At 66.0% G+C, this 56,679-nt stretch carries 50 protein-coding genes, 1 tRNA gene and 1 pseudogene (1 of these 52 only partly in view); 32 read left to right on the top strand and 20 right to left on the bottom strand.

Translation table 11 applies throughout. From position 1 onward, the window contains the following. From QX126_RS20555 to QX126_RS20540, 4 genes and pseudogenes are all read left to right on the top strand, one after another. On the top strand, nt 1-261 hold the end of the coding sequence (locus QX126_RS20555) for a helicase-related protein (protein WP_315783282.1). Its footprint begins 3,279 nt before the window's first position; 261 of the gene's 3,540 nt are visible here — the last part of the coding sequence; the start codon falls outside the window, past its left edge; it ends in the stop codon at nt 259-261. 61 nt (nt 262-322) lie between these two features. Continuing rightward, nucleotides 323-589: pseudogene (locus QX126_RS20550) on the top strand (RNA-binding S4 domain-containing protein); the annotation flags it as partial. 114 nt (nt 590-703) lie between these two features. Next, entirely contained in the window at nt 704-1,042 is a 339-nt protein-coding gene (gene fdxA, locus QX126_RS20545; protein WP_315715248.1) for a ferredoxin FdxA, read from the top strand. Between the two features lie 501 nt (nt 1,043-1,543). Beyond that, nucleotides 1,544-2,383 (top strand): CarD family transcriptional regulator, encoded by an 840-nt coding sequence (locus QX126_RS20540; RefSeq protein WP_315783280.1) that lies wholly within the window; start codon nt 1,544-1,546, stop codon nt 2,381-2,383. Nucleotides 2,384-2,784: 401 nt separating this feature from the next. Here the strand turns inward: QX126_RS20540 and QX126_RS20535 are convergent, their stop codons facing one another. Continuing rightward, entirely contained in the window at nt 2,785-4,251 is a 1,467-nt protein-coding gene (locus QX126_RS20535; protein ID WP_315735734.1) for a M48 family metalloprotease, read from the bottom strand. 48 nt (nt 4,252-4,299) lie between these two features. Then, nucleotides 4,300-5,076 carry a thermonuclease family protein gene (locus tag QX126_RS20530; protein ID WP_409997687.1) on the bottom strand — a complete coding sequence of 259 codons (777 nt, stop codon included), beginning with the start codon at nt 5,074-5,076 and terminating at the stop codon, nt 4,300-4,302. Between the two features lie 213 nt (nt 5,077-5,289). Between QX126_RS20530 and QX126_RS20525 the strand changes: the two genes are divergently transcribed. The 3 genes from QX126_RS20525 to QX126_RS20515 all read left to right on the top strand — a co-directional run bounded on the left by QX126_RS20525 (nt 5,290) and on the right by QX126_RS20515 (nt 8,375). Then, nucleotides 5,290-6,474, top strand: a complete 1,185-nt coding sequence (locus QX126_RS20525; protein ID WP_315783486.1) for an ABC transporter substrate-binding protein — start codon at nt 5,290-5,292, stop codon at nt 6,472-6,474. 201 nt (nt 6,475-6,675) lie between these two features. After that, the gene (locus QX126_RS20520) at nt 6,676-7,470 is read left to right on the top strand and encodes an enoyl-CoA hydratase (protein WP_315783278.1); all 795 of its coding nucleotides are present in this window, start codon (nt 6,676-6,678) and stop codon (nt 7,468-7,470) included. Between the two features lie 131 nt (nt 7,471-7,601). Beyond that, nucleotides 7,602-8,375 carry a hypothetical protein gene (locus QX126_RS20515; protein WP_315783276.1) on the top strand — a complete coding sequence of 258 codons (774 nt, stop codon included), beginning with the start codon at nt 7,602-7,604 and terminating at the stop codon, nt 8,373-8,375. Nucleotides 8,376-8,422: 47 nt separating this feature from the next. Here QX126_RS20515 and QX126_RS20510 read toward each other — a convergent pair whose 3' ends face one another. The 3 genes from QX126_RS20510 to QX126_RS20500 all read right to left on the bottom strand — a co-directional run bounded on the left by QX126_RS20510 (nt 8,423) and on the right by QX126_RS20500 (nt 11,548). Beyond that, nucleotides 8,423-9,229 (bottom strand): enoyl-CoA hydratase/isomerase family protein, encoded by an 807-nt coding sequence (locus QX126_RS20510; RefSeq protein WP_315783274.1) that lies wholly within the window; start codon nt 9,227-9,229, stop codon nt 8,423-8,425. A gap of 77 nt (nt 9,230-9,306) precedes the next feature. Continuing rightward, nucleotides 9,307-10,464, bottom strand: coding sequence for an acyl-CoA dehydrogenase family protein (locus tag QX126_RS20505; RefSeq protein ID WP_315735136.1), 1,158 nt, complete (start codon nt 10,462-10,464; stop codon nt 9,307-9,309). 19 nt (nt 10,465-10,483) lie between these two features. After that, nucleotides 10,484-11,548, bottom strand: coding sequence for an acyl-CoA dehydrogenase family protein (locus tag QX126_RS20500; RefSeq protein WP_315783272.1), 1,065 nt, complete (start codon nt 11,546-11,548; stop codon nt 10,484-10,486). 233 nt (nt 11,549-11,781) lie between these two features. Between QX126_RS20500 and QX126_RS20495 the strand changes: the two genes are divergently transcribed. Next, nucleotides 11,782-12,561, top strand: coding sequence for an SDR family oxidoreductase (locus QX126_RS20495; RefSeq protein ID WP_315783270.1), 780 nt, complete (start codon nt 11,782-11,784; stop codon nt 12,559-12,561). A gap of 55 nt (nt 12,562-12,616) precedes the next feature. Here QX126_RS20495 and QX126_RS20490 read toward each other — a convergent pair whose 3' ends face one another. The 3 genes from QX126_RS20490 to QX126_RS20480 form a co-directional block, all read right to left on the bottom strand. Then, a complete protein-coding gene (locus QX126_RS20490) occupies nt 12,617-12,883 on the bottom strand; it encodes a GlsB/YeaQ/YmgE family stress response membrane protein (RefSeq protein ID WP_315783268.1) in 267 nt (88 codons plus the stop codon). Between the two features lie 34 nt (nt 12,884-12,917). Continuing rightward, complete coding sequence (locus QX126_RS20485; RefSeq protein WP_315783266.1) at nt 12,918-13,502, bottom strand: YidB family protein; 585 nt, start codon at nt 13,500-13,502, stop codon at nt 12,918-12,920. A 104-nt stretch (nt 13,503-13,606) separates the two neighbouring features. After that, nucleotides 13,607-14,323 carry a hypothetical protein gene (locus tag QX126_RS20480; protein WP_315783264.1) on the bottom strand — a complete coding sequence of 239 codons (717 nt, stop codon included), beginning with the start codon at nt 14,321-14,323 and terminating at the stop codon, nt 13,607-13,609. A 355-nt stretch (nt 14,324-14,678) separates the two neighbouring features. On the opposite strand from QX126_RS20480, the gene QX126_RS20475 reads away from it, so the two are divergent. Then, on the top strand, nt 14,679-16,805 hold the full coding sequence (locus QX126_RS20475; RefSeq protein WP_315783484.1) for an FAD-dependent oxidoreductase: 2,127 nt from the start codon (nt 14,679-14,681) through the stop codon (nt 16,803-16,805). A gap of 28 nt (nt 16,806-16,833) precedes the next feature. Here the strand turns inward: QX126_RS20475 and QX126_RS20470 are convergent, their stop codons facing one another. Genes QX126_RS20470 through QX126_RS20460 form a run of 3 tightly spaced genes read right to left on the bottom strand, consistent with a single transcriptional unit; the run spans nt 16,834 to nt 19,339 of the window. Further along, nucleotides 16,834-17,778, bottom strand: coding sequence for a M28 family peptidase (locus QX126_RS20470; RefSeq protein ID WP_315783262.1), 945 nt, complete (start codon nt 17,776-17,778; stop codon nt 16,834-16,836). A 23-nt stretch (nt 17,779-17,801) separates the two neighbouring features. Continuing rightward, entirely contained in the window at nt 17,802-18,419 is a 618-nt protein-coding gene (locus tag QX126_RS20465; RefSeq protein WP_315756936.1) for a fused MFS/spermidine synthase, read from the bottom strand. Continuing rightward, nucleotides 18,416-19,339 carry a fused MFS/spermidine synthase gene (locus tag QX126_RS20460; RefSeq protein WP_315756937.1) on the bottom strand — a complete coding sequence of 308 codons (924 nt, stop codon included), beginning with the start codon at nt 19,337-19,339 and terminating at the stop codon, nt 18,416-18,418. Before QX126_RS20460 ends, QX126_RS20465 begins: the two co-directional genes overlap by 4 nt. Nucleotides 19,340-19,730: 391 nt before the next feature. On the opposite strand from QX126_RS20460, the gene QX126_RS20455 reads away from it, so the two are divergent. The 3 genes from QX126_RS20455 to QX126_RS20445 all read left to right on the top strand — a co-directional run bounded on the left by QX126_RS20455 (nt 19,731) and on the right by QX126_RS20445 (nt 22,875). Next, nucleotides 19,731-19,807: transfer RNA gene (locus QX126_RS20455), tRNA-Arg, on the top strand. A gap of 187 nt (nt 19,808-19,994) precedes the next feature. After that, complete coding sequence (locus QX126_RS20450) at nt 19,995-20,687, top strand: flavin reductase family protein (RefSeq protein ID WP_315783260.1); 693 nt, start codon at nt 19,995-19,997, stop codon at nt 20,685-20,687. Between the two features lie 82 nt (nt 20,688-20,769). After that, nucleotides 20,770-22,875, top strand: a complete 2,106-nt coding sequence (locus QX126_RS20445) for a tetratricopeptide repeat protein (RefSeq protein ID WP_315783258.1) — start codon at nt 20,770-20,772, stop codon at nt 22,873-22,875. Between the two features lie 38 nt (nt 22,876-22,913). Here QX126_RS20445 and QX126_RS20440 read toward each other — a convergent pair whose 3' ends face one another. Together QX126_RS20440 and QX126_RS20435 are read right to left on the bottom strand one after the other, a co-directional pair. Beyond that, on the bottom strand, nt 22,914-23,381 hold the full coding sequence (locus QX126_RS20440) for a hypothetical protein (RefSeq protein ID WP_315783256.1): 468 nt from the start codon (nt 23,379-23,381) through the stop codon (nt 22,914-22,916). A 157-nt stretch (nt 23,382-23,538) separates the two neighbouring features. Continuing rightward, nucleotides 23,539-24,576 carry an LLM class flavin-dependent oxidoreductase gene (locus QX126_RS20435; protein ID WP_315783254.1) on the bottom strand — a complete coding sequence of 346 codons (1,038 nt, stop codon included), beginning with the start codon at nt 24,574-24,576 and terminating at the stop codon, nt 23,539-23,541. Nucleotides 24,577-25,459: 883 nt separating this feature from the next. Here QX126_RS20435 and QX126_RS20430 point away from each other — a divergent pair. Together QX126_RS20430 and QX126_RS20425 are read left to right on the top strand one after the other, a co-directional pair. Further along, entirely contained in the window at nt 25,460-26,491 is a 1,032-nt protein-coding gene (locus QX126_RS20430; protein WP_315783252.1) for an alpha/beta fold hydrolase, read from the top strand. 14 nt (nt 26,492-26,505) lie between these two features. After that, nucleotides 26,506-27,465: a fatty acid desaturase gene (locus tag QX126_RS20425; RefSeq protein ID WP_315783250.1), complete on the top strand. Its 960-nt coding sequence runs from the start codon at nt 26,506-26,508 to the stop codon at nt 27,463-27,465. 129 nt (nt 27,466-27,594) lie between these two features. On the opposite strand, the gene QX126_RS20420 is transcribed toward QX126_RS20425, so the two are convergent. Next, on the bottom strand, nt 27,595-29,655 hold the full coding sequence (locus QX126_RS20420) for an ATP-dependent helicase (RefSeq protein ID WP_315783248.1): 2,061 nt from the start codon (nt 29,653-29,655) through the stop codon (nt 27,595-27,597). Nucleotides 29,656-29,851: 196 nt separating this feature from the next. Here QX126_RS20420 and QX126_RS20415 point away from each other — a divergent pair, with 196 nt between their 5' ends. The 10 genes from QX126_RS20415 (at nt 29,852) to QX126_RS20370 (ending at nt 40,686) form a co-directional block, all read left to right on the top strand. Then, a complete protein-coding gene (locus QX126_RS20415; RefSeq protein ID WP_315783246.1) occupies nt 29,852-32,164 on the top strand; it encodes a Tex family protein in 2,313 nt (770 codons plus the stop codon). A 145-nt stretch (nt 32,165-32,309) separates the two neighbouring features. Further along, a complete protein-coding gene (locus QX126_RS20410) occupies nt 32,310-32,954 on the top strand; it encodes an NAD(P)H-binding protein (RefSeq protein ID WP_315783244.1) in 645 nt (214 codons plus the stop codon). A gap of 331 nt (nt 32,955-33,285) precedes the next feature. Further along, entirely contained in the window at nt 33,286-34,179 is an 894-nt protein-coding gene (locus QX126_RS20405; RefSeq protein WP_315783242.1) for a TRAP transporter substrate-binding protein, read from the top strand. A gap of 35 nt (nt 34,180-34,214) precedes the next feature. Beyond that, a complete protein-coding gene (locus QX126_RS20400) occupies nt 34,215-36,230 on the top strand; it encodes a HAMP domain-containing methyl-accepting chemotaxis protein (protein WP_315783240.1) in 2,016 nt (671 codons plus the stop codon). A gap of 59 nt (nt 36,231-36,289) precedes the next feature. Then, nucleotides 36,290-36,982 carry an alpha/beta family hydrolase gene (locus QX126_RS20395; RefSeq protein ID WP_315783238.1) on the top strand — a complete coding sequence of 231 codons (693 nt, stop codon included), beginning with the start codon at nt 36,290-36,292 and terminating at the stop codon, nt 36,980-36,982. 104 nt (nt 36,983-37,086) lie between these two features. Continuing rightward, on the top strand, nt 37,087-37,569 hold the full coding sequence (locus tag QX126_RS20390; protein ID WP_315735090.1) for a hypothetical protein: 483 nt from the start codon (nt 37,087-37,089) through the stop codon (nt 37,567-37,569). A gap of 137 nt (nt 37,570-37,706) precedes the next feature. Next, a complete protein-coding gene (locus tag QX126_RS20385; RefSeq protein WP_315735088.1) occupies nt 37,707-37,895 on the top strand; it encodes a hypothetical protein in 189 nt (62 codons plus the stop codon). 153 nt (nt 37,896-38,048) lie between these two features. Then, on the top strand, nt 38,049-39,050 hold the full coding sequence (locus QX126_RS20380; protein WP_315783236.1) for an ABC transporter substrate-binding protein: 1,002 nt from the start codon (nt 38,049-38,051) through the stop codon (nt 39,048-39,050). A gap of 42 nt (nt 39,051-39,092) precedes the next feature. Then, the gene (locus QX126_RS20375) at nt 39,093-39,866 is read left to right on the top strand and encodes an ABC transporter ATP-binding protein (RefSeq protein WP_315783234.1); all 774 of its coding nucleotides are present in this window, start codon (nt 39,093-39,095) and stop codon (nt 39,864-39,866) included. Then, the gene (locus QX126_RS20370) at nt 39,859-40,686 is read left to right on the top strand and encodes an ABC transporter permease (protein WP_315783232.1); all 828 of its coding nucleotides are present in this window, start codon (nt 39,859-39,861) and stop codon (nt 40,684-40,686) included. Before QX126_RS20375 ends, QX126_RS20370 begins: the two co-directional genes overlap by 8 nt. Nucleotides 40,687-40,695: 9 nt before the next feature. Here the strand turns inward: QX126_RS20370 and gtdA are convergent, their stop codons facing one another. Then, entirely contained in the window at nt 40,696-41,733 is a 1,038-nt protein-coding gene (gtdA, locus tag QX126_RS20365; RefSeq protein WP_315783230.1) for a gentisate 1,2-dioxygenase, read from the bottom strand. A gap of 100 nt (nt 41,734-41,833) precedes the next feature. On the opposite strand from gtdA, the gene maiA reads away from it, so the two are divergent. Next, entirely contained in the window at nt 41,834-42,466 is a 633-nt protein-coding gene (gene maiA / locus QX126_RS20360) for a maleylacetoacetate isomerase (protein ID WP_315753993.1), read from the top strand. After that, complete coding sequence (locus QX126_RS20355) at nt 42,456-42,965, top strand: MarR family transcriptional regulator (protein ID WP_315735076.1); 510 nt, start codon at nt 42,456-42,458, stop codon at nt 42,963-42,965. Before maiA ends, QX126_RS20355 begins: the two co-directional genes overlap by 11 nt. Nucleotides 42,966-43,003: 38 nt before the next feature. On the opposite strand, the gene QX126_RS20350 is transcribed toward QX126_RS20355, so the two are convergent. From QX126_RS20350 to QX126_RS20340, 3 genes are all read right to left on the bottom strand, one after another. Then, nucleotides 43,004-44,617 (bottom strand): benzoate-CoA ligase family protein, encoded by a 1,614-nt coding sequence (locus QX126_RS20350; RefSeq protein ID WP_315783229.1) that lies wholly within the window; start codon nt 44,615-44,617, stop codon nt 43,004-43,006. Beyond that, entirely contained in the window at nt 44,614-45,753 is a 1,140-nt protein-coding gene (locus QX126_RS20345; RefSeq protein ID WP_315783227.1) for an FAD-dependent monooxygenase, read from the bottom strand. The genes QX126_RS20350 and QX126_RS20345 overlap by 4 nt, the downstream gene beginning before the upstream one ends. Nucleotides 45,754-45,865: 112 nt before the next feature. Continuing rightward, nucleotides 45,866-46,819, bottom strand: a complete 954-nt coding sequence (locus tag QX126_RS20340) for a RimK-like protein (protein ID WP_315783225.1) — start codon at nt 46,817-46,819, stop codon at nt 45,866-45,868. A gap of 287 nt (nt 46,820-47,106) precedes the next feature. Between QX126_RS20340 and QX126_RS20335 the strand changes: the two genes are divergently transcribed. The 6 genes from QX126_RS20335 (at nt 47,107) to QX126_RS20310 (ending at nt 53,210) form a co-directional block, all read left to right on the top strand. Next, the gene (locus QX126_RS20335; protein ID WP_315735067.1) at nt 47,107-47,880 is read left to right on the top strand and encodes a ferredoxin--NADP reductase; all 774 of its coding nucleotides are present in this window, start codon (nt 47,107-47,109) and stop codon (nt 47,878-47,880) included. 209 nt (nt 47,881-48,089) lie between these two features. After that, on the top strand, nt 48,090-49,655 hold the full coding sequence (locus tag QX126_RS20330) for an acyl-CoA synthetase (RefSeq protein WP_315783223.1): 1,566 nt from the start codon (nt 48,090-48,092) through the stop codon (nt 49,653-49,655). 216 nt (nt 49,656-49,871) lie between these two features. After that, entirely contained in the window at nt 49,872-51,497 is a 1,626-nt protein-coding gene (locus tag QX126_RS20325; protein WP_315783220.1) for an FMN-binding glutamate synthase family protein, read from the top strand. A gap of 81 nt (nt 51,498-51,578) precedes the next feature. Further along, a complete protein-coding gene (locus tag QX126_RS20320; RefSeq protein ID WP_315783219.1) occupies nt 51,579-52,265 on the top strand; it encodes an RNA polymerase sigma factor in 687 nt (228 codons plus the stop codon). Nucleotides 52,266-52,361: 96 nt separating this feature from the next. Continuing rightward, entirely contained in the window at nt 52,362-52,883 is a 522-nt protein-coding gene (locus QX126_RS20315; RefSeq protein ID WP_315783216.1) for a DUF4142 domain-containing protein, read from the top strand. A 9-nt stretch (nt 52,884-52,892) separates the two neighbouring features. Continuing rightward, the gene (locus QX126_RS20310) at nt 52,893-53,210 is read left to right on the top strand and encodes a cupredoxin family copper-binding protein (RefSeq protein WP_315783214.1); all 318 of its coding nucleotides are present in this window, start codon (nt 52,893-52,895) and stop codon (nt 53,208-53,210) included. Between the two features lie 11 nt (nt 53,211-53,221). Here QX126_RS20310 and QX126_RS20305 read toward each other — a convergent pair whose 3' ends face one another. Both QX126_RS20305 and QX126_RS20300 read right to left on the bottom strand, forming a co-directional pair. Next, entirely contained in the window at nt 53,222-54,523 is a 1,302-nt protein-coding gene (locus QX126_RS20305; RefSeq protein ID WP_315775643.1) for a nitrate/sulfonate/bicarbonate ABC transporter ATP-binding protein, read from the bottom strand. A 15-nt stretch (nt 54,524-54,538) separates the two neighbouring features. Next, on the bottom strand, nt 54,539-56,272 hold the full coding sequence (locus QX126_RS20300; protein ID WP_315783212.1) for an ABC transporter permease subunit: 1,734 nt from the start codon (nt 56,270-56,272) through the stop codon (nt 54,539-54,541). Nucleotides 56,273-56,679 lie beyond the last annotated feature (407 nt).

Below are 56,679 nucleotides of genomic sequence, written 5' to 3'. Positions count from 1 at the left end.
CCGCGCCGCGACCATGACGCCAAGGGGCGCGACCAGAACCGCGATCGCAACAAGGGCGGCAAGTTCGGTGGTGAGGGACGCGGCGGCCGCGACTTCGGCAAGGGCGGTCGCGACAAGCGCGACGGCGGTCCGGCGCTGCGGCCCTACGCCTCGAGTGGCGGCGGAGGCCGGGATCGCGATCGTCCGGTCGATCCCAACTCGCCGTTCGCCAAGCTTGCCGCGCTCAAGGAGCAGCTCGCGGCGAACAACCGCAAGGATTGAGCGGCAAGATCGGTTGGCAAGATAGGTTGGAAGGACAACGCCGACGTCCGGCACCCCGTCAGAGCGCCAGCGCCTCGACAAATGGCTGTGGCATGCGCGGCTGGTGAAGGCGCGCACCAGCGCCGCGGCGCTGGTGGCGTCGGGCCATGTTCGGATCAATGGCGTGCGCGAGACGTCGCCCGGCCACGGGGTGAAGACCGGTGACGTGCTGACCATCGCGCTCGACCGCAGCGTGCGCGTGCTCAAGGTGACCGGCTTTGCCGAGCGCCGCGGCGATGCTGCCTCCGTGCGCGGACTGTACGATGATCTGGATGGCGGACGATCCTGATGGATTGCGCCAGAGCAATATCCGGTTCAGTTCTTCGCCCCGCTTCACTTGCGGCACAACACGTCCTGCGCTAGTCCAAGCCAGCCGAATTGTCGATCCGTTCCGGAGCCTTGGATGACTTACGTCGTCACCGAAAACTGTATCAAGTGCAAATACACCGATTGCGTTGAGGTCTGCCCGGTAGACTGCTTCTACGAGGGTGACAACATGCTGGTCATTCATCCGGACGAATGCATCGATTGCGGCGTGTGCGAGCCGGAATGTCCGGCCGACGCGATCAAGCCGGATACCGAGCCGGGGCTGGAGAAGTGGCTGGGCGTGAACGCCGAATATGCCAAGTCCTGGCCCAACATCACCCAGAAGAAGGACCCGCCGGCCGACGCCAAGGAGCACGACGGCGAGGATGGAAAGTTCCAGAAATATTTTTCGTCGAAGCCCGGCGCCGGAGACTGACGGTCGTCTCGCTACCTGCGCGTTCACCAGCGCGCCCCGGCCTGCGGGGTGCCGTCGCGCCGATCGAAATCGTTACGCGGAAACAATGGCCTAGAACACCTCTTGCGGCGAGCGGGACGCGCTGCACGAGTTGTTCTATTCCGGCACGCTTCACTTAACCCTAACTTCGTGGATCCGTCACAATACCGCCCCTGCGGCCTCTAAATCATTGATTTTTGCGGCAAATGTGCTATATATAGCACATTCTCAGAGCCGAACCCGGCCATGCGTAACCTTTTTGGCCGCCCTTTTAGGTTCCCGCAACATCAAACAGGGGCGTGGCAGTTCCGCGCGCAGGCTGTGTCACAGAAAACGCGTAAAAAGAGTGCTTCCAAGAGTACAAAAAAAGCCGCCGCGGCCAGCCGCAGCGTTTCCAAGGGCCGTGCCCGGGCTCCTGTAAAGGAGATTCGGGCTGCCGCGAAGGCCTCGGCTGCCAAGTCCACTAAGAACAAAAGAAGCGCAATGCCTGAAAAGACTGCCAAGACTGCCGCGAAAGCATCCGCCGCGAAGACCACTCTTGCAAAGGACTCTGTTGCCAAGGCTGCGCCTGCCAAGGCCGCCGCTGCGCCCAAGGCTGCCACCAAGACCGCCGTTCCTGCCGCTGCTGCCGCTGCTGCCCCTGTTGCCAAGCCCGCTGTCGCCGCCAAGCCGGCTGCTCCTGCCGCGGCCGCGCCGCGCGTCGAGGAAAAGAAGCTGCCGACCCAGCGCCAGGGTTTCAAGACCAACGAATTCGTCGTCTATCCGGCTCACGGCGTCGGCCAGATCCTGGCCATCGAGGAGCAGGAGATCGCGGGCGCCAAGCTCGAGCTGTTCGTCATCAACTTCATCAAGGACAAGATGACGCTGCGCGTGCCGACCGCCAAGGTCGCCAATGTCGGCATGCGCAAGCTGTCCGACCCGGCGCTGGTGAAGAAGGCGCTGGAGACCCTGAAGGGCCGTGCCCGCGTCAAGCGCACCATGTGGTCGCGTCGCGCCCAGGAATACGAAGCGAAGATCAATTCGGGCGACATCGTCGCGATCGCCGAGGTCGTGCGCGATCTCTACCGTTCGGAGTCGCAGCCCGAGCAGTCCTACAGCGAACGCCAGCTCTACGAAGCGGCGCTCGACCGTCTGTCGCGCGAGATCGCCGTCGTGCAGCACTCGACCGAGACCGAGGCCGTCAAGGAGATCGAGACGCAGCTCGCCAAGAGCCCGCGCCGCGGTGCCAAGACCGAAGCCGATGCGGTCGCCGAAGGTGATGCCGACGCCGAGGGCGATGATATCGATGGCGACGACACCGCCGTGGCCGACGAGGCCGCCTGATCGACCGTTAGCGCGTTTTCCAATTAGTTGCTTACGAAAGCCCGGCCGAAAGGTCGGGCTTTTTGTTTGGGATGCACGTCGACGGCACCGCTTCATGGCCATGGTGTAGACGTGCTCGCCGTTCGCGAGTTGGCGATGGACTGCGTGCGAAGGTGGGGCGCTGGTCGCACTTGCTCCGCTGTCGTCCCGGCGAACGCCGGGACCCATAATCCCGGGCGCCTGCAAGGACGCGCGCTGGAGCTCCAGCGCTCCAGCCATTTGCACTTGCGGTTATGGATCCCGGGTCGGCGCCCGGCAACGCTGTCGCGTTGCCGGTCTTGCCCGGGACGACAGTTGTCGTGTGGCCGTCCTGGCATGGCATCAACCCGCCGGGGCAAGCGGGGAATCCGTCCCTCAGCCCGTCACTCCACCACGATCTTGACGCGGTCGCGGACCTTGACCTGGGCGCGGGCGTCGAGCCCGTTCAGCACCCGGAAGCGCTCGACCGGACGGTCGACGCCGGTCATGCGGTGCGCGAGCGACTCGACCGTGTCGCCCGGCTGCACGGTGATCACCTTGATGCGCAGCGGCCGCGCCGACTGGATCTCCTCCAGGCTGAGCCGGCGGAACGAGTTCACCGTCTCCCGCGCATTGCGCTCGCTCTCGGTGGTCTTCTGGCGAGAGGCGAAGATGAAGCGGTAGACGTCGCTGCCGACGCGCAGCGCGTAGACCTTGAACTGCCAGGGATCGCCGCTCGCCGAGGTCGAGGCCGCCGGGAAGCCGTTGATCGTCAGCTCCTCGGTCGCCGACTTGTCGACGTTCTCCATCCAGCCGGAATTGAGATAGTCGCCGAGCGTCTGCTGGGCAGGCACGCGCACCACGTCGAAGCGCATCGCCTGGGCGCCGCCTTCGCGCACGCCGATCACCGCCTGCGCGGTGTTGTCGAGCGTGAAGTTCTCCGGCGCCTGGAAGGTGAAGCCGAGCTTCGGATGCAGGAAGCGCCGCCCACGCACGAAGCCCTCGCTCGGGTCCTCGCCGTAGACGATGTTGTCGACCGCAGCCAAGTAGGTCTCGCGGTCATGCTCCCTGGCCTCGGGGGAGACGTATTGCTTGGCGATGGCGGCAGCGTTCTGCACCCGCTCCGGCGTCGCCGGATGCGACGACAGGAAGTCCTGCGCGCGCGGGTCGATCGCGACCTTGCCGGCCTTCAGCTCGGCGTTGCGCTCCATCGAGCTTAGGAAGCGCGCCGCGCCGTAGGGATCGAACTTCGCCTTGGCGGAGATGCCGACGCCGATGCCGTCGGCCTCGAACTCCTGGGTGCGAGAGAAACTCGCCATCGTCAGCTTGGTCTTGGCGAGCGCCAGCGCCGTCAGGTCCGGATCGTTGCCCATGTCGGAGACGACGCGGGTCACCACTGCGGCCTGCCGCGCCTGGTCCTCGCGAATCGCAGCATGGCGCGCCAGCACATGCGCCATCTCGTGGCTCAGCACCGAGGACAATTCGGAGGTGTCGTTGGCGAGCGCAATCAGGCCGCGCGTCACGTAGAGCTGGCCGGTCGGCAGCGCGAAGGCGTTGACCGCACCGGAGTTCAGGATCGTGACCTTGTAGCCCTGGTCGGGCCGATCGGACACCGCCACCAGCCGGTCGACGATCTTGCCGATCAGGCCCTCGAGCTGGGGATCCTCATAGGCACCGCCATAAGTAGCAAGAATGCGCTCGTGCTCGCGATCGCTCGCCGGCGTCGTCTGCACCATCGCCGGCTTCGGCCGCGGCGTCGGCATCGGCGCCGTCGCCTGCTGCAACTTGCCCATGTCGCTGCAACCGGACAACGCCAGTCCCAGGCACAGCAACGCCGGTGCGATCCACGAACCGCAGTTCATCACCGTCATGCGCTTTCGAACAGACAGGCTCACGTCGCTACTCACGTACCTCAGCGGTCAATTCCCGCTCAAAATCTCGATCTGGGCGATCTGCGTCAGTTCCAGTCTCGGACCCGCATGCGCTTCGATCCAACCGCGCACGCGAATCTGTCGATTCGCAAGTGATTTGACGTCGATGCCGGCACCTTCCAATACCGCCATCATACGCTTTGGAATAGTCACCGCGAAGCCCCGTGTCCAGCTACGAGCGAAGTTCAGATAAGTTGTTGTCCCCGTCTGTCGTACGGACAACACCTTCCCTTCGACAACCGTAAATTGCCCTAGGCGAGACAAAATATCGTCTGGACTTTCCGTGTTTTTTATGACGGTCCCAATCTTCCAGAGGCCGCGTCCGGCGCTGCGTGCCTCGGCTTCCGCCGCACCCAGGCTGAGGGCGCAATCCCGGTCCGGCAGGTCGATCCCGCGCAGCACGGCGCCCTGCCGGAGCAGCTCGCTCTGCACCGGCTGGTCCGCACCGGCCACGAAGGCGAAGGCGCGCTGCCGGCCGTAGCGGTCCGGAGTGTCGTCCTCGCCGCGCAGCACGACGTCGCGGCCGCGCAGCAGCACGCGCAGCGCATCGATCGCTGCCGCGTGCTGCTCGTCCGGCGGCGCCTCGAGGCCGGCGAGCCTGACCTCGCGGCCGTCGTCGAGACGGAAGCTGCGCGCATCGATGATCTCGCTGACGTGGCCTTCGCCGAGCTCGGCGAACATGCACGGCGCGGCGTGACTCGCCGACATCATCGCGATGATCGCGACGCTCGCACCGAGCGCAATCGGCCTCCATCTGCCCTGCATTCTGCGCACTCTCGCCATGCTGCATCATCGCACGAAATTTCCATTCCACTGAGCGGAAAGCAGCAGCAGCGGTGCCTTTGCTGAGCGCTTGCCGCCTGCGACCACGTACGCCATGATGCGAACTATCAAAGAGGCCGTCGCCATGTAGCGACGCGCCCGGCAGGGAGGATATCGATGACCAGAACCATCCGCGGCGCGGCGGCGTCGCTGTTCATGCTGGCGTCGGCGCTGACGTTCTCTGCGGGCGTGGCGCATGCGCAGAGCAAGCCGCCGCTGAAGATCGGCGGCATCCTGGACATGTCGAGCCTCTACGCCGACATCACCGGTCCCGGCAGCGAGACCGCGGCGAAGATGGCGGTGGAGGATTTCGGCGGCGAGGTGCTGGGCCGCAAGATCGAGGTGCTTGCGGCCGACCATCTCAACAAGGCCGATCTCGCCGCCAACATCGCCCGCGACATGCTCGACAACCAGGGCGTCGAGATGATCTGGGATGTCGCAGCCTCTGCCACCGCGCTGGCCGCCGGCGAGATCGCCAAGGCGCGCAACAAGATCATCATCTTCAACGGTCCCGGCTCTGTCAGGCTGTCCAACGAGGCCTGCGGCCCGTACACCGTGCACTACGTGTTCGACACCTTCGCGCAGGCCAATGTCACGGGATTGGCGGCGGTGAAGTCCGGCCTCGACAGCTGGTTCTTCCTGACCGCGGATTACGCCTTCGGCCAGGATCTGGAGAAGGACACCACCGCCGTGGTGGTGAAGTCGGGCGGCAAGGTGCTCGGCAGCGTGCGTCATCCGCTCAATACGTCGGACTTCTCGTCCTTCCTGCTCCAGGCGCAGGCCTCCAAGGCCAAGGTGATCGGCCTCGCCAATGCGGGCGGCGACACCATCAACGCGATCAAGCAGGCCGCGGAGTTCGGCCTCAGCAAAGGCGGCCAGAAGCTGTCGCCGCTGCTCGCCTTCGTCTCCGACATCGATAGCGTCGGGCTCGAGACGGCGCAGGGGCTTCTGGTCGCGGAAGCGTTCTATTGGGATCTCAACGACGACACCCGCGCCTTCACCAAACGCTTCATGGAGCGCACCAGGCGCGTGCCGACCTCGGCCCAGGCGGGGGTCTATTCCTCCGTCACGCACTATCTGAAAGCCGTGAAGACGGCCGGGACGACCGATGCGGACGCCGTCATGAAGGTGATGCGGGCGACACCGATCAACGACATGTTCGCCAAGGGCGGCCGCATCCGCGAGGATGGACGCATGGTGCATGACATGTACCTGTTCGAGGTCAAGAAGCCGTCGGAATCGAAGGGGAAGTCCGACGACTACAAGCTGCTCGCGACCGTGTCGGGCGACGAGGCATTTCAGCCGCTCGAGGCGTCGCGCTGCCCGCTTGTGAAGAAGTGACGGCCGGGGCCACGGCATTCCGGGGCGCGCCTGCGCAAGGCGCAAACTCTGCCACGACATCCGTCGTTCCGGGGCAACGCGCAGCGTTGAACCCGGAACCTCGATGTGAGTCCATCAGCTCGGGATTCCGGGTTCGACGCCGCCGTGTCGCCCCGGAATGACGGGAGACATAACACCGGGAAACAACAAGGAGCGCCGGCCATGACCACCAACACGACAGTCCTGCAGCATCTCGACTCCGGCCTGCTCACGATCACGATGAACCGTCCGGAGCGACGCAACGCGCTCAACAGCGACATGACCAAGGGCCTGGTCGAGGCGGCGCATCGCGCGGCCAATGATCCCGAGGTGCGCGCCGTGCTGCTCAAGGGCGCCGGCGGCACCTTCTGCGTCGGCGGCGACGTCAAGGCGATGGCCGAAGCCAAGACCGCGCCCTCGTTCGAGACCAAGGTCTCGACCTTGCGCGAGCGCATGGAGGTGTCGCGGCTGCTGCACCAGATGCAGAAACCGGTGGTGGCGCAGATCGACGGCGCGGCCGCCGGCGCCGGCCTGTCGATCGCGCTGGCCTGCGATCTGCGGGTGGCCGGCGAGTCGGCCAAGATCACGACGGCCTTCGCCAAGGTCGGGCTGTCGGGCGATTTCGGCGGCACCTATTTCCTCACGCAACTGCTCGGCAGCGCCAAGGCGCGGGAGCTGTATCTGACCTCGCCGGTCCTGACGGCGCAGGAGGCGCTCACCCTGGGCATGGTCACCAAGGTCGTGCCCGACGCCGAGGTCGAAGCCGCCACGCGCGCGCTGGCGCTGTCGCTGGCGCAGGGGCCGAGCGTGACGCTCGGCTACATCAAGCGCAACATCAACAATGCCGAGACGATGACGCTGGAGGCCTGCTTCGACGCCGAGGCGATGCATCACTCGCGCTGCAGCGACACAGAGGATCACAAGGAGGCGGCGAAAGCCTTCGTCGAGAAGCGCGCGCCGGTGTTTCAGGGTCGGTAGCTCCGCGTTCTCCGTCATTGCGAGCGACGCGACGCAATCCAGGGTCATGGCCTGAGCTCTGGATTGCTTCGCGTCGCTCGCAATCACGCCGCGGGCCTGTGTGAACACGTGATTCCTCAAAGAGGGCTGCGATGGCTTACCTCCACCTCCGTCAGATCTGCCTGGTCGCGCGCCGGCTCGAGCCGGTGGTCTCGGACATCGCCGCGATCATGGGGCTGGAGGTCTGCTACCGCGATCCGCATGTCGCCAAATACGGACTGGAGAATGCGCTGCTGCCGGTCGGGCCGATCCTGCTCGAGGTGATTGCGCCGACCCGCGAGGACACCGCGGCGGGACGCTTCCTCGACAAGACCGGCGGCCGCGGCGGCTACATGGCGATCTTTTCCTGCGATGATCCCGGTGGCCGCGCCGCCCGTGCCAACGAGATGGGTGTGCGGACCGCCAACGTCATCGATCATCCGCCCTATCACGGCGTGCAACTGCATCCGCGCGACTGCCGCGCCGCCTTCATCGAGCTCAATCACACCGAGGGCAGCGACGATGTGCTCGGCCCCTATCCGCCCGCCGGGCCGGATTGGACGCGCGCGATCCGCAGCGACGTGACGACGGCGATGACCGAGGTGGTGCTGCAGAGCCCCGAGCCGGCCTCGCTCGCCGCGCATTGGGGGCACATTCTCGATGTGGTGCCGTCTGCCAGCAGCGACGGTCTTCAGCAGTTGAAATTGCCGAACGCCGGTATCCGTGTCGAACCCGGCGAGCGAGAGCTCATGAGCGGCCTGACATTCCGCGTCGCCGATGCTGCACGTGTGGCCGACGCCGCGTGCGCCCGTGGCTATGCGGTTTCAGGCGGTTGTTTCACACTTGGCGGCGTTGCGTTCGCGTTGCAGGGGGCGGTCGCCAGTTAGTTGCTCGTCATGGCCCGGCCATGACGACGTTGGAAGCTCGAGGCTCGTCACCGCCCCTTGAAGTTCGCGAAGCGCCGCTCCTCCGTTGCCTTGACGCCTTCCTTGAAATCCTCGGTCGCGCGCAGCCGGGTCTGTTCGGCGAGCTCGTGCTCGGTTGCTACCATCACACGGTCGGCGAGGCTGGCGCGCATCGTCGCGCGGGTCGACAGCAGGCCGAGCGGCGAGCATTCGGCGATCTCGGCGGCGAGCTTCATCGCGGCTGTCCGCACCTGGTCCTGCGGCGCGCATTCATTGGCGAGCCCCATCTTCAGCGCCTCTTCGCCGGTGACACGGCGGCTGGTGTAGAACATCAGCTCGGCGTTGTTCTTGCCGATCAGCTCGGGCAGCGTCACCGTCAGCCCGAAGCCGGGATGGAAGCCGAGCTTGGTGAAATTGGCGGAGAAGCGCGCTTCCGGACAGGTGACGCGGAAGTCGGCCGAGACGGCGAGGCCGAGCCCGCCACCGATTGCGGCGCCGTGCACGGCGGCGACCACCGGTTTCTTGCAGCGGAAGATCCGCACGGCCTGCATGTAGAGATGGTTGATCGCCCCGAGGCTGTCGGCCGGATCGCCTTTGGCGCCGGCCGCTTCCTGCGCCTGGCGCGCCGGATCGGTGAAGTTGGCGCCGGCGCAGAACGCCTTGCCCTGCGCCGCCAGCACCGAGGCGCGGATCTCGATGTCGCGGTCGAAGCCTTCGAGCGCGTCGGCGATCTGGTTGATCAGCGAAATGTCGAAGAAGTTGAGCGGCGGCCGGCGGATCTCGATCAGGCCGACATGGCCGTGGATCTCGACGCCGATGTCAGGAAAGTGGGTCATGGTTGTGGTCTCCGATTCTGCTTTCCGGGCGTCATTGCCAGCGCTATCAGTTCGCGACCGCCGGAATGCTGTCTGCCTCACCTCAGTCCCAGCCCGCGGGCGATGATGCCGCGCAGCACCTCGGTGGTGCCGCCCTGGATCGTCAGCTTCGGTGCGGTCTGCATCGCAAATGTCAGCTGGTTCTCCAAGGTTTCGCGATTTCCTGCGTTCTCCTCGACGAAGGCGGCGAGGTCGCGGACGCGGTGCGGCAGCTGCTGCTCCCATACCGTGCCGACGTCCTTGACGATCGAGGCCTCGACCACCGGCTCCTTGCCGGCCTGCAGCATGCCGGCGACCGACACCGACATCCGCCGCATCGCATGCAGCTGCGCCACCAGGCGGCCGATGCCCTCGGCGCTGCGCGTGTCCGGATCGGGACCGACCGCGCGCACCAGCTCGGTCAGCACGTAATAGGTTTCGAGGAAGCGCTCCGGTCCCGAGCGCTCATAGGCGAGCTCGGAGGTCGCCTGCTTCCAGGCGCCGTCGATCTCACCGAGCTGATGGTCGTCGGGCACGAAGGCGTCGGTGAAGACGACCTCGTTGAACTCCTTCTGTCCGGTGATCTGGCCAATCGGATTCACCTTGATGCCGGGCGATTTCATGTTCACCAGGAACTGCGTCAGACCATGACGCCTGTTCTCCTTGGTCGACGGCGAGGTGCGGAAGATCGCGATCATGTAGTCGGCCATGTGCGCCGACGTCGTCCAGATCTTCGAGCCGTTGATCAGCCAGCCGCCCTCGGTCTTGGTCGCGCGCGTCTTGGCTGCGAACAGGTCCGAGCCGGAGTTCGGCTCGCTCATGCCGATCGCGAAGCACAGCTCGCCGCGGCAGATGCGCGGCAGGATGTCCATCTTGATATGCTCGGGTGCGTAGCGCAGCAGGATCGGGCCGCTCTGCCGGTCGGCGACGAAGAAGCGCCTGACGGGCGCGTTGGCGACCCGCATCTCCTCGGTCACGACATAGCGCTCCAGGAACGAGCGCTCGTGGCCGCCATATCGTTTCGGCCAGGTCATGCCGATCCAGCCGCGCGCGCCGACGCGGGCCGCAAACTCACGTGCGTCGGCATCCTCGCGCTTGGGCTGGTACGGGTTGAAGGTGCCGGCCGCGATCTCATCAGCGAGGAAGGCGCGCACCTCCTTGCGGAGCTCCTCGCATTCCCTCGGCAGGCGGATCGGATCGAAACGAAGTGCAGTCATGCGACAATCCTCTTCGTCGTCAGCGCGAGGCGACCAGCGGCCACAGCTCATCGGCACCGCGCGCGGCGACGCGATTGCCGAGCTCCACGGCCCAGTGACTCTCGGATCCGAAATCGTCGCGCCAGGCCAGCGCGCGCAGCGAGAAGCGGTGCAGGATGTGCTCGGTGGTGAAGCCGATGGCTCCGTGGACCTGATGCGCGATCGCCGCACCCTTCTCGGCGGCCTCGGCGCAGCGGATCTTGGCCGCGGCGGCTTCGAGAAACACCGCGTCGTCGAATGCGGTGGCCCGCGCGATCGCATCCGCGGCCGATGTCGCGGCCGCGCTCGCGGCGGCGCTCTCACCGGCCAGCCGTGCCAGGTTGTGCTGCACCGCCTGGAATTTGCCGATCGGCTTCTCGAAGGCGACGCGCTCACCCGCATAGTTCACGCTGATCGCGAGCAGCCGATCCAGCGCGCCGGCGATCTGCAGTCCGCGGGCGACGCCGCCCATCAGCATCAAGGTCGTGGCGTCGAAGCCGGCCGGTGCTGGCCGGCATGCCAGCGGCGTGATTGTGTCGAACGTCACCGTGTCGCTGGGATCGTTGGCGAGGTTGAGGCCCGCCTCGATGCGCAGGCGCGCGGTCTCGACCAGCGCGATCGACACGCCGTCTCCGCCCTGGGCGAGCACGGCAACATGCTGCGCCGTCCTGGCGAACGGCACGCCGCGGGCGCGGCCGGACAATGTGCCGTCGGTGTCGAGCGTGATCCGGTCCCTCGGATGAGCCGGCGCGATCGTCATGGGGCCGTCGGGCGAGGCAATGCCGCCTTGCTGCAGCAGCCAGCCCGCGAGCAGCGTCTCGGCCAGCGGCACCGCAATCGCAAAACGGCCGGCGGCATTGATGATCTCAAAGCCGTCGGCGAGGTCAGTGCCGGCGCCGCCGAACTCCTCGCCCACCCAGGCGAGCGGCAGGCCGGCCTCGCTCAGCGCCCGCCACAGCGGCGCCGTCCAGCGGCCGTCCTTGTCGTGATTGATCGTCTGCGGGTCGGCGAGATCGGCGAAGATCTTTTCCGCGGTCGCAACGACGATGTTCTCAGCTTCCGCCACAGCGCTCCTCGCCCTCGTTGTCGTCGGTCTCGGCGCGCCATGTCCTGCGCGCGCCGGCGATGTTTTGCCGGCATGATGAGCGCAAGCGACGGTCCTGACAAGCGTAGCCCGCTGCAGGGCCCCGTCCGCTCGCCGCATGGAGGCGAGCGATTTCCGCGCTGCGGAGATTTTGCCGATTTTGCAGATGCAGCGATGTTGGCTAAGAAGAAGCAAAGCAAACAGGGAGGTGCGGAATGGCTGAAGGTCTGTGCGCGATCGTGACGGGTTCGGCGTCCGGCCTCGGAGCCGCGACCGCGTTGCTGCTGGCGAAGGCCGGCATGCGCATCGTCGTGAACTATTCGAACAGCAAGAGTGAGGCCGAGCAGACTGCCGATCTCTGCCGCAAGGAAGGTGCCGAGATCGTCGTCGTCCAAGGCGACGTGTCGCGCGACGAGGATTGCCGCAAGATCGTCGCCGCCGCTGCGGCCTGGGGCCGGCTGGATGCGCTCGTCAACAATGCCGGCACCACCAAGCACGTACCGCACGATCAGCTCGACGGCCTTTCGGCCGAGGATTTCCAGCGCATCTTTGCGGTCAACACCATCGGCCCCTTCCAGATGGTGCGCGCCGCGCGGCCGCTGCTGGAAGCGGCGGCCAAGGCGACGGTGCGTGCGTCCGCGGTCGTCAACGTCTCGTCGGTGGCCGGCATCAGCGGCGTCGGCTCGTCGGTTGCCTACGCCGCCAGCAAGGGCGCGCTGAACACGATGACGCTGTCGCTGGCGCGCGCCCTGGCGCCTGCGATCCGCATCAACACCGTCTGCCCCGGCTATATCGATACGCCGTGGTTCACCAAGGGCCGCGGCGAGGCCGGTGCCAAGCAGGTGCGCGATGCCGTGGTGGCGCGGGTGCCGCTGCGCGCGGCTTCATCCGCCGAAGATATCGCGCAGCTCGTGGCGTTCCTGGCGAGTCCGGCATCAGGCCACATGACCGGCGAGGTCGTGCGCATGGATGCGGGGATGCATCTGTTGGGGTGAAATGGTCATGGCGAGCGGCCCTTGTGGTCGCTCGCAATGACGTGGCGTGAGGCGGTTACCGATTGAAATCGCGGATCGCGCCGCTGGCGACCAGCCTGTTCCAGATGAATAGCACCACGACCGCGCCGAGGGTCGCGGTCACGTAGCCCGCGCCCTGGTCGGGGCCGTAGCGGCCGATGGCCTGCCCGATGGCGGTGGCGAGGAACGCGCCGAGGATTCCGAGCACGATGGTCAGGATGAAGCCGGAGGGATTGTTGGGACCCGGCGATAGAAGCCGCGCCAGGAAGCCGGCGACCAGCCCGACGATCAGAATGTGCAGCATGAGTGTCGTCCTTCCCGTCAGCGATCGCGGAGCGTCAGATCCGGCCCGCCAACTCGTGCTCGGTCGGCAGCCGCCCGTCCGGCGTGAGCTGATCGATCACTTTCGGCAGGTACTGGCTCAGCCCGTTCAACAGCTCCTCGCGCGACAGCCCGCTCTGCGCGGTGAGCTGATCGATCTGATCGGCGCCGAGCGCATTGGCGAGATCGCCGGGCGAGATCGGCTTGTTCTCGCCGGGGGAGACCCAGGAGTTCGCGGTGTCGCCATGGCCCTTGTCCTGGAACTGGCGCAGGAGATCGCCGAGCCCGCCCGACAGCACGCTGCCGGCCGCGCCGCCCGCCAGTAGTCCGCCCAGGCCGCCGGCGATGATGTTGCCGAGGCCGCCACTCAATCCGCCACCAAGCGCACCGCCTTGATTCCCGGTCGGCTGGGGCGGCGGGACCGGCGCAGGCGCCGCGTTCGGCTGCTGCCCATTCTGCGAGAAATGCTTCACCGCTTTCCACGCCAGCAAAGCGAGGATCGCCATCGTCATCGGCGACATGCCGCCGCTCTTCTGCGTGGTCGGATGACTCGGCCCGTTCGGGCCGTTCTGCATGCCGTTGAGGATATCGAGTAGACCCATGACCCTGCCTCCTGCGCCCCACGCCGATAAAACCTATGGGCTTGCACGCGGCGTTACAAGCCGCGTGCAGAATGGTCGCGTAGGGGGAACGTGTCGCGCGCGGCTCAGTTCCTGGCTTCGGCCCGTTTCGGCGCCTTGGCCCCGGGCGGCGCGGCCGCGGTCTGGCTCGGGCCGGTGAACATCCGCTTCAGTTCGTCGAGCTTCTCGGACAGGACCGGAAAGTTGCACGAGAACGAATCGCGGCGCCAGCCGTCCTTGGCACATTGCGCCGCCTTGATGCGGGCGCGTGCCTCCACGTTCGACGTCGGCGGTGGCAATCCGCCTTGCGCGGACGAAGCCGGCGGCTTGCTCGGCCGTTGCGGCGGCGGGGCCGGCATGGCCGGCTTCGGCGGCTCGATCGCGGCCCGCGCCGTCATGTCCCGGAGCGAGGGCTGGAGGTCCTGCGTTTGCGGCCGCGACATCATCGCCGAGCTCATGTTGGCGTGGCGCTGGCGCTCGAGGTATTGCGTATACTGCTGGTCGATGAACTTCTGCTCTTCGGCCGTGGGATTGGGACCGGCAATGTCGAAGCTGCGATCCTGCATGAAGTCGTAATAGACATAGCCGCCGCCCGGCTTCCGTCTCCCGGCAAATTTAGCGTTGCACTGCGCCAGCGCCGCCGTCTTCTCCTCCTTGGAGGCCGACTTCTCGGCGGCGTCGGCGCATTCCTCGAAATCCGTCGGGGAGCGGCTCCACCACTCTGCGTGCGCGCGTGGAGGTTGCACGGCGGGCAAGCAGGTGATCGCTGCAAAGATCAGTACTGGCAGGCGGGGTAGGTACACGAACGGCAATCCTCAGCGGCTCCCCGCCTCAGATGACGGGAGATTGTCGCCATTTTGCGGCGAGGTGTGACTCCAATGCTGCGTAATTTGCGACTTTCTTCTTTATTTGCCGTGGTTCCGTGATCTGGTTGCCACAGTCGGGTCGGCATTGACGGCGGTGCCGCTCGTGAATCGCACCTTGCTGTGGCGCCGGAACGATACGCAGCATCTTTCCACCATTTTCATCCCGCCGTAGTTGACGAAACTAATCTTGACGATGGAAAGATTGGTGTTGACGGAACCGGGCGAGCGCACCTATGAATATCTTGACAATGGAAAGATGAACTGCGCCGCGTCCGGCGCCGAGGAGGCTGCCATGAAAGTGTTCCTCACGGTCAAGCTGGCGCTGCTGCCGTTCGTCGTGTTCTGGGCGCTACTGGCCTGGCACCAGCCGGCATGGGCGGTGTGGTCCGCGCTGGGCCTGGCGCTGGCCGCCAACGTCTGGCGAGCCTCCCGGGGCCAGCTCGCGCTGCTGGAACTCAAAAGCCTCGCGCTGTTCGTCGTGCTGGCGATCGCCAACGACGTCGCGCCGAATTGGACGGCCGGCAATGCGCTGTGGCTGTCCTTCGCAGCGCTCGGCCTCATCAGCTTCGCTTCGCTCGCCGTCGGCCGTCCCTGGACAGCGGACTATTCCCGGTCGGCCTATGCCGACAGCGCCGCGACGCCCCAGTTCCACCTGATCAACATGATGATGACCGGGCTCTGGGGCGTCCTGTTCCTCGTGCTCGGCCTGTGCCGCTGGGCCGGCGTCGCCTCCTGGATCACGACGATGATCGTCGTCGGCGGCGCGCTGATCTCGATCTTCGGCCCGCACTTCGCGATTCGCCAGGCCTTGCTGCGCATGCGGGCCGCGCGCGAGGAGTGCCAATGGCCGGCGCCGAGCTTCACCCAAGCGGCCGACACCGAGTGCGACGTCGCGGTGATCGGCGCGGGCATCGGCGGGCTGACGGCGGCAGCCCTGCTCGCGGAGTCCGGGCTGAAGGTGAAGGTGTTCGACCACCACGTCGTGCCCGGCGGCTTCTGCCACACTTATCTGCGCAAGGCCCACCACGACAACAAGCCGGTGCTGTATCGCTTCGATGCCGGGCCGCACGATTTCTCCGGCGTCTGGCCCGGCGGGCCGGTCGACAGCGTGCTGCGCCGGCTCGGCGTCGCCGACCGCATCCAGTGGAAGCGGGTCATCCACTCCTACCGTCTCGCCGGCCGCCGCATCGACGTGCCCGAGGACTGGCGCGCCTATGTCCGACTGCTCTGCGAGATGTTTCCCGCCAGCGCGGATGGGCTGACCCGGCTGTTCGACACCATCCATGCCATCTTCGAGAGCATGTATGCGACGGGGCAGGGCCGCAGCGGCATTCCCGGCATGCCGGCCACATTGGAGGAGATGCTGGCCTTCCCGCGCAAGCATCCGCAGGCGTACCGCTGGATGAACCGCCCGTTTGACGAGCTGGTCGCCGCCCATGTCTCCGATCCCGAGCTGATCGCCTATCTCAATGCGCTGTCGGGCTATCTCGGCGACGGCAGCGAGAAGTTGAGCTGCGCCCAGATGGTCCCGATCTTCGGCTACTACTTCAAGGGCGGCTTTTATCCGGTCGGCGGCTCCGGCCACCTCGCGGACGTGCTCGCCGAGGCGGTCACCGCCCGGGGCGGCGAGGTGCATCTGAAATCCAACGTCACGCGCATCCTGGTCGAGGACGGCCGCGCCGTCGGTGTCGTGCTCGGCAATGGCCGCGCGGTCCGCGCGCAGGCGGTGGTCTCGAATGCCGATCTCGGCCGCACCTTGACCGAGCTTCTGAGGCCCGATGATCTGCCCGCCGTCTTTCGTGAGCGTGCCCGCACCCTCGCGCCGGCCACGTCGTGCTTCTCGGTGCATCTCGGCCTCGACATGGTGCCCGACATCGCGCCCACCACGCATCTCGACTCGCCGATGGGGATCGGCCTCGCGGTGATGTCCAAGCTCGATCCGTCGGCGGCGCCTGACGGACATGCGACGATGACGATCATCACCCTCGTTCCTCACGAGCAGGCCAAGGGCTGGTTTCCGGGCGAGGGCGGCGACGACTGGAAGGCGTGGCGCCGCTCGCCGGACTACGAGGCGCGCAAGCAGCAGCTCGGCGATGCCATGGTCGCGGCCGCCGAGACCATCATTCCCGGCTTGTCGCAGCACATCGTCTACCGCACCGACGCCAGCCCCGTGACCTATGCGCGCTACGACCTCGCCAGCGCCGGCGCGATCTATGGCGTGGCCCGGTCGGGACGGCTGAAGGGCGCCAAGGCGCCGGTGCGCAATCTCGTCATCGCCGGCGGCGGCAATGCCGGAGCGGGCGTCGAGGCCGTGGTGATTTCGGGCGCGGAGGCGGCCGAGGCGCTGGTGCCGGGTCTGCTGGCGTGCGCATCGGCAGTCGCGCCGGACGCGGCGACGGCGCGGCCGTGGGCGGCGTGAGCGCGGCGCCTGCCGCAGCTCGGGCGTATCAAGGCGTATAGAGGTAGCGCAGCAGGGTGCGGCCGACGGTCTCCAGGCTCTGCGCCGAGCACTGCTCGATCGTATCCTGCGTGGTGTTGAAATACGGCTCGTAGTCGAAGTCGATGACGAGGAAGCTCGGAATCCCGGCCTGCTGCAGCGCCGTGTGGTCGTCGCTGATCGGATACGCTGTGGGCTCCGGCGAGAACGCCTGTGGCGTGATACGGCTGCCGATGCTCCAGAACTTCTTGACCTCCGGCAGCGCCGAGCCGAGCGACGAGGGCTCCGGCTGCAGCTTGAGATCCTTGTCGCAGACCATGTCGAAATCGACCGCCTTCTCCGGCTTGTGCGCCGGATAATAGGTCTTCAGATTGGCCGCGAAATGCGGCGAGCCCAGCGGACGCCAGGTCGGATCGCCGGCGCCGAGCGATTTCGGCCCCTCCTCGCCGTCGAAGAAGATCATGTCGATGCCGACGTCGGGCTTCGGCGACAGCGACAGCACGCGTGCGGTCTCCAGCAGCAGCGCGACCGCCGAGGCGGAGTTGTTGGCCCCCGGCATCGGTGCGTCCGGCGATTTCGGGTCGCGATAGGCCTTGACGATGCTGTCGTAATGGGTGGCGACGATGATGCGGCGCGGGTTCTGCGCCTGGAAGCGGGCGATGATGTTGGTCAGCGGGATCGTCTTGCCGTCGTCGCCCTTGGCGGTGAAGCTCTGCGTCAGCACCGCGTCCGCCGCGCTCTTGGCCATCGCCGCCTTGATGTAGTCGATCGTTTTCTGATGTCCCGGCTCGCCCATCGATCGCGGCGTGAATTTCAGCAGGTCCGCGATATGGGCCATCGCGCGCTGCCCGTCCCAGAGCTCGATCTGCGCCTCTGCGGCGCGTGCCGCGGGGGATGCAAACAGCAATGCCGCCATTGCCACCGTAGCGGTCAGGCGAGGCCAGAACTCAGTCATCGAGAAGCTCTTCAAAATGAAAATCAGGACGTCTTCTTGCCGAATGGAATGAACAGGATGCCGGCGCAGCCAGCCAGCGCCACCGCGAAATAATAGGTGATCGCGCGCGAGCCGATCGTCGGGATCAGCGCGAAGGTCGTGACCAGCGTGCCGACGACGTTGCCGATGGTCGAGACGCCGTAGACCAGTCCGGCGACGCGGCCGGCCTCGTCGGCCGAGCGCGTCAACAGGCTGACGGCGATCGGGGAGAAGGTGCCGAGCAGGGTCAGCGGCACCAGCAGCAGCGCGGTCGAGGCCATCAGCGTGGCCGCCGGACCGTCGCCGACCGTGTCGAGGATGTCGGCCATGACGATGTCGGCCGTCGCCGGCACGAGCGCCATGTAGGCGGCGGCGATCAGGATCATGGTGCCGATGGTGCGCGTCGTCGGCTGCCGGTCGACGATGGCGCTGCCGGCGAAATAGCCGATCGCGAGTGCGCACAGCACCGTCGAGATCAGGCTGGCCCAGGCACCGATGCCGCTGCCGAAATACGGGTTGAGATAGCGGCTGCCGAGCATCTCGAAGCCCATCAGCACGCAGCCGACCAGGAACGAGCAGAGATAGATCGCCAGCAGGCCCGAGCGTGACACCGGCGCGCTCACGGCAGCTTCCTGTTGTGGCGCTCGATGCTCTTCAGCGCCTCGACCGGCGCGAAGTCGTCCGTCAGCACCTTGGCGTTTGCATCGATCACCTGGCCGCCGTCGATGTCGATGCGCTTGCGCTGCGCCAGCATCTCGGCAAGCTTGTAGCGGAAGCCGAACTCCTTGTCGCGCTCCTGCGCGATGGCGGCGAGATCCTCGGGCTTCCGCTCGTCGCCGAGATAGCCGACCATGACGATGTTGCCGCCGGCCTCGTAGAAGTCGACCTGCGGAAACACGCTGTGAATGGTCTTGACCGCGGCGTCGAACAGCATCGTCGACGGCTCGACGTTCTGCGCCACCACGCCGCCCTCGGCGAGATGGTCCTTGACGAGCTGGTAGAACTCCTTGGTCAGCAGATGGAACGGCACGAACGGCCCACGATAGGCGTCGATCAGGATGATGTCGTAGCGCTCCTTGGATTCCTGCACGAACAGCCGTCCGTCGCGGTTGGCGACGTGGAAGTTCGGCTCCTCCTTGATGCCGAAATATTTCTTGGCGAGCTCCAGCACGGTCGGATCGAGCTCGACCGAGGTCACCTGCACCTTGGGCAGGGAGCGGTGCAGGTACCAGGCGGTGCGGCCGCCGCCGAAGCCGATCTCCAGGATCGAGCGGACGTCCTTGGCGTACATCACGCTCGCGGTCATGAAGCGGGTATAGTCGACCGGCAGATCGAGCTCGTCGCGGGTGTTGTAGACGCTCTCGGTATAGATGCGCCGGTTGTGACCGAAGGTCATGCTGCGGTAGGGCGCCTGCTCGTAGACATAGATGTTGTTGTAGAGCGACTCCTTGGACTCCAGCAGATGGCGGGTATCCTGCGCGCTTGCGGCGGCGACGGAGAGGAGAGCTGCGAGCGCGCCTGAAATGACCGATCGGATGAGCATCGACTTGTCTGTTTCCCTCGGCTGAAATGGGCAGGCGCGCTGGATGAAGCGGATCTCGTCGCGCCGGACGGCTGGCCCGGCCACGTGACGCGCTCAGGCACGACCAATACGGCGATCCCAAGGCCGGGGTCCGGATCGGCGCCGTTCTCTTAGACCATCGGCTGCCTTCCGGATAGTCAAACCACCCCCTCCCTACGGGCCTGTGATCGGTAGGCGCCCCGCCTCAACCGGGATCACGCGGCCGCGTTCCCACCGTCTTCCCATCAACGGACCCGAGCGTCGTTGTGCCACGGGCCGGCCGTCCGGTTCAGGCGACGACCGGAGAGGCTTCCGGTCGGTGGCCGGGTCTGCTATGGAGGCGGCGAAGCAGGTGCACTTCGGTGCAGGCTCCGGTCCCGTAGCTCAGCTGGATAGAGCGGCGGTTTCCTAAACCGTAGGTCGCATGTTCGAGTCATGCCGGGATCGCCAACTGCCGCAGCGTTGCGCGCGCAGACCTCTCCAGATCAAACCCGGCGCACGCGTGATCCGGCCCGTTCGGGAATCGGGTGGAGCGCTTCGCTGCCATCGAGAAACTTCTCCGGGTGAGACGGCGGCCTGAGCCCCGTCCGTGCGGCGCGCAATCGCCGCCGAGATGCATCACCCTGGAGAGCTTTCCATGCACACGACCATCGAGCCGGGCATCCTTTATTTTGGGACGCCGGTCGTCCTCATCAGCACGGTCAATGAGGACGGCGGCTTCAATCTCGCGCCGATGTCGTCGGCGTTCTGGCTCGGCTGGCGCTGCATGCTGGGCCTCGCCGCCGGATCGAAGACGCCGCAGAACATGCGCCGCACCGGCGAGTGCGTGCTGAACCTGCCGTCGGTCGATCTCGTCGCCGCCGTCGATCGCCTGGCGCAGACCACGGGATCGGACCCGGTGCCGGCGATGAAGCAGCGCAAGGGCTATCGCCACGTGTCCGACAAGTTCGCCGCCGCCGGGCTGACCGCAACGGCGTCGGAGACCGTTGCGGCTCCGCGCGTCGCCGAATGCGCGGTCCAGCTCGAAGCGCGCATCGAGTCGGTGCATGGCATCGCCGCCGACGACGCGATCCTGAGGGGGCATATCCAGTGCTTCGAGGTGCGGGTGCAGCGGGTCCATGTCGACGAGGCCATCCTGATGGACGGCACGCGTGACCGCATCGACCCGGACAAATGGCGGCCGCTGATCATGAGCTTCCAGCAGTTCTATGGCCTGGGCGCGCGCCTTCACGATTCGCGGCTGGGCACCATTCCGGAGGCGGCCTATCGCACGCCCGACGTCGAGCGCGCCCGCAAGGCGGCCATGCGGATGGAGGTGGCGGCAGGCTGAGCCGGCTCGGCCCCGAGCCTCGCCTGGAATCGCGCTGCCACACGTTCAACTCTGCATCCGAGTGCGAGAGGTTGAGGACATCATGGGGGCTGTTGCCGTCGAGCGGCTGCTGATCGAGGCGGCTGATCACTACAATGCCGGGCGTGCCGGTTCGGCCAAGGCCCTGTGCAGCGACATCCTCCAGGCGGTGCCGGATCATCTGCCGGCGCTGCATCTGTCCGCGATCCTCGCCTTCGCCGATGGCCGCATGGCAGACGGCGCGGAGCTGCTGGCGTGCGTGTTCGCACGCGATCCCAACCATGCGCCGGCCTATGTGACGCTCGGCGACGCGCTGGCGGTGAAAGGTGAGCGCGACGGCGCTGCCGACGCCTTTGCGCGCGCCGCAGCGTTGAGGCCGCACGATGCCGCCATCCACAGCAAGCTCGGCAGCGCGCTGCTGGAGCTCGCGCGCTTTACCGAGGCCGAAGCCGCCTATCGCCACGCGCTGGCGCTCGATCCGGTGCTGTTGCGCGCGCGCTGGAATCTCGCGCTCGCCTTCAACCGGCAGGGGCGGCTTGCCGAGGCGGAAGCGGCCTATCGCGAGCTGCTCGAGCGCGAGCCTTCCTATCCCGGTGCATGGCGGGCGCTGGCGCATGTGCTCGCCGACCAGGCCAGATATGACGAGGCCGTGCCCGCCTATCTGCATGCGCTGGCGGCGCAGCCGGCCGATGCGGGCCTCCACCTCGCCCTCGGCGACGTGCTCTACAAGCAGCGCGCCTACGCTGACGCCGCGATCCATTACCGCCGCGCCGGCGATCTTGCGCCGGGCGATGCCAAGGCCGCGCGATTGCTGGGGCACGCGCTGCACGAGGCCGGCCGCCCGGCCGAGGCCGTCGAGGCCTATCGCCGCGCCGCGGCGCTCGATCCCACCGATGTGGTCGTGCTCAGCAATCTCGCCGCCTGCCTGTGCGGGACAGGACAGCTCGACGCCGCCATCGCCGCCTGCGAGCACGCGCTGGCGCTGCAGCCCGATCACGCCCCGGCGCATACCAACCTCGGCATCATCCATGAGCTGCGCGGCGAGATCGATGATGCCGTCGCGGCGCATCGCCGCGCCGTCGCCGCCGATCCGGCCTATGCCAAGGGCTACGCCAATCTCGCGGTGGCGCTGCGTAATGCCGGCGACATCGACGCCGCGCTGGCGGCCTCGCATCACGCGATTTCGCTCGCGCCCGACAACGCGCTCGCCCGCTACAACCACGCGCATTTCCTGCTGATGTGCGGCGACCTCGTGAACGGCTTTGCCGAGCATCGCTGGGGCCGCGACTGTCCTGATCTCTCCGCGGGCATGCCGCGCTTCGGCGCGCCGGAATGGCAGGGTGAGCCGCTTGAGGGACGCACGTTGCTGCTGTTCGCCGAATACGGCATCGGCGATGCGCTGCAATTCGTGCGCTACATCGATCGCGTGAGGATGACGGGGGGTCCGGTCGTGCTGCAGGTGCAGCCGGCGATCGCGCCGCTGCTGCGCTGTCTGGAGGGCGTGACGGTGGTGCCGCGCGGCGCGCCGCTGCCGCCATTCGACCTGCAGGCGCCGCTGATGGATCTGCCGCGCATCTTCGGCACCACGCTGGAGACGATCCCGGCCGAGGTGCCTTATCTTGCGGCCGATCCGATCAAGGTGGCCGCGTGGCGCAACGTGCTCGGGCGCTCGCCGTCGTTGAAAGTCGGCGTGGTCTGGGCCGGCAATCCCAGGCACAAGGGCGACCGCCAGCGCTCGCTCACCGCGCAGGCGGTGCTGCCGCGGCTGGTGATGCCGGGCGTGCAGCTCTATTCCTTGCAGAAGGAGCCGCGGCCGGACGATGCGCCCGCGCTCGCCGAGCTTGGCACCGACGTCATCGATCTCGCGCCGCTGCTGAGCGACTTCGCCGAGACCGCGGCCGCCGTTGCCGCGCTCGACCTCGTCATCTCCGTCGACACGTCGGTGGCGCATCTCGCCGGCGCGCTCGGCCGCCCGGTCTGGGTGCTCTTGCCCTATGCGCTCGACTGGCGCTGGCTGCGCGACCGCGCCGACACCCCGTGGTATCCGACCATGCGGCTGTTCAGGCAGGGGCAGCCGATGGCGTGGGATGGCGTGCTGGCGCGGACGGCCGGGGAGCTTGCAGGGCTGGCGGCAGGTGAGCGCGGGCCGTTGTTGCCCGGGCAGGTATGAGGCGGTGAGCGACGTCGAAGGCTTACAGGGCCTGACGCTTATCGCATGGCCATGCGTGCGGGACCGGTCTGATCCGAGCGCGTGGACGGAAACGACAATCGCCACAAGCTGAAGAGCATCGGGAGTTGGAAAACGAAGCTGATCGCCGCAGCGCCCGCCAGCACCTCGAAACGTTGCGCCTCGATCAGACCCTTGGCGCTGGGGACGACGTGGACCAGGCCGTCGGCGACGTAGACAAGCGCAACGATCCGCCAGATGTTGGCGGAGAGCCAGCCCATACTGAAGGCGTGATCGAACAGCGCGATCAATCCGCCGAGCGCGAGCGTCGAGCTCACCATGTGAGACGGCGTATCGTAGAAGCCGGACTCCAAGGCGGCCTGAACGAACCAGAGTCCGTAAACCACCGCGATGATCTTCAGCAACATCAGTTCGTCCCCAGGCTTGCAAGCTTGTCGTCCGTCTCCGGGCAGCCGATCGGATTGCTCCCCCTTGATCGGAGCAGGCACGCGCGACGTCGAGCTTACGATGCGTGTCACGAAGGCTCTATTAATCGGCTCGCTTGGATTGTCCTGAACGAGCCGTTTTGGTCGCGCCTTTGATCCAGGTCCCGTGATGCAAGAGCCAGGCGCGGTTGCGGACATGGTGAAGGACCGCGTAGGCAGCCTACTGCTCCCCCAGCAACTCCCGCACCCTCGGCACCACCACCCGCCCATACAGCTCGATGCTGCGCATCAGTTTCGCGTGCGGCAGCGGACCGGCTGAGTATTTCAGCTGAAACCGCGACAGGCCGAGCGCCTTGATCGTCGCGGCGATCTTCTGCGCCACCGTCTCCGGCGAGCCGACATAGAGCGAGCCGTGATCGGCCTCCTGGACGAACTCGTCGCGGCCCATCGGCGGCCAGCCGCGCTCGCGGCCGATGCGGTCACGCATGGTCTTGTAGTCCGGCCACAGCTCCTCGCGCGCCACTTCGTCGGTGTCGGCGACATAGCCCGGCGAATGCACGCCGATCGGCTTCGTCTCGCGGCCGAACTGCTTGAGCGCGCGATGGTACAGCTCGACATAGGGCGCGAACCGTTTCGGGTCGCCGCCGATGATCGCGAGCATCAGCGGCAGCTCGTAATGCGCGGCGCGCACCACGGACTCGGGACTGCCGCCGACGCCGATCCAGGCCTTCAGCCGCCCATGCTCGACCGGCGGATAGACCAGTTGATCCCTCAGCGGCGGTCGCAGCTGGCCCTGCCAGGTCAGCGGCTGTTGCGGCAGCAGGCTGACGAACAGATCGAGCTTCTCCTCGAACAGCGCCTCGTAGTCCTTGAGGTCGAAGCCGAACAGCGGAAAGGACTCGGTGAACGAGCCGCGGCCGAGGATGACCTCGGCGCGGCCGTTCGACACCGCGTCGAGCGTCGAGAAGCGCTGGAACACGCGGATCGGGTCATCCGAGCTCAGCACCGTCACCGCCGAGCCGAGCTTGATCTTCGTGGTGCGCGCCGCGATCGCCGCCAACGCCACCTCCGGCGCCGAGATCGCGAAATCGCCGCGATGGTGCTCGCCGAGCCCGATGAAATCGAGCCCGAGCTGGTCGGCCAGCACCGCCTCCTCGACGACGTCGCGGATCACCTGGGCATGGGCGGCCATCGCGCCCTCCGCGTTGCGGGTGACGTCGCCGAACGTGTCCAGGCCGAATTCGATCGCTGTGCTCATGTCTCATTCCGTTGCGTCGGGCCGTCATACGGCCTCTGCTCGTCAGCTGGAAGGGGCGTAGCCGGATTGCAAGCGGCTGACGCGAAACACAAGGTTTCGACAAGCTCTTCGTGTCCACCGTCATTCCGGGGCAATCGTCGGCGCGCAGGCGCAAGGCGCCTGCGTGTTGGCGATTGAACCCGGAATCTCGAAGTGAGGAAAGCAATGTCGAGATTCCGGGTTCAAGGCCGGCGGCCTTGCCCCGGAATGACCGGGGCTCAAATGGTCTGGAATGAGACACTTTCGGCGCTCGAATATTTTGCTTTCGTTTTTACCGAAAGTGTGCTCTACTGCGTCCATCCTGCCTCATCGATGAGGGGCGTACGCGCGGTCGTCACGAGACGCGAGGCGGGGATGCGGTGGCCGTAGCGGGTCGCAGCGCGGTGTCGCGCCGACGAACGATCCGATGCGGACAGTCAAGTCGCGTGGTCCTGGCCTCCCGATGCTGAGGTCAAGCCGGATGATGGTGCGGAAGCGCATCACGCCGACGATGGGGGCAACACAGCCGGTCCCCAGGGAGAGCGCGAAGCAGCTGTTAAGACCATCGCGCAGGGAAGGCCGGGATGTCCCAGCCGAACCTGTGGTTCCTGCCGCCTGCACTTTTTTTCGCAGGCGGGCCATGGGGGCGGCGAGCTCCCGGTCTTCCCTGCGCCCTTACGTTTCAGAGGGCAGGCGATCCGGACAGAGCTCGGGCTTGAGAGGCCGCGGGAATGCGAACCCATGGCCTCGGCTGATGCGATTGCCGCCCGCGCCTCTTGCGCGGTCATGCCATGCCAAAAAATGGACGTGTGAGCCGGTGACGCATCACGTAGGCTCAAGGCACCTCTCACCCGGACACACGCGCATGACGACAGGCGGCGACTATCAGATCTTCGAGGCGGGCGACGTCGTGTTGCAGTCGGGCGTGACGTTCCCGTCGCTGCGGCTCGCCTACAAGACATACGGCACGCTGAATGCGGCCAAGGACAACGTCATCCTCTATCCGACCTCGTTCGGTGCCCAGCATATCGACACCGAATGGCTGATCGCGCCCGGCGGCGCGCTCGACCCCACCAAGTACTTCGTCATCATTCCGAACCTGTTCGGCAATGGCCTGTCGTCGTCGCCCTCGAATACGCGCGAGCTGTTCGGCGACGCGCCGTTCCCGTCCATCAGCTATCACGATGCGGTCGCGGTGCAGCGGCGGCTCGTGGAGGAGCCGTTCGGGATCAGCCGGATCGCGCTGGTCTATGGCTGGTCGATGGGCGGCATGCAGGCCTATCACTGGGCCGCCTGTCATCCGGACATGGTGGAGCGTGCGGCGGTGGTGTGCGGCAGCGCGCGCTGCTCGCCCTACAATCACCTGTTTCTCGACGCGGTGAAGGCGGCGCTGACGGCCGATCCCGCGTTTCGCAACGGCCGCTTCGCCGAGAAGCCGGTGGCCGGCCTGCGCGCGATGGGGCGGATCTATGCGGGCTGGGCGATGTCCTACGAGTTCTATCGCGACGAGGTCTGGCGCGAGCAGGGCTTTGGCTCGCAGGAGGACTATCTCGCCGCCACCTGGGACTTAGCCTTCGCGCATCGCGACGCGAACAACCTGCTGACGCAGATCGCGATCTGGCAGGGCGGCGACATCAGCAATTGCGCGGCGTTCGGCGGCGATCTCGACCGTGCGCTCGGCGCGATCACCGCCCGCATGTTGCTGATGCCGGGCCAGACCGACCGCTACTTCGATTGGCGCGACAACGAGCGAGAACTTCCCATGCTCGTGAACGCCCGCTCCGCGGCGCTGCGGCCGATCCCCTCGATCCACGGCCACCGCGCGGGCAATCCGATCCGCATCCCGGCGGACCGCGATTTCATCAACGCCAACGTCTCCGCCCTTCTCCAGAGCTGACACCCGAGTTCGACATGACCGACGTGCCCACCGACGAATTCGCGCCCCGTCCGAAGCTGCTGACACCGCCGGTGCTGCAGCAGCTCTGCACGCGCTCCAACCTGCAGGGCGCGCTACGCACGCTCAGCCATTACGGCGCGATCATCGGCGTGGGTGCGCTGATCGGAGCGATCGCATCGACGCATGGTGTGCTGTGGGCGCTGCCCTTGCTGCCGGTGCAGGGCGTGCTCATCGCGTTCCTGTTCATGGCGGTGCACGAGACCGCGCACAAGACCGCCTTCGACAGCCGCAGGCTCAACCTCGCGGTCGGCTATCTCTCCGGCTTCCTGATCGGACTGCCTTATGAATATTACTGCCTGTTCCATTGGGAGCATCACCGCCACACCCAGGATCCCCTGCGCGATCCGGAGCTGATCGTCGGCCCCAAGCCGTGTTCGGAGACGCAGCTCGCGATTGCCTATTCCGGCCTGGTCCAGATGACCGGCCGGCTGCGACTGCTGCTGCAACATGCGATCACCGGCGAGGTGACGGTGCCATGGGTGCCTGCCGGCCGCCGCGCCACCATCGTACGCGAGGCGCGCGCCTATGCCGCCGGCTACGCGCTGCTGCTGCTCGGCTCGCTCGCGCTGCACAGCGCGCTGTTGCTGTGGGTCTGGGTTCTGCCGCTGCTGCTGGGGCAATTGGTGTTGCGACCCTATCTCTACGCCGAACACACCGGCTGCGACCATACCAGGAGCGCCTTCCAGAACACCCGCACCACCTTCACCACGCGCGCCGTGCACTGGCTCGCCTGGAACATGCCCTATCACGTCGAGCACCACGCCTATCCCGCGGTGCCGTTCCACGCGCTGCCGAAGCTGCATGCGATCGTCGACGGCGAGATCAAGTATCGCGGCGAGGGCTACATTGCGGTGACGCGGCAGACCTGGGCGTGGTTTCGGGCGCAGTGGAAGGAGAGGAAAGCCGAGACGTGATGAAATTAGATCCTGCGGCGAGCGCGGTGCTTACCTCGCCCCGCTTGCGCGGCGAGAGATCCGGCCAAACGACGCAAACTGCGCAAGCAGCAAGGGCCCAGTTCGTAGCAGGGAGGGCGAAGGATCCGCTCACCGCCAGCGCTCGCGCATGCGGGCACCGAGGTCGATGCGCGGACCCTGGCTCGCATACGCCGCGCCCGGCTGCGCCCGCGGCCAGCTGGTGCGTTCGAACAGCGGCACCAGCGCTTCCGGAATGAACCGCGTGCGCGAGGCATAGACATGACGATCGCCGCGCACCGGCTGGCCATGGACGAAGAAGCGCTGCGGCACCAGCAGATGCAGGTCGTCCTTGGCGCGGGTCATGGCGACGTAGAGCAGCCGGCGCTCCTCTTCCAGCTCGGCGCTCGTGCCGGCGCCGAGATCGGAGGGCATGCAGCCGTCGACGACGTTGAGGATGTGCACGGAATTCCACTCCATGCCCTTGGCGGAATGGATGGTGGAGAGGATCAGATAGTCCTCATCGAGCAAAGGCACGCCGGACTGATCGGAGGTGGCGTCGGGCGGGTCGAGCGTCAGCTCGGTGAGGAAACGCTCGCGCGACGGATAGCCGCTCGCGATCTGTTCGAGCTGCAGCAGGTCGGCGGTTCGCACCTCCGAATCCTCATGAACGCGTTCGAGATGCGGCTGATACCAGTGCCTGACGCGCTCGATATCCCCGGGCCATTCCGAGACGCGCAACTGCTCCAACGCACGCACGAACGCCGTCCAATCCTCGCCGGCGCGGGCCGGCGCGGGCTGCTCGCACAACCGTGCGATCGGATCGGCGCTCTCGCTGATGGCATCGAGCAGGCGCTGCGCCGACGCGGGTCCGATGCCGGGGATCAGATGCAGCACGCGGAAGCCGGCGATGCGGTCGCGCGGATTCGCGACGAAGCGCAAGCAGGCCAGCACGTCCTTGACATGGGCGGCATCGAGGAACTTCAACCCGCCGAACTTCACGAACGGGATGTTGCGGCGCGTGAGCTCGAATTCCAACGGCCCGCTGTGCGACGACGTTCGGAACAGCACGGCCTGCTGCTTGAGCACGATGCCTTCCTCGCGCTTCGCCAGCACCTGCTCGACGATGTAGCGCGCCTGGTCGGTCTCGTCGCTGATCGTCACGAGCTGCGGTTTGCGCGAGCTCGTGCGGTCCGTCCACAAATTCTTGGTGAAGCGCTCGCGCGCCAGCCCGATCACGCCGTTGGCCGCGGTGAGGATCGGCTGCGTCGATCGGTAGTTGCGGTCGAGCGTGATGATGTCGGCGCGCGGGCTGAACTGATCGGGAAATTCGAGGATGTTGCGCACGGTGGCGGCGCGGAAGGCGTAGATCGACTGCGCGTCGTCGCCGACCACCGTCAGTCCCGCGCCGTCGGGCTTCAAGCCGAGCAGAATCTGCGATTGCAGCCGGTTGGTGTCCTGATATTCGTCGACCAGCACGTGGTCGAAGCGATCGCCGATCTCGCGCGCGATGGCTTCGTCCGCCATCATCTGCGCCCAGTACAGCAGCAAATCGTCGTAGTCGAGCACGGCGTTGGCCTGCTTGGCTTCGACATAGGCCGCGAACAGGCCCTTCAGCTCGCCGGCCCATTCCGCGCACCACGGAAAATGCCGCACCAGTGCCTCGTCGAGCGGCATGTCGGCGTTGACGCAGCGCGAATAGATCGCAAGGCAGGTACCCTTGGTCGGAAAGCGTCGCTGCGTGTTGGACAAGCCGCGTTCGTGCCGCACCAGATTCATCAGGTCGGCGGAATCCTCGCGATCATGGATCGTGAACACGGGGTCGAGGCCGACGCGCTCAGCGTAGTCGCGCAGCATCCGCGCGCCCAGGCCATGAAACGTGCCGGCCCAGGTGAGCGCGGCCGTGATCGGCTCGGCCTTGCCGCCCAGCACCTTGCGGGCAATGCGCTCGACCCTGCGGCTCATCTCGCTCGCCGCGCGGCGCGAGAACGTCATCAACAGGATACGGCGCGGATCGGCACCATTGACGAGCAGATGCGCCACGCGGTGCGCGAGCGTGTTGGTCTTGCCCGATCCCGCGCCGGCAACGATCAGCAGCGGCGGGCCCGGTGCGGCCAGCGCACCGCCATGCTCGACGGCGCGGCGCTGCTCCGGATTGAGATCGTCGAGATATGTCGCAGCCGTGGCCTGCACGAATCGTCCCTCAGCCTGCAAGAATCAGTGATTTGCGCCTCATGTGCAACGCGATGGCCCGGTCGCGGCAGCGTTTTACATGATTCGCAACCGGTCTTTTTTGTCACGGTTGCCCACAGAGCGTCCGCCAGCCGCTTGCGCTGGCGCGCGTGCACTCCTATCCAATCAGCCCCGTCACGAATCTCGGAAGAACACCGTGTCGAATTTTGCCTCCATCATCGCCGCTGAGCTCGCCGTCAGGGATGCCCAGGTCCAGGCCGCGATCGACCTGCTCGATGGCGGCGCGACCGTGCCGTTCATCGCGCGCTACCGCAAGGAAGCGACTGGCATGCTGGACGACACGCAGCTGCGCACGCTGGAGGAACGGCTGCGATATCTGCGCGAGATGGATGCACGGCGCACCGCGATCATCGAGAGCATCAAGGCACAGGGCAAGATGACGCCGGAGATCGAGCTGGCGCTGGCGACCGCCGACACCAAGGCCCGGCTCGAGGATATCTATCTGCCGTTCAAGGAGAAGCGCCGCACCAAGGCGCAGATCGCCAAGGAGGCCGGACTCGAGCCGCTCGCCGACATGCTCATCGGCGATCCGATGAAGGCTCCGGAAGTCGAGGCCAAGGCGTTCATCAAGAAGGACGGCGACAATCCGGTCAAGGACGTCAAGGCGGCGCTGGAAGGCGCACGCGCGATCCTGGTCGAGCGCTTCGCCGAGCATGCCGATCTCGTCGGCTCGCTGCGTGAGGAGATGTGGACCCGCGGCGCCGTGAAGGCGACGGTGCGGCACGGCAAGAAGACCGAGGGCGCGAAATTCGCCGATTACTTCGACTTCTCCGAGCCGTTCACCAAGCTGCCGTCGCACCGCATCCTGGCGATGCTGCGCGGCGAGAAGGAAGAGGTGCTGCAGCTCGATTTCGGCGACGGCGAGCCGGAGGATTCGAAGGACCCGTCGCTGTATGAGAACCGCATCGCGGTGACCTTCGGCATCTCGCGGCAGGGCCGCCCGGCCGATCAGTTCCTGTCCGACTCCGTGCGCTGGGCCTGGCGCACCCGCATCAAGACCTCGCTGGCGCTCGATATCCGCATGCGGCTGTGGCAGGAGGCGGAGAAGGAGGCGGTGCGCGTGTTCGCGGCGAACCTGCGTGATCTGCTGCTCGCTGCTCCCGCCGGCGGCCGCGCCACGCTCGGCCTCGATCCCGGCTTCCGCACCGGCGTCAAGGTCGCGGTGATCGACCGCACCGGCAAGTTCGTCGACCACGCCACGATCTATCCGCACGAGCCGCAGCGGCAGTGGAACGAGAGCATGCTGACGCTCGTGCAGCTCTGCATCAAGCATCGCATCGAGCTGGTCGCGATCGGCAACGGCACTGCGTCGCGTGAAACGGAGAAGCTGGTCAACGATTTGATGAAGCTGAAGCCGGATCTCAAGCTGACCAAGGCGATCGTGTCGGAAGCCGGCGCGTCGGTCTATTCGGCCTCGGAGTTCGCCGCGAAGGAATTCCCCAATCTCGACGTGTCGATCCGCGGCGCCGTTTCGATCGCGCGCCGCCTGCAGGATCCGCTCGGCGAGCTCGTCAAGGTACCGCCGGCCTCGATCGGCGTCGGCCAGTATCAGCACGACCTCAATCAGTATGAGCTGGCACGCGCGCTCGATGCCACCGTCGAGGACTGCGTGAACGCCGTCGGCGTCGACCTCAACACCGCCTCGGCGCCGCTGCTCGCACGCGTGTCGGGCATCGGGGAGAGCCTCGCACAGAACATCGTCGCGCACCGTGACAGCAACGGCCCGTTCCCGAGCCGCGACAAGCTGAAGGAAGTGCCGCGGCTCGGACCGAAGGCGTTCGAGCAATGCGCCGGCTTCCTGCGCATCCGCGACGGCGACAATCCGCTCGACGCCTCCGGCGTGCATCCGGAATCCTATCCGATCGTGAAGAAGATCCTCGAGGCGACCAAGAGCGACATCAAGGCGCTGATTGGTGAGACCAAGGTGCTGAAGGCGTTGAGCCCGACGAAGTTCGCCGACGAGCGCTTCGGCGTGCCGACGGTCACCGACATCATCAAGGAGCTGGAGAAGCCCGGCCGCGATCCGCGTCCGGAGTTCAAGACGGCCACCTTCCAGGAGGGCGTCGAGAAGATCACCCATCTCAAGCCCGGCATGATCCTGGAGGCGACTATCACCAACGTCGCGGCGTTCGGCGCCTTTGCCGATATCGGCGTGCACCAGGACGGCCTGATCCACATCTCGGCGATGTCCGAGAAGCGCATCAATGATCCGCGCGAGGTGGTGAAGCCGGGGCAGGTCGTGAAGGTGAAGGTCCTCGACGTCGACGTGCCGCGCAACCGCATCTCGCTGACGCTTCGGCTGTCTGATCCGCTGCCGGCGAAGGGCGAGAAGCGGACCAGCGCACGGCCGCCAGCGGCCCGCATGACCACGCGTGAGGAGAAGTCGTCGGGCGGCGGCGCGCTTGCGGCGGCGATGGCCAAGGCGGCGGAGCGGCGCAAGGGCGCCTGAGGCGGATGGCGATGAGGCGCCGCGGAGGACATGCCCCCTCTGCGGCGTCATGTCTGCAGCGTCATGCCATTCGGCGGCGTGTCGGTCTTCCCTATCTGTGCGGTGATGCTTACCTTGCTCGGCGGGCCGCGAGTGGAGACCGAGCATGACGAACCGGACCGTGATCATTGCCGGCGCGACCGGGCTGGTGGGACGGGAGCTTCTTCGCGGCCTGCTTGCCGACCCGACAGTGGATCGCGTGCATGTCGTCGGCCGCCGCGCGCCGCCTGACCATTCGCCCAAGCTGACGGCGCATGTCGTGGATTTCACCGCGCTGCCGTCCCTGCCGCCGGCCGACGAGCTCTATCTGGCACTCGGGACCACGATCAAGGTGGCCGGGAGCCAGGCCGCCTTCCGCGCCATCGATCACGACGCGAACCTCGCCGTCGCCAAGGCCGCGCTCGCGAGCGGCACGAGACGCGTTGGTCTGGTCAGCGCAATGGGCGCCGACAGCAGCTCGCCCGTCTTCTATAGCCGGGTGAAAGGCGAGTTCGAGGACGATCTGACCGCGCTGCCCTTCGAGGGCCTGGTGATCGCGCGGCCTTCGCTGCTGGTCGGCCCGCGGGCGGAGCTCGGACAGCCGAGTCGTCCGGGCGAGGAATGGGGCAACAGGCTGAACAGCATCATCGGCTTCCTGATTCCGGCGAACTACAAGCCCATCGCGGCGGCGGACGTCGCCGATGCACTGCTGATGGCTGTTCCTACGGTTGCCGGCACGCGAGTGATGCTGTCAGGGGCCATGCGCCGATGATCGAGCCTGCCGCTCTTGCGCAGCGGCTTGGTCTCACCATTTTCGATAAATAGAAATCAAGTATCGCGCCGCGCCTCAGGCTTTGGATCGACAGGTGAACTCGGCGGTCTCCGTAGTTTTACGGCCGTATCGCATGTGACTATCAGGGAGTGAATGGCTGAAGCGGGCAAGACGGGAATCGCGTCTTAACATCTTAACCATATCTCGCTGGTAGTTGTGCATCGAGGAAAAACGAACCCGGTGTTTCATGCGCAGACAGCTGCTTGAAGTTTGTTTCTTGGCATTGGTGGGAACCCTGCTCGGACCCCAAGCGGCGACGGCGTCTCCGCGAATGGTGTCGCTGGTCTTCAACTCGCAGATTCAGAACCCGCAGCAGATCGGGTCGGACGAATTTCGCGTGAAGCTGCAGGCGTTGGCCGGCAAGCGGCTCATCATTGATGAGCGTGCGGGCAACGCATTCGGCAGCGAGGCGGCGGTGCTGGCTGCGACCCGGAGCGGCGCGGTGGACGTGGCCGTGGTGTCCGGCGGCATCGCCAGCGCGGTCGTTTCCGAGCTTGGCGTCTTCGACATCCCGTTCCTGTTCCGTGACACCGCGCATGCCAAGGCGGTTGCGCAAGGGCCGGTCGCCGCCGCGATCGGCGCCAAGTTCGCCGACAAGGGACTGGTGCTGCTGGCGCTGGGCAAGCAGGGCTTTCGCAATCTCACCAACTCGAAGCGTCCGGTCCGTACCGTCGATGACGTCAAGGGCCTCAAGATCCGCGTGATCCCCAATCCCGTCTACCAGATGACCTTCAAGGCGCTCGGTGCCGACGTGATGCCGATGGATTTTCCGCTGGTCTATGCAGCGCTCAAGGACGGTCGTCTGGACGGTCAGGAAAATCCGGTCGCCACCATCGCGGCCAATCGCTTCGACGAGGTGCAGAAATATCTGACGCTCACCGGCCATTTCTTCGCGCCGATCGCCTTCGTCGCCAACCGCGCGATGTTCGATCATCTCGATGCGGCGGACCGTGACGCGCTGGTTGCCGCCGCCAAGGCGGCTGCGGAGGTCACTTGGCAGGCCCAGCTCGATGCGCAGAAGCTCGATGAGCTGCGCAAGGGCGGCATGGAGGTGATCGAGACGTTCGATCGCAAGACCTTCGTCGATGCGGTCAGGCCGCTCGATCCCGACTTCGAGAAGCGCTTCGGCAAGGAGCTGCTCGCCACTATCAGGTCCACTCCGTGAAACAGCCGGGCAAATCGATGAAATTGTCTTCTCTGATGTCTTGGATCGGTGTCCGCCCGCGAATCTTCGGCGGCTTTGCCTTGATCCTGAGCTTCCTGGTGTTGCTCGGCGGCTTCGCCATGATCCAGGTCGGGCGCATCGGCGGCACCGTGGACGAACTCGTCACCAGCGCGGCCGGGGACGCCGGCATGTCGCAGGTGCGTGCCGCGCTGCTCGCTGCCAACGGCGCGGTTGAGAGATTCATCCGTACCTGGAACGTCGGTGACAAGGATGCGGCCAGCAAGGCCATCGACGCCGTCGGCGGTCTCGCCGATCAGGTCGAGAAGCAGTCCGGCAGGCTGAAGGTGCTGGCTGACGGCATGGGCCCGGTGCGAAGCGCGCTGGCGGCCTATCGCTCATCGTTCGCTGCCGCGGCCGAGGCCGTGGACCGCCTGCGCGCGGCGACGACCAAGACCGACGCATTGGGCGCCGTCGCCGGAATCAACATGGGCGGCATCCAGGTTGCCCTCGCCAATCGCGCGGGCAGCGAGCCGTTGATGAATCCGTTGCGTCTGGCCAGCGTCGTCGACGCGGTCCGCATCGCGGTGATGCGCTATACCAACACGTTGTCGAATGGCGATGCCGACGATGCCAGGCTCACCTTCGTCTATGCGAAGCTCGCGATTGCCGATGCGGAGGCCGAGATCGCGGGTGTCGATGATGCCAAGCTGAAGGCGCTGGTTGCTGCGCTGAAAGAGGCTCTCACGGCGGATGCGGCTGCGCTCGAGGAGGTGATCAAGGTGGCCACTGACCTGCGCGCCAAGCAGGCGGAGCTCGCCAAGGCGAGCGCCTCGATCGATACCCAGGTCAGCCGGATCAACCAGCAGCTCGGTGCGGCGCGCGCAGAGCAGGCCGCGAGGACCGGCGTCGCGGTCGAAGATACCAAGCAGACCATCATCGTGACGGCAGCCGCAGCCGTGATATTCGGAGCGGTGCTGGCCTGGCTGATCGGCGCCAGCGTGTCGAACCCGATCCGCGGCATGACCGACCGCATGCAGTCGCTGGCGGCCGGCGAATTGGATCAGCCGATTCCCGGCGGCGAGCAGCGCGACGAGATCGGCCGGATGGCGCGCGCCGTGGAGATTTTCCGTGACAATGCGCTTGCTGTACGCCGCATGGAGCAGGAGGCCGCGGCACAGCGTGAAGCTGCGGAGGCCGAGCGCGCCCGCATGATGTCCGATCTGGCTGGTCGATTCGAGCAGGGCATGCAGGGCGTCATCACCGGCGTCGGCGGGCGTGCGACCGAGATGGGCGAGAGCGCCAGCGAGCTGGCGCGCGTCGCCGAACGCGGCCGTGGCCTTGCGGAAGCGGTCGCCAGCCGGGCCGAGCAGGCCTCCGTCAATGTGCAGACCGTGGCCTCGGCGACCCAGGAGCTCGCGGCCTCGATCAGGGAGATCTCCTCCCAGGTCCAGCGCTCGGTCACGGTGTCGACCCGGGCCACGCACGAGACGCAGCGGACATCCGAGCTGATCGACGGGCTGTCCAGCGCGGCGGAGAGGATCGGCACCATCGTGCAGCTGATCCAGGCGATCGCGAGCCAGACCAACCTGCTGGCGCTCAACGCCACCATCGAGGCGGCGCGCGCCGGCGAGGCCGGCCGCGGCTTTGCGATCGTCGCGAGCGAGGTGAAGAACCTCGCCTCGCAGACCGCGCAGGCGACGGAGCAGATCTCGAGCCAGATCGCGACCATCCAGAGCGCGACGCAGGAGACGGTCGGCGCGATCGCCCAGTTCGGCACGACCGTGCGGGAGATTGCCGAGATCTCCAATGCGATCGCCGCCGCGGTGGAGCAGCAGGGGGCTGCGACCAGCGAGATCGCCCGCAACGTCGAGCAGGCGGCCAGCGGCACGGCGGCGGTCACGCAGGAGATCGGCGACGTGCGTAACGTGGCCGGGCAGACCGATGCCGGCGCTGAAGCTGCGCTGGCGGCGGCCGCCGCGCTGCAGCAGCAGGCCGCTTCGCTGAAGAGCAATGTCGCCGACTTCCTGCAGACGATCCGGACCGCGGCCTGAGCTGCAAAGTCGGTGGCGACTGGAGTTGACGCAAGGAGCGCAGGCTCACACTCTGCGGCATGACCGAGCACCAGCCGCGTTCCCTCACACTTCCCATCGACGGCGCGGGCGTCGTGTCCGCGCTGTTCATGTCTCCGGCGGAGGCGCGCGCCTGCTTCGTGTTCGCCCATGGCGCGGGCGCCGGCATGACCCACGTCTTCATGAACCAGGCGGCCGCAAGCCTCGCTGCACGCGGCATCGCGACGCTGCGCTTTCAGTTTCCCTACATGGAGAAAGGCAGCAAGCGCCCGGATCCGCCCGCGCTCGCCCACGCCGCGGTGCGGGCTGCCGTGGCGGAGGCCGCGCGGCTCTGTCCGGGGCTGCCGCTCGTCGCGGGCGGCAAGTCGTTCGGAGCGCGCATGACGTCGCAGGCGCAGAGTGCAGCGCCGCTGCCAGGCGTGACCGGGCTCGCCTTTCTCGGCTTTCCGCTTCACCCCGCCGGCAAGCCCTCCATTATGCGCGCCGATCATCTCGCTCCGATCGAGGTCCCGATGCTGTTCCTGCAGGGGACGCGCGACAAGCTGGCGGAGATGGAGCTGCTCGCGCCCGTCGTGAAGCGGCTGGGACCGCGCGCGACCGTGCATTGGATCGATCAGGCCGACCACGCCTTCCACGTGCCTGCGCGCTCCGGCCGGAATGATCAGGCCGTCATGGAGGACCTGACGGAGGCGTTTGCGGCGTGGCTGGAGACTCTGGAAGCGCGTGCCGGCTGACGCGCCGAGCGCCTCTTTCGGAGAAAAATGGCATGAGAACAAAAATAGAACTTCTCCGTCACCAGAGGTTGAGGCATAGTTATAATAAAAGGGAGGGGAGTTCGATGAGGTCGGCAGTGTTGGCGGTGTCGGTATGCGCGCTCGGCGTGCTGATGCTCTCTGCAGCTCCGTCGCGCGCCGATGCCAGGCTCACCGGCATGGTGGTCGTGAAGGGGACTTGCCAGAAGCTCATCGTCGCGGGAGAGGATCGCAGCTCCGAATGCAAGGGCGCGCTGCTCAATACCGACTATGACGATCAGCGCACCGGCTTCTACTTCACCTTGCTCGACGGCAGCGTGGTCACGTTCTCGAACCGCGGCGATCTGCAGGAGCAACCCGGACCGGACAAGTTCGTCACGCCGGTCGATATGATGATCATTGGCCAAAGTCGGAAGACGATCAACAAGGTGACGGCGAAGGGGCAATGCCGTCACGGCAATCCCTTCAAGGGACCCGACCTGATCGAATGCACGGCCGACAGCGAGATCGGCCGCTTTGAAGGGCTATTTCTGTCCAATGGGGAGAAGCCAGTGATGCAGACCTTCTGAGGCCGTCACCTCTGTGCGCAAGCAGGATGAGCCAGCAGGAGAGCTCGTCGCTGCGTCGCCGGTCGTCACTCGCCACCGTACGGTCTACGCGGCAAATCCGGCCTGCTCGGCAATATCCACTTTGTCAGAGGATCGTGATGAGAAAGACAGCTTCATCCGTTTGGCTGCTGGCCCTCGGCGCGGCGAGCCTGCCGGCCAAGTCGGTCCGTGCAGAGGATGGATTGAAGGGGATCGAGACGTTTCACGGCGCCTGCAAGAAGCTCACGGTCGCGGAAGGACCGGACCGCCGACTGCAAGGGCGTTTAGCTCAACACGCGTTACCGTGATGGACGAGCCGGCTTGGAGCAAGACGCCCGTCCTCTGAGGCTGCGATCTCCCGACTCCCGAAAATTTGGCGCGACATCAAGCTCGAAATATTGCAACAAGTCGGCGTCGTGGGTGAGGCCGGGTGTGCGGGTCGCCAGATCTTGGAGAGTGTGATGTTCCGATACGTTGGCGTCGTCCTGGGGCTGCTCTGGAGCCTCGTATCGATCAGCACCGCGCTGGCCGACGACGCCAAGCTCCGGATCGGCGTTCTCCGGCTGTCCTCGTCCGCGCCAGTGTTCATCGCGTTGGACAAGGGCTACTTCCGCGAAGCTGGCCTGGACGTCGAGCTGAAGTTTTTCGATGCAGCGCAACCGATCGCCGTGGCGACGGCCACCGGCGACGTCGATGTCGGGGTGACCGCCTTCACCGCAGGACTGTATAACCTCGCAGGCAAGGGCGCGTTGAAGATCATCGCCGGCATGAGCCGTGACCGCCCCGGGTTTCCGCTGATCGGCTACTTCGCCAGCAACAAGGCTTACGAGGCAGGTCTCAAGGCGCCGAAGGATATTGCCGGCAAGCGCGTGGCGATGACCCAGGTCGGGTCGAGCTTTCACTATTCGGTGGGACTGCTGGCCGACAAATACGGCTTCAAGCTCGCCGACGTGAAGATCGTGCCGCTGCAATCGATGTCCAACATGTCGGCGGCAATCAAGGGTGAGACCGTCGACGCGGCGCTGATGCCGGTTTCCGTCGCGCGCAAGCTGATGGAGGAGGGCGCCGTCAAGCATCTTGGCTGGGTTGGCGACGAGACGCCGTGGCAGGTCAGCGGCGTGTTCGCGGGGCCGAAAATCTTGGCCAACACGGCGCTGGTCGGCAAGCTGCTGGCGTCGCTTCAGCGCGCCGAGCGCGAGTATCATGATGTCGTGCTCGCCTCGGTCAAGGACGGCACTGCCGCGATCGACGTCAAGACCAGGCCATTGCTGGAAATCATCGGCAAGTACACCAACCTGCCGGTCGAGCAGGTGGTCGGCAATTGCGCCTATATCGATCCTGACGGCAAGCTCGATGTGAAGAACATCGACAGCCAGATCAAATGGCTGCAGGCGCAGGGGTTCGCGGACCAGGGCTATGATGCGGCCGCGATCATCGCCAAAGACCTTGTGAAGCCGGATTGATGAAGGCGGGCGCAGCGCGGAACTGCAGCGGGATCGCCTGACATGGACCTGATCGCCGAGACCATCAGCCATCGTTTCGACGCGCTCGAAGTGCTCGATGGCGTATCATTCACGGTCGGAGCCGGCGAGGTGGTCGCCGTCGTTGGGCCGTCCGGCTGCGGCAAGAGCACGCTGCTGGCGATCCTCGGAGGGTTGTTGCAGCCGAGCAAAGGTCAGGCGCTGCTGCGCGGAGCCCCGCCGCCCGGCAGCCTCAATCCCCTGACGTTCGTGTTCCAGGACTTCGCGCTGCTGCCGTGGGCAAGCGTCGCCGACAATGTTGCCTTTCCGCTCCTCCATACGTCCTTGTCGGCGCAGCAGCGCGCCGTCGCCGTCGACGATGCGTTGCAGCGGACCGGGCTGGCAGACTTCCGGACCGTCTATCCCAAGCAGTTGTCGGGCGGCATGCGCCAGCGGGTTGGCATTGCCCGGGCGCTGGCGGTCCGCCCGGCGATCCTGCTGATGGATGAGCCGTTGTCGGCGCTGGACTCGCAGACCCGCGAGCTGCTGATGGAGGACTTCGTCGATCTGCTCGCCGACGGCACCATGGGCGCGGTCTATGTCACGCATAATCTCGAGGAGGCGGTGCGGCTCGCCGACCGCATCGTCGTGCTGTCGCGTCGTCCTGGCCGCATCCGGAAGGTCGTCAGCGTCCCGGCGACGCGGCGCTGCCGCGGCGATACCGGAGTACGCGCGCAACTGCTGGACCTGCAGAACGAGCTCTGGGGACTGATCCGGACCGAGGCGATCGATGCCGAGCGCGAGGTTCAGAATGCTTGAACGCTCCCCGGCCGAATCGCCTGAGGTCGTCGGCACGCAGGCCCGGAAGGTGCCGTTCCGGGGCGGCGGCTTCACGCCGGCCGCAAGCCGCTGGGCCGGCTGGCTCGCGCTCGCGGCGGCTCTCGGTCTGTGGCAACTGATCGGCAGCGTCGCCCTGGTCAATCCCTTGTTCCTGCCGACGCCGCTGATGATCCTGCGTGCCCTGTATCGATTGGCCGAAAGCGGCGCGCTCTGGCAGCATGTCTCGGCATCGTTCGTACGCATCGTATCCGGCTGGGCGCTCGGCACCGCCACCGGCATCGTCGTCGGCTTCTCGATCGGGCTGTGGCGCATTGCGCGCAGCATCGGCATCACTTTCGTCTCGGCGCTGTTTCCGATTCCGAAGATCGCCGTGCTGCCGCTGCTGATTCTTTGGCTCGGCATCGGCGAGCAACCGAAGATCGCGACAATCGCGCTAGGCGTGTTCTTCTCGACCACGATCTCGGTCTATAGCGGCGTCGACGCGGTGCCGCGCAACCTGATCCGCATGGCGCAGAGCTTCGACGTGCCGTTCCCGACCATCGTCCGCCGCGTGATCTGGCCCGGGGCGCTGCCCTCGATCCTCGCCGGTTTCCGCATCACCGCGTCGGTGGCGTTGATGCTGGTGGTCTCGGCGGAGATGATCGGCGCCGAGACCGGCATCGGCACCTTCGTGCTGCAGGCCGGCAATCTGATGCAGACCGATCAGCTGATGGCGGGGATCCTGATCCTGTCGCTGTTCGGTCTCGCCGTCGGCCGGCTGATCAGCATGCTCGAAGCGCGGCTCCTGCGTTGGCGCTGATCGGCCCCGTCACGCGTTGCCGCGATCCTCGCGGAACAGGTCGAGCTTCTCCTGCACCGGGCGATCCGAGAACGAGAACAGCACCGCATCCTCGTCCGGCTCATGGCTGACCCATTGCCAGCTCGGAACGACGAACAGATCGCGCGGTCCCCATTCGAAGGTCTGGTCGCCGATGCGGCTGCGGCCCTTGCCTTCGATCGCGGTGAACACGGTCGCGTCGGTCGAGCGATAGCGCGCAGTCTTGAAGCCCTTCGGCAGCAGCTGGATGAAGGTGCCGATCGTCGGCATGGCGAAGTCGCCGGTCTCCGGATTGGAGAACTTCAGCTTCAGCCCGTGGCACGCATCCCATTCCTCGCTTCGCTTGGCGCTCTCCAGCGCCTCGCGCGTGTAGGAATAGGGATAGTTGAAGATCGGCGACGTCCGCGATCTGCGCTTGGCGTCGACCGGCAGCAGGTTGTGGCCATAGCGGGCGAAGCTGTCGCCTGAGGGGCGTGCGACCTTCTGCTGATCCTCCTGCGCGCCTTGTGCGAAGGAGGCGTCGAGGAACTGCACCAGGGGAATGTCGAGGCCATCGAGCCAGAACATCGGCTCGGAGGTCTCGTTGCCGTGATCGTGCCAGGTCATCGACGGCGTGATGATGAAGTCGCCCGGCTTCATCAGGGTGCGCTCGCCCTCGACGGTCGTGAAGGCTCCCTTGCCTTCCAGCACGAAGCGCAATGCGGACTGGCTGTGCCGATGGGCGGGTGCAACGTCGCCGGGGATCACCATCTGAATGCCGGCATAGAGCGAGGTGGTGATCTTGGACTGCCCACGCAGGCCCGGATTCTCCAGGATCAGCACGCGCCGCTCGGCCTCCTTCGCCGTGATCAGACGCCCGGCCTCAACCATGTAGTCGCGTATCGCCGCGAACTGCCAAAGATGCGGACGGCAGGCGCTCTTCGGCTCGGGCGTGATGAGATCGCTCATCACGGTCCACAGCGCCGTCATGTTTTCGCCGTCGATCTTCTTGTAGAACGCCTCGCGTTCCGGGGTCGAAACTGCGGCCATGCGCGCCTCCCGATCAGATGTCGTTATTGATTGACAGTATACTGTCAATCCCGCTACCGTCAATTGCGACCAGAGCTATCAATTCGGGAGGACTGCCATGATGAAGCTGCACGGCTATTTCCGCAGCAGCGCATCCTATCGCGTGAGGATCGCGCTCAATCTCAAGGGTCTCACGGCCGAGCATCTGCCGCATCACCTCCGCAAGGGCGAGCAGCGCGCGCCCGACTATCTCGCGCTCAACCCGCAGGGCTTCGTCCCGACCCTCGAGGACGACAGCGGCGCCGCGTTGATCCAGTCGCTTGCGATCATCGAATGGCTCGATGAGACCCATCCCGAGCCGCCGCTGCTGCCGAAGGATCCGTTGCGCCGCGCCCAGGTCCGTGCCTTCGCGCAGGTGCTCGCCTGCGACACCCATCCGGTGCAGAACCTGAAGGTGCTGGCGCGGCTCCGGGAACTCGGCCTGCCCGAGGACAAGGTCACGGCCTGGGCCGGCTGGGCCAACCGCGAGGGGCTCGCTGCGTGCGAAGCGCTGATCAGGCATGAGCCTGGCCCATTCTGCTTCGGCGCGACGCCAACCTTGGCCGATCTCTGCCTGGTGCCGCAGCTTGGCAATGCACGCCGCTTCGGCGTCGATGTCGCAGCGTTCCCGCGCCTGCTGCAGGCCGAAGCCGCGGCGAAGGCGTTGCCGGCTTTCGCCGATGCTGCTCCGGAGCGTCAGGCCGATGCCGAGTAGGCCGCCCGACATCACGATGGACGCAGTCTACACCAAGCCGGGCTATCTGTTCCGGCGGATGCAGCAGATTGCGGTGTCCATTTTCGTTGAGGAGTGCCGCGAGTTCGACCTGACGCCGGTGCAATATGCGGCGCTGGTCGCGATCCAGACGCACCCGGGCATCGATGCCACCAGGTTGTCGGCGGTGATCGCCTTCGACCGTTCGACGCTCGGCAGCGTGATCGAGCGGCTGGAGAGCAAGGGTCATATCGAGCGCAGGCCGTCGGCCGAGGATAAGCGCGTCAAGCTGCTTTATCTGACCAGGACAGGTGGCGCGCTGCTCCGAGCGATCATGCCTGCGGTCGATCGCGCCCAGGCCCGCATGCTGGCGCCGCTGAAGGCCGCGGATCGCAAGATGCTGATGGCGTTGCTGGCGCAGCTCGTCGATCTCAACAACGAGGTCTCGCGGGTGCCGCTGCGTGCCGAGGATGCGCTTGAGCATCTCGGCAAGACCGGCTGATCGCGGAAGTCCGCGGTTGTCGGGCGGAAGGCATAGGCTCACAGCCGCATCACCGCCTGACGGTCGATCTTGCCGGTGCCCGTTTTCGGTAATTCGTCGATGAAGACGATCTCACGCGGATATTTGTAAGGCAGCAGCTTCGCCTTTACGTAGTCCTGCAGCGCCTTCGTCATTGCCGACGCGTCGTGCGATCGGCCATTGGTTACCACCACGGCCTTCAGGCTCATCCGCCGATCCGATAGCTCATGCGCGAACACGGCGCATTCCCTGATATCGGGATGCTCGGCGAGGCAGAGCTCGACCTCGAGCGGATAGACCCATTGGCCGGAGATCTTGACCAGGTCGTCGGCGCGGCCGCGGAAGAAATGGAAGCCGTCGGCATCCCGCACGAAGCGGTCGCCGGTGTAGATCCAGCCGTCGTCGCGGATCGTCTCCGCGGTCTTGTCCGGACGGTTCCAGTAGAGCGGCGTGTTGGAGTCGCCGCGTACCCAGAGAATGCCCTCTTCGCCGGTGGCGACCTCGCGTCCTTCGCCGTCGCGCAGCGCGATCTCGTAGCCGGGAACGCGCAGTCCGGCGGCGCCGAGCTTCTTGCGGTCCTCGCGGTTCGAGAGATAGACGTGAAGAACCTCGGTCGAGCCGAGACCTTCGACGATCTCCAGGCCGGTCAGGCTCTTCCAGCCGTTGAAGACCTCGGCCGAGAGCACCTCGGCCGCGGAGACCGCGAGCCGCAATGACGAGAAGTCCGCCTCCTTCGCACCCTCAGCCTTGGTGAGCGCGGTGTAGAGCGTCGGCAGGCCGAAGAACACGGTCGGACGGAAGCGGCCGATCGCATCGAAGATGGCGGCGGGCTTCGGCTGGCCCGGCAGCAGCAGCGTCGTCGCTCCGGCCGAGAATGGAAAGGTGATCGCATTTCCGAAGCCGTAGGCGAAGAAGATCTTGGGCACCGAGAAGCAGACGTCGTCCGGCTTGAGCCGCAGCACGTTGCGGGCGAACGCCTGCTCGCTATAGGCCATGTCATGCTGCAGATGGACGATGCCCTTGGGACGTCCGGTCGAGCCGGACGAATACATCCAGAACGCCATCTCATCGCGGTGCGTGTCGGCCTCTGGCAGCTGATCGGCGAAGCCTGGCAGCCACGCATCGACCGCGACCGTCGTTGCGGCGGCGGTAGCCGGCACCGCGCCATTGACGACGACCAGTGTGCGCAGCGCGGTCTCGGCGCAGGCCTGCGCGTCGAATCGTGCGGCAAACTCGGCATCGGCGACCGCGACCTTGGCGCCGGAATCAGCGAGATAGAATTGCAGCAGATCCGGCGGCGTCAATGTGTTGATCAGCAGCGGCACGAAGCCGGCGCGTACCGCGCCGAAGAACGCGGCCGGATAGGCCGGTGTATCGTCTAGGAACAGCAGGACACGGTCGCCGCGGCTGAGCCCGAGCGCGGTGAAGCCGTTGCCCCAGCGGCAGGCGTCGGCGCACAGCTCGGCATAGCTGCGCGGACCAGCCGGGCCGATCAGCGCGGGCTTGTCCGCGTTGCCCTTTGCGAGATTGTCGAACAGCACGCGGCCGGCATTGTAGCGGGCGGGAATCGCGAAGCCGATCTCACGCGCGCCGGCGCTGTCGCGCGGAACGTGGTCGGCGATCTCTCGCGTCATACGCGTGCTCCCGTGTTCCGAGATGCCTCGTAGCGGGCCATGAACTGCGGGGCCATGGCTCGCAGCCGCGTGTCGTCGATGCGGCCGGACCGGGTGATATAGCTGTAGGCAAATTCCATCAGGCCGAGCGTCATGTGCGCCGGGAAGGACTCGTACCACTCGGCGCTGGTCCGGGCCGCCGCCACCAGCTTCTTCACGATCGGCTGCCGCTCGGCCTGATAGCGGGCGAGGCCATCCGAGAGGCAGGTCTCCGCATCGAGCGCCTTGGCGAGCGCGATCGCATCCTCGATCGCCAGCCGCGTCCCGGAGCCGATCGAGAAGTGGGCGGTATGCAGCGCGTCGCCGATCAACACCATGTTCCGGTGCCACCAGTGCTCATTCCAGACCCAGGGAAAATTGCGCCACACCGACCGGTTGGAGACCAGCGCGCGACCGTCGAGCGTGGCGGCGAACACCTGCTCGCAGACGCGCCGGGATTCGTCGACCGACATCTCGGCGAAGCCATAGGCGTGCCACGTGGCGCGATCGCATTCCACCAGGAACGTGCTCATGTCCGGCGCATAGCGATAATGGTGCGCGTTGAAGCTGCCGCGGTCGGTCGCGACGAAGGTCTGCGACAGCGTGGCAAAGGTCTTCGACGTGCCGTACCAGGCGAACTTGTTGCTGGAGTAGGAGACGGAGAAGCCGAAATCGCCTTCGAAGCTGCGGCGAACCAGCGAGTTCAGTCCGTCGGCAGCGACGATGAGGTCGTAGCCTGCGAGCTGATCCAGCGACTGGATGATCGTGCCGTAACGGGCCACGACGCCGACGCTTTCGGCGCGCGCCTGCAGCAGCTTCAAGAGTTCGAGCCGGCCGATCGCAGAGAAGCCGACGCCGTCGATCTCGACGTTCTCGCCACGCAGATTGAGCGTGATGTTGCGCCAGCCTTCCATGTGCGGCGCGATCGCGTCCACGGTGTCGGGATCGTCGGCGCGCAGGAATTCGAGCGCCTGATCGGAGAACACGACGCCAAAGCCCCAGGTCGCCCCGGCCGGGTTCTGCTCGAACAGATCGACCACGGCGGCGGGGTGCCGCTTCTTCCAGAGATAGGCGAAATACAGCCCGCCAGGGCCGCCGCCGAGCACGGCGATGCGCAAGGGCGTCCTCCACATTGACAGTATACTGTTTAGTTTGGATCGGAGACTAATCCCTCATTTCGATCGAGGCCAGGGAAATCTTATTGCTGAAGATCGAGCCGGCGGCCGCACGTCATCCCGACGGACTTCTGCCAAAGATCGCGTCGAGTGCGGCGATATAGGTGCTTTCGACCAGCTCCGGCGCATGCCGGCCGAGCGCCTCCATCTTCACGCCCGAATTGATTTCAAGCACCTGCCAGCGCCCATCGGCCAGCACGAGGTCGACCGATGCGTAGCGGATGCCGATGACGCGTGCCGCCGCGGTCGCGAGCGCGGCACAGAGGTCCCGCTGCGCGCCTGGTTCGAGCAGCTCGGGGTGAGCTCCGAACTCGAGATTGTGCCGCCAGCTCAGCAGGCGCTGCTCGCCGCGCGGCACGATCGCGCGCAAGGCCGACGCGTCGAATTCCGCATCGAGGCGCCGCAGGAGCTGTGCGTGCCCCGTGGCCGGAGTCGCCGACAGCGCGAGATCGAGCAGCGGCTGCACGCCGTCGCCGGTCACGGTGGGGCGCTGCTTGCGGTAGACGATCATGGACGCGTCATCGAGCTGCACGACACGGACTTCGTCAACGATGTCCATGAGCGGTGCGATCGCAACGTTCGCGCCGGTCCCGAAGATGCGGTTCGCTGCGCGCAGCAGTTCATCCTTTCCCGTGACGCGGACCACCATCCGTCCAGAGGTACCCTCGTTGGGCTTGACCACCAGCCCGCGCGGATACGTTTCCAGCAGCGCCAGCGCGGCCTCGGCCGTCTGCCCGGGCTGGCCGCTAAGGGCCGGAGCAAGAAAGAACGCGTGTGGAACCGCGGCAATCCCGTCGGCTCTCAGCAGCGCCGAGGTCGCCGCTTTGTCACAGGCCAGTCTGTGCGCCACCGCACTGTTCAGGCCGAGATCATAGCCGAAGATCAGGTGACGCCGGTTGGCATCCTCGAGCACCAGCAGCCAGCCGTCCTCCCGCACGTCGAGCGCGATGCCTCGTTCGACGCAGTAGCGGGTGATGGCGGCGAGCTGGGTCTGCGGATGGTTAATCATTGCTCAAGGATTGGGCCAGGATGCGGAATTAAAGTGCTGGAAAATTGGAATCTCGGCAAGTAAATTACCCTTATCGTTTGTGTACGAACGAACGGCCGATCGAGGCGAATCCGGGCATCAGCCGGCATGCATTTGATCGTGATCAATGGTGCGTCCATGCGGGTTGATTATTCGCTGTTTTCACGTACATCAGGCGCCGAAATCGCTGGATCTATAGGGTTTTTGCGGTCCTGCCTCCGTCACGACTTGTTTCTTCCAACTTCAGCCCACGTGAAAAAACAAACGACATGAGCGCGTTCTATAAAGAGAAAGTTCTTTCCGTTCACCACTGGACGGACACCCTGTTCTCCTTCCGAGCCACCCGCGATGCGGGCTTCCGCTTCCAAAATGGTCAGTTCGCGATGATCGGCCTCGAGGTCGAGGGCCGCCCGCTGCTGCGTGCCTACAGCATGGCCAGCGCCAATCACGAGGAGGAACTCGAGTTCTTCAGCATCAAGGTGCAGGACGGTCCGCTGACCTCCCGGCTGCAGCAGATCAAGGAAGGCGACACCATCCTGGTCGGCCGCAAGGCGACCGGCACGCTGATCCCCGACAATTTGCTGCCCGGCAGCCGGCTGCTGCTGCTGTCGACCGGCACCGGCCTTGCCCCGTTCGCCAGCCTGATCAAGGACCCCGACGTCTACGAGCGGTTCGAGAGCATCGTGCTGGTCCATGGCTGCCGCCAGGTCGCCGAGCTCGCCTATGGCGAGAGCGTCGTCGCGAAGCTGCGCGAGGATGAGCTGTTCGGGCCGCTGCTCGACGGCAAGCTGCAGTATTATCCGACCGTCACCCGCGAGCCGTTCCGTAACCGCGGCCGCATCACCGACCTGATCTCGTCGCAGCAGCTCTTCAACGATATCGGCCAGCATGAGCTCGACATCGCCAAGGACCGCATCATGATGTGCGGCAGCCCGGCGATGCTGGAGGAGCTCAAGACCATGTTCGAGTCGCGAGGCTTCCTCGAAGGCAGCGGCAACCAGCCCGGACACTTCGTGATCGAGAAGGCCTTCGTCGAGCGCTGAGCCGCCGACCCTTCGTTTGCGACTTTTCTGAAAGAGCGCCTCGACGCAATCGGGGCGCTCTTTTCGTTGGCAATATCCTCCTTGCGCGCGTCCGAGCGGCCGTGCGATTTTCGGCGCCAAGACCGGGCCTTCAGACGTCCGGCGCGAACAGGGAGGGGACTTGGATTGCCCGCGTGGCGGCCATCCCCGTGATGACAGAGGGGATGAGCATGGATTCCATCGTACGGCGACAGACGCTCGGTGATCTCCTGCGGCGGAGCGCGGCGCGGACACCGACCAAGACGGCCGTGATCTGCGGCGAGATCAGCTGGACCTACGCCGAGTTCAACGCCATCGTCGACCGCCTCGCGGCCGGCCTCGCCGCCCAGGGGGTCGGCAAGGGCGAGCGCGTCGCGATCCTCGCGCGCAACTCGCATGCCTTTGCCGCCCTGCGCTTCGCGCTGGCGCGGCTCGGCGCCGTGCTGGTGCCGATCAACTTCATGCTGAAGCCGGAGGAGGTCGCCTACATCCTCAATCACGCCGGGGCGCGGCTGCTCGCGACCGACAGCGGCTTCGCCGGCGTGGCGCGCGCCGCCAAGGCACTGGTGCCGGCGGTCGAGCAGCTGATCTGGCTGCCGTCGGAGGGCGCAAGCGAACGGCAGGGCGACATGATCGATTTTGCCGAGCTTGCGGCCTCGACGGCGCAAGTGCCCGCGGTCGAGATTGCAGGCAGCGACGTGGCGCAGATCGTCTACACCTCGGGCACGGAGTCGCTGCCGAAGGGCGCAATGCTGACCCATGATGCCGTGATCTGGCAGTATGTCAGCTGCATCGTCGACGCCGGCATCGCGGCCGAGGACGTCACCTTGCACGCGCTGCCGCTGTATCATTGCGCCCAGCTCGACGTGTTCTTCGGACCGTCGATCTATGTCGGCGCCACCAACATCATCACGGCGTTTCCGACGCCCGACAATCTGCTGCCGCTGATCGCGAAATATCGCATCACCTCGTTCTTCGCGCCGCCGACGGTATGGATCTCGATCCTGCGCTCGCCGCTGTTCGAGACCACGGATGTGTCGACTTTGCGCAAGGGCTATTACGGCGCGTCGATCATGCCGGTCGAGGTGCTGCGCGAGCTGGCGCAGCGGCTGCCCAAGGTGCGGCTGTGGAATCTGTACGGCCAGACCGAGATCGCGCCGCTGGCGACGATGTTGGGACCCGATGATCAGTTGCGCAAGCCGGGGTCTTGCGGCCGCGCCGTGCTCAACGTCGAGACGCGGGTCGTCGATGACGACATGAACGACGTCGCGCCAGGCGAGGTCGGCGAGGTCGTGCATCGCTCGCCGCATCTGATGCTCGGCTATTTCCACGACGATGAGCGCACCACCGCCGCCTTCCAGGGCGACTGGTTTCACTCCGGCGATCTCGCGACCATCGACGAGGAGGGCTACATCACCATCGTCGATCGCAAGAAGGACATGATCAAGACCGGTGGTGAGAACGTGGCCAGCCGCGAGGTCGAGGAGGCGCTCTATTTGATCCCCGAAGTGTCCGAGGTCGCCGTCGTCGGACTGCCGCATCCGCGCTGGGTCGAGGCCGTGGTGGCGATGGTCGTGGTCAAGTCCGGCTGCGAGCTGACCGAGGAGGCGGTGCTGAAGCAGGCCTCGAGCCGTCTCGCCACCTTCAAGACGCCGAAGCGGATCGTGTTCGTCGATGCGCTGCCCAAGAACCCCAGCGGCAAGCTGCTGAAGCGGCAGCTGCGCGAGGCGCATTCGGGGTTGTTCGCGCAGGGGTAAGCGGCTGCCGTCTTCGAACAGTGCATATCGGCGCCGGGAGTCTCGGAGGCCGGCCCGGCGCTGCGGCTCGATCTCGCAGCGCGGCAGTCGACAGAAGGCGGCTATCGATGATGTGATATCATCGATGGCCGATTGCGCGCGCTTGTGTAACGATTGCTTCGCGATACGCGTAGTATGGTGACACCAGACCTTCCACGAGCCGCTTCGAGGCCTCCCATGGATACGCTGCTGCTCCCGTTTTCGCCGCGCTTCATCGTGCTGACGATCTGCGCCACGGCGACCGCCCTGTTGCTGATCCTTGGTATCTACGACCGCAAAATCTTCGATCTCGTCCTCATCCCGCTCTTGATCTTCGGCGCGCTGACCTTGCTCGGCGTCCGCGATCTCATGCAGAAGAGCCACGCGGTGTTGCGCAACTACCCGATCGCGGCGCATCTGCGTTTCCTGCTCGAGGAGATGCGGCCGGAGATGCGGCAGTATTTCTTCGAGAGCGAGAAGGACGGCATGCCGTTCTCGCGCGACACCCGTGCGGTGGTCTATCAGCGCGCCAAGATGGTGCTCGACAAGCGCCCGTTCGGCACCCAGGAGGATGTCTACCGCGAGGGCTATGAATGGATGCACCATTCGATGTCGCCCAAGCCGCGTGCGGAGGAAAAATATCGCATCTCCATCGGCGGCCCCGATTGTGCAAAGCCCTATTCGGCCTCGGTGTTCAACATCTCGGCCATGAGTTTCGGGGCGCTGAGCCCGAATGCGGTGCGCGCGCTCAACGGTGGCGCCAAGCGCGGCGGCTTCGCGCACGACACCGGCGAGGGCGGCTTCAGCCCGTACCATGCCGAGATGGGCGGCGACATCATCTGGGAGATCGGCTCCGGCTATTTCGGCTGCCGCCGCCATGACGGCACGTTCGACGCCGACGCGTTCGCGCGGGTCGCAGCCACCGAGCAGATCAAGATGGTCGAGCTCAAGATCAGCCAGGGCGCCAAGCCTGGCCACGGCGGCGTGCTGCCGGCTGCCAAAGTGTCCGAGGAGATCTCTAAGATCCGCGGCGTCGCGATGGGCGAGGACTGCATCTCGCCGGCGGCGCACCGCGCGTTCTCGACGCCGATCGGCATGATGCAGTTCATCGGCGAGATGCGCCGGCTGTCGGGCGGCAAGCCCGCGGGCTTCAAGCTGTGCATCGGCCATCCCTGGGAATTCCTGGCGATCTGCAAGGCGATGCAGGAGACCGGCATCTATCCCGACTTCATCGTCGTCGACGGCAATGAAGGCGGCACCGGTGCGGCGCCGCTCGAGTTCATGGACCATCTGGGCATGCCGATGCGCGAGGGCGTCAACTTCGTGCATAACGCGCTGGTTGGGATGAACATCCGCGACCGGATCAAGATCGGCGCCGCCGGCAAGATCGCCACCGCCTTCGACATGGCCCGCGCAATGTCGATTGGGGCCGACTGGTGCAACTCGGCGCGCGGGTTCATGTTCGCGCTCGGCTGCATCCAGTCCTTGAGCTGTCACACCGACCGCTGTCCGACCGGCGTTGCGACGCAGGATCCGACGCGCGCCCGCGCGCTGGTCGTTCCGCACAAGATCGATCGCGTCTACAACTATCATCACGCGACCCTGCATGCGCTGGCCGAGCTGCTCGCTGCCGCCGGCCTGGAACATCCGCAGGACCTGCGTCCCATCCACTTCTCACAGCGGACGTCGACCACCGAGGTCTCCTCCTTCGCAAAACTCTATCCGGCGCTGCGGCCGGGTGAGCTGCTCGAGGGTACGCAGGACATCCGCTTCCGTGATGCCTGGGCGCTGGCGCGGCCTGATACGTTCGCGGCGGTGCAATGAAGCGTCTCGCGCAATCTTTTTTGGGAACCTTCCGGATCGAATTCCATCTAAGCCATGCGTGCTCAGTTGGGATGATCGGCAATGCCTTGGACCATAGCGACCACAGTCTCTGCGGCGACGACCGCCGAGGATGACCTGATCCGACGGGCAAAAGCCCGCGACGAGGCGGCCGTTCGGGCCATCCTGCAGGCCAACAACCGCCGCCTGTTCCGGATCGCCCGCGGCATCCTGCGCAACGACAGCGAGGCGGAGGACGTCGTGCAGGAAACCTATGTCCGCGCACTCACCCATCTGGACGAGTTTCGCGGCCAGTCCAGCCTGTCGACGTGGTTGGTTCGCATCGCGATGAACGAAGCGATGGGGTGGCTGCGCGGGCAGCGACCGGCATTGCAACTGGATGCGGAGCGAGAGAATAAACCTGGGGCCGAGGTGATCCAATTTCCCGCCACGTCGAGCGATCCGGAGAAGTCTGTGGCGCAGCGCCAGATCCAGGCCGTCGTCGAGCGGGCCATCGATGAACTGTCCGAGCCGTTTCGCCTCGTGTTCATCGCCCGCGTGATCGAGGAGATGAGCATCGACGAGACCGCGGACTTGCTGGGGTTGAAGCCCGAGACCGTCAAGACGCGCCTGCATCGCGCCCGCGGCATGTTGCGCGAGAACGTCGAAAAAGAGATCGGCCCCGTCCTTATGGACGCGTTTCCCTTCGCTGGCGCGCGTTGCGAGCGGCTGACGGATGCCGTGCTTGAGCGTCTGGCACGTCCGAGCTGAAGATTCTTGGGAACGTCGGCTCCCGTTTTTCATCCAATCCCTGTGCAGCCATTCATCCGCCGGCCACGAGGTCCGGCGGCACAGGAGATGAGAGCCATGTTCAAGCATATCGGCACGACGGTCGTCGTGCTCTGCCTCACGAGCAGTGTCGCGCTGTCGCAGGGCGCCAAGCTCAACGATCCGCAGATCGCCCATATCGCCTACACGGCCGGTGAAATCGACATCAAGGCGGCGAAGCAGGCCTTGGGCAAGTCCAGCAGCAAGGAGGTCAAGGAGTTCGCCCAAGGCATGGTGCGCGACCACGAGGCGGTCAACAAACAGGCCTTCGCCCTCGTCAAGAAGCTGAAGGTCACGCCTGAGGACAACGACACCAGCCGCGCGCTGTCGAAGCAAGCGAGCGAGAAGCTCGACGAACTCGGTAAACTCAAGGGCGCGGCATTCGACAAGGCCTACATCGCCAACGAGGTTGCCTACCACAAGACGGTGAACGGCGCGCTGGAAACGCAGCTCATTCCGTCCGCAACCAACGCCGAGCTGAAGGAGTTGCTGCAGACCGGCCTGAAGCTGTTTCAGGGGCACGAGCAGCACGCCGAGCACGTCGCGGCGGACCTGAAGTAGGATCAGCCGATGCTGTCGGGACGTCTCGCCTTCCTGAGTGTGGTCGTGCTTGCCGCGGTGAGCGTTCCGGCGCGCGCGGCCACGATCCGGATTACGATAGACAAGCTCGCGTTTTCGCCGGCCGTGGTTTCGGCCAGGGTCGGCGACACCGTCGAATGGATCAACAAGGACGCGCTGGCTCATACGGCTACGGCGCGGGATGGCGCCTTCGATGTCACTTTGCCGCCGAGCAAGACGGTGAGCTCGGTCCTCAAGAAGGCGGGCACGCTCGACTACTACTGCCGCTTTCACCCGAACATGAAAGCGACCCTCACGATCGCGCCGTGACGCCGCAAGGCTCAATGCGGGTTCTCCAGGCTGAAGGTTTCGGACTGCTCGTCATAGGCGAACAGCTCGGCATAGCGGCCCCATGACACGATGGTGTGCAGCGTCTCGTCGGCATAGTGCTCGGACATGTAGTCCTCGAGCTCGATGCGGAAGCGCGCCGCTGGTGCTGCGTGCGCGGGGCGGTCGTCGAGCACGCGGCGGATCAGCCCCATCAGCGGCACGTTCTCCATCAAATGCTGCGCGAACAGCTTCTTGCGTTCGTCGGTATCGAGATGGGCGAACCGCCGTCCGGCCTCGGTCAAGGTCAGATCGCCTTCGCTGAGCTGGGCGAAGCGCAAGAGCTGCAGCGCCTCGGCCAACGGAAAGATCTCGTCGACCTCGAGCTGCAGATGGCCCGCCAGCACGGGCAAGTCGGCATGCCCATTATAGGGTTCGCCGGCAAGCGTCTCGACCAGGCCGGAGATCGAGTTCGAGGACACGTGGCTCAGCACCATGCCGACGCCGGCGCTCGCGGTGCTCGGCAGCTTCGGCTCGGGCCGCTGCGTCATGCGCGCGTAGAGGCTGTCGACCAATTGGCGGAACGCCGCATCGAGCCGGTTGCGCGGATGCGGCAGGTCGACCTTGAACTCGGCGGCGACGCGGCCGGGATTGGAGGAGAACACCAGGATGCGGTCGCACATCAGCACCGCCTCCTCGATGTTGTGCGTCACCATCAGCACCGATTTGATCGGCAGCCGGCCGTCGGTCCAGAGATCGATGAGGTCGGTACGGAGTGTTTCGGCGGTCAGCACGTCCAGCGCCGAGAACGGCTCGTCCATCAGCAGGAGGTCGGGATGCACCACCAGCGCGCGGGCGAAGCCGACGCGCTGGCGCATGCCGCCCGACAGCTCCTTGGGAAAAGCGGATTCGAAGCCGTCGAGGCCGATCAGATCGATCGCCGCGAGCGCGCGCTTGCGCCGCTCAGCGGCCTCGATGCCGAGCGCCTCCAGGCCGAGCTCGACGTTCTGCAGCACGGTGAGCCAGGGAAACAGCGCGAACGACTGAAACACCATGGCGACGCCGCGCGGGGGGCCGGCGATGATCTCGCCGCGGCAGCGCGCTTCGCCGGAGGAGGGCGACACCAGGCCGGCGATGATCCGCAGCAAGGTCGATTTGCCGGAGCCGGAGCGTCCGAGCAGGCCGACGATCTCGCCGGCGCGGATCGTGAGGTCGACCTTCTCGAGCACCACGAGATCCTCGCCGCTGCCCTTCGGAAACAGCCGGCTCACGCTCTTGATCTCGATCAGCGATGTGTCTTTGACCTGGTCGCGCATGACAAATTCTCCCGGTCAGCCGAGCCGCAGCCGGCGTTCGCCGAAGGCGTAGAGCGGCCGCCACAGCAGCCGGTTGAACAGAGTGACGAGAATGCACATCACGGCAATGCCGAGCACGACGCGGGGGAAGTCACCACGCTCCGTGGCCGCGGCGATGTAGGCGCCGAGGCCGCTCGCGGTGAGATGGGTATCGCCCCAACTCGCGACCTCGGCGACAATCGCCGCGTTCCACGAGCCGCCGGAGGCGGTGATGGCGCCGGTGATGTAGTAGGGGAAGACGCCGGGCAGCACGACCTTGAACCACCAGCGCCAGCCGGTCAGCTGCAGGCTCGCGGCGGCCTCGCGCAGGTCGGTCGGGAAGGCGCTGGCGCCGGCGATGACGTTGAACAGGATGTACCACTGCGTGCCCAGGATCATCAGCGGGCTCAGCCAGACATTGGCGTCGAGGCCGTAGCGCACGATCAGCACGACGAACACCGGGAAGGCGAGGTTGGCCGGGAATGCGGCGAGGAATTGCGCCAGCGGCTGCATCCGTTCGGCGAGCTTCGGCCGCAGCCCGATCCAGACGCCGACGGGGACCCAGATCAGCGACGCCAGCGCGATCAGCACCACCACCCGCACCAGCGTGATCAGGCCGTAGCCGATCGCAGAGAGGATATCGGCGAGCGCCAGCGTTGCCGAGAGGTAGAGATAGGTCTTCCAACCGGCATAGGCGCAGCCGAGGATGACGACGGCGAGCCAGAGGCCGTCGACGAGCTGCGACGGCGGCGCGTGGCGGACGGGGCCGCTCCACGCGCGGGGCCAGTTGAGGCGCAGGTTCGAGAAAGTGCGGTTGACCGCTGCGAACGGCACCGACAGCGAGCGCAGCGCGCGGGTGCGCCGGAACAGATCGAGCATCCAGGAGGTCGGCGGATTGCCGGAGGCGGTCTGCTCGAAGCGGAACTTGTCGGCCCAGGCCACGATCGGACGGAATAGCAGCTGGTCATAGGCGGTGATCACCAGCAGCATCGTCAGCAGCGCGGCGGCAATTGCCGTGAGATCCTTCTGCTGGATTGCGAGTGCGACGTAGGAGCCGATGCCCGGCAGGGTGACCGTGGTGTTGCCGACGGTGATCGCCTCCGACGCCACGACGAAGAACCAGCCGCCGGACATCGACATCATCGCATTCCAGATCAGGCCGGGCATCGCGAAGGGCACGTCGAGCCGCCAGAAGCGCTGCCAGCCGGAGAGGTGGAAGCTGCGCGTCGCGTCCTCCAGATCCTTCGGCACGTTGCGCATCGACTGGTACATGCTGAAGGTCATGTTCCAGGCCTGGCTGGTGAAGATCGCGAACACGCAGGCGAGCTCGGCACCGAGCACCTTGCCGGGGAACAGGTTCATGAAGAACACGACGGTGAACGTCAGGAAGCCCAGGATCGGCACCGACTGCAGGATGTCGAGCAGCGGGATCAGCACGATCTCGGCGCGCCGGCTCTTGGCCGCCAGCGCGGCGTAGACGAAGGTGAACACCAGCGAGCAGGTGATTGCGAGCAGCATGCGCAAGGTGGTGCGCAGCGCGTAGAGCGGCAGGTTGGCCGGATCGAGCGAGACCGGGACCACGTCCAGCGCCGACAGCGGCTGCGTGGTCTGCTCGCCGCCATAGACGATCAGCACCATTGCGCCGACCACGATGATCAGCGCGACCACGTCCCAGACGTTGGGGCGCACGGCGTCGCGGAGCACGGTTGTCCGGAGGTCCTGAAGCATCATCCGCGTGTCTCGTCTCGTCGTCCGCAGCCGACGGCTCCGGACGTCTCCTTGTCATGGCGCTGAGGGCTGGTTCGCGCCGGCGGGGCTGCCGGCCAAATCCGCACCCTAAGTGCCCTCTGTGATGGTTTGATTTCAAGCGGCGTCTGCCGGGATCCGGCCCCGTGGTCCGGCCTATCAAAGGATACGCAGGCCGCGTCTTCACGTTCCCGCGACATCGGATGTCCGGGGTGTGCTGGTCCGTCGGCCCTCGTTGAGCGTGAGGGCGCAGGGAAGGCCGGACCTCGACTGAGGCCCGTGGCCCCCGTGCGGGAAAGAGTGCACGGGGCAGGAACCACAGATCCTATGGGGCGGCGGGTGGTCAAGAAGGGTTAGGATTGGATTTCCGAACCATCCGGCCCTCGGAGGAT

The organism is Bradyrhizobium sp. SZCCHNPS1003, assembly GCF_032381555.1.
In the GTDB taxonomy this organism is placed as follows: Bacteria; Pseudomonadota; Alphaproteobacteria; order Rhizobiales; family Xanthobacteraceae; genus Bradyrhizobium.
Note: the sequence above shows the minus strand (reverse complement) of the source record. Positions and strands in the feature narration are given on the sequence as shown.

Coding starts and splice junctions, on each gene's coding strand:
- fdxA (WP_315715248.1), top strand. CDS start 704: ATGACTTACGTCGTCACCGAAAACTGTATCAAGTGCAAATACACCGAT.
- QX126_RS20540 (WP_315783280.1), top strand. CDS start 1,544: ATGCCTGAAAAGACTGCCAAGACTGCCGCGAAAGCATCCGCCGCGAAG.
- QX126_RS20535 (WP_315735734.1), bottom strand. CDS start 4,251: ATGACGGTGATGAACTGCGGTTCGTGGATCGCACCGGCGTTGCTGTGC.
- QX126_RS20530 (WP_409997687.1), bottom strand. CDS start 5,076: ATGCAGGGCAGATGGAGGCCGATTGCGCTCGGTGCGAGCGTCGCGATC.
- QX126_RS20525 (WP_315783486.1), top strand. CDS start 5,290: ATGCTGGCGTCGGCGCTGACGTTCTCTGCGGGCGTGGCGCATGCGCAG.
- QX126_RS20520 (WP_315783278.1), top strand. CDS start 6,676: ATGACCACCAACACGACAGTCCTGCAGCATCTCGACTCCGGCCTGCTC.
- QX126_RS20515 (WP_315783276.1), top strand. CDS start 7,602: ATGGCTTACCTCCACCTCCGTCAGATCTGCCTGGTCGCGCGCCGGCTC.
- QX126_RS20510 (WP_315783274.1), bottom strand. CDS start 9,229: ATGACCCACTTTCCTGACATCGGCGTCGAGATCCACGGCCATGTCGGC.
- QX126_RS20505 (WP_315735136.1), bottom strand. CDS start 10,464: ATGACTGCACTTCGTTTCGATCCGATCCGCCTGCCGAGGGAATGCGAG.
- QX126_RS20495 (WP_315783270.1), top strand. CDS start 11,782: ATGGCTGAAGGTCTGTGCGCGATCGTGACGGGTTCGGCGTCCGGCCTC.
- QX126_RS20490 (WP_315783268.1), bottom strand. CDS start 12,883: ATGCTGCACATTCTGATCGTCGGGCTGGTCGCCGGCTTCCTGGCGCGG.
- QX126_RS20485 (WP_315783266.1), bottom strand. CDS start 13,502: ATGGGTCTACTCGATATCCTCAACGGCATGCAGAACGGCCCGAACGGG.
- QX126_RS20475 (WP_315783484.1), top strand. CDS start 14,679: ATGAAAGTGTTCCTCACGGTCAAGCTGGCGCTGCTGCCGTTCGTCGTG.
- QX126_RS20470 (WP_315783262.1), bottom strand. CDS start 17,778: ATGACTGAGTTCTGGCCTCGCCTGACCGCTACGGTGGCAATGGCGGCA.
- QX126_RS20460 (WP_315756937.1), bottom strand. CDS start 19,339: ATGCTCATCCGATCGGTCATTTCAGGCGCGCTCGCAGCTCTCCTCTCC.
- QX126_RS20450 (WP_315783260.1), top strand. CDS start 19,995: ATGCACACGACCATCGAGCCGGGCATCCTTTATTTTGGGACGCCGGTC.
- QX126_RS20445 (WP_315783258.1), top strand. CDS start 20,770: ATGGGGGCTGTTGCCGTCGAGCGGCTGCTGATCGAGGCGGCTGATCAC.
- QX126_RS20435 (WP_315783254.1), bottom strand. CDS start 24,576: ATGAGCACAGCGATCGAATTCGGCCTGGACACGTTCGGCGACGTCACC.
- QX126_RS20430 (WP_315783252.1), top strand. CDS start 25,460: ATGACGACAGGCGGCGACTATCAGATCTTCGAGGCGGGCGACGTCGTG.
- QX126_RS20425 (WP_315783250.1), top strand. CDS start 26,506: ATGACCGACGTGCCCACCGACGAATTCGCGCCCCGTCCGAAGCTGCTG.
- QX126_RS20410 (WP_315783244.1), top strand. CDS start 32,310: ATGACGAACCGGACCGTGATCATTGCCGGCGCGACCGGGCTGGTGGGA.
- QX126_RS20405 (WP_315783242.1), top strand. CDS start 33,286: ATGGTGTCGCTGGTCTTCAACTCGCAGATTCAGAACCCGCAGCAGATC.
- QX126_RS20400 (WP_315783240.1), top strand. CDS start 34,215: ATGTCTTGGATCGGTGTCCGCCCGCGAATCTTCGGCGGCTTTGCCTTG.
- QX126_RS20395 (WP_315783238.1), top strand. CDS start 36,290: ATGACCGAGCACCAGCCGCGTTCCCTCACACTTCCCATCGACGGCGCG.
- QX126_RS20390 (WP_315735090.1), top strand. CDS start 37,087: ATGAGGTCGGCAGTGTTGGCGGTGTCGGTATGCGCGCTCGGCGTGCTG.
- QX126_RS20385 (WP_315735088.1), top strand. CDS start 37,707: ATGAGAAAGACAGCTTCATCCGTTTGGCTGCTGGCCCTCGGCGCGGCG.
- QX126_RS20380 (WP_315783236.1), top strand. CDS start 38,049: ATGTTCCGATACGTTGGCGTCGTCCTGGGGCTGCTCTGGAGCCTCGTA.
- QX126_RS20375 (WP_315783234.1), top strand. CDS start 39,093: ATGGACCTGATCGCCGAGACCATCAGCCATCGTTTCGACGCGCTCGAA.
- QX126_RS20370 (WP_315783232.1), top strand. CDS start 39,859: ATGCTTGAACGCTCCCCGGCCGAATCGCCTGAGGTCGTCGGCACGCAG.
- gtdA (WP_315783230.1), bottom strand. CDS start 41,733: ATGGCCGCAGTTTCGACCCCGGAACGCGAGGCGTTCTACAAGAAGATC.
- maiA (WP_315753993.1), top strand. CDS start 41,834: ATGAAGCTGCACGGCTATTTCCGCAGCAGCGCATCCTATCGCGTGAGG.
- QX126_RS20355 (WP_315735076.1), top strand. CDS start 42,456: ATGCCGAGTAGGCCGCCCGACATCACGATGGACGCAGTCTACACCAAG.
- QX126_RS20350 (WP_315783229.1), bottom strand. CDS start 44,617: ATGACGCGAGAGATCGCCGACCACGTTCCGCGCGACAGCGCCGGCGCG.
- QX126_RS20340 (WP_315783225.1), bottom strand. CDS start 46,819: ATGATTAACCATCCGCAGACCCAGCTCGCCGCCATCACCCGCTACTGC.
- QX126_RS20335 (WP_315735067.1), top strand. CDS start 47,107: ATGAGCGCGTTCTATAAAGAGAAAGTTCTTTCCGTTCACCACTGGACG.
- QX126_RS20330 (WP_315783223.1), top strand. CDS start 48,090: ATGGATTCCATCGTACGGCGACAGACGCTCGGTGATCTCCTGCGGCGG.
- QX126_RS20325 (WP_315783220.1), top strand. CDS start 49,872: ATGGATACGCTGCTGCTCCCGTTTTCGCCGCGCTTCATCGTGCTGACG.
- QX126_RS20320 (WP_315783219.1), top strand. CDS start 51,579: ATGCCTTGGACCATAGCGACCACAGTCTCTGCGGCGACGACCGCCGAG.
- QX126_RS20315 (WP_315783216.1), top strand. CDS start 52,362: ATGTTCAAGCATATCGGCACGACGGTCGTCGTGCTCTGCCTCACGAGC.
- QX126_RS20310 (WP_315783214.1), top strand. CDS start 52,893: ATGCTGTCGGGACGTCTCGCCTTCCTGAGTGTGGTCGTGCTTGCCGCG.
- QX126_RS20305 (WP_315775643.1), bottom strand. CDS start 54,523: ATGCGCGACCAGGTCAAAGACACATCGCTGATCGAGATCAAGAGCGTG.
- QX126_RS20300 (WP_315783212.1), bottom strand. CDS start 56,272: ATGATGCTTCAGGACCTCCGGACAACCGTGCTCCGCGACGCCGTGCGC.